At 67.7% G+C, this 57,671-nt stretch carries 48 protein-coding genes (1 of these 48 running past the window's edge); 12 read left to right on the top strand and 36 right to left on the bottom strand.

Translation table 11 applies throughout. The features are described from left to right. The 4 genes from DQG17_RS19055 to DQG17_RS19040 form a co-directional block, all read right to left on the bottom strand. On the bottom strand, window positions 1-92 hold the beginning of the coding sequence (locus DQG17_RS19055; RefSeq protein ID WP_116134462.1) for a D-ribose ABC transporter substrate-binding protein. 856 nt of this gene lie to the left of the window's left edge; 92 of the gene's 948 nt are visible here — the first part of the coding sequence; it begins with the start codon at window positions 90-92; the stop codon falls past the left edge of the window. A gap of 106 nt (window positions 93-198) precedes the next feature. Further along, window positions 199-1,260: an ABC transporter permease gene (locus DQG17_RS19050; RefSeq protein WP_116134461.1), complete on the bottom strand. Its 1,062-nt coding sequence runs from the start codon at window positions 1,258-1,260 to the stop codon at window positions 199-201. Between the two features lie 15 nt (window positions 1,261-1,275). Further along, on the bottom strand, window positions 1,276-3,615 hold the full coding sequence (locus tag DQG17_RS19045; RefSeq protein ID WP_232829508.1) for a sugar-binding domain-containing protein: 2,340 nt from the start codon (window positions 3,613-3,615) through the stop codon (window positions 1,276-1,278). Then, window positions 3,612-4,268, bottom strand: coding sequence for a DUF2291 domain-containing protein (locus DQG17_RS19040; protein ID WP_116134460.1), 657 nt, complete (start codon window positions 4,266-4,268; stop codon window positions 3,612-3,614). The genes DQG17_RS19045 and DQG17_RS19040 overlap by 4 nt, the downstream gene beginning before the upstream one ends. Window positions 4,269-4,748: 480 nt before the next feature. On the opposite strand from DQG17_RS19040, the gene DQG17_RS19035 reads away from it, so the two are divergent. The 6 genes from DQG17_RS19035 to DQG17_RS19010 all read left to right on the top strand — a co-directional run bounded on the left by DQG17_RS19035 (window position 4,749) and on the right by DQG17_RS19010 (window position 16,446). Then, window positions 4,749-6,314 (top strand): FGGY-family carbohydrate kinase, encoded by a 1,566-nt coding sequence (locus DQG17_RS19035; protein WP_116134459.1) that lies wholly within the window; start codon window positions 4,749-4,751, stop codon window positions 6,312-6,314. Between the two features lie 55 nt (window positions 6,315-6,369). Beyond that, a complete protein-coding gene (locus DQG17_RS19030) occupies window positions 6,370-7,881 on the top strand; it encodes a glycerol-3-phosphate dehydrogenase (protein ID WP_116134458.1) in 1,512 nt (503 codons plus the stop codon). Window position 7,882: 1 nt separating this feature from the next. Continuing rightward, window positions 7,883-8,815, top strand: coding sequence for a TIM barrel protein (locus tag DQG17_RS19025; protein WP_116134457.1), 933 nt, complete (start codon window positions 7,883-7,885; stop codon window positions 8,813-8,815). 128 nt (window positions 8,816-8,943) lie between these two features. Further along, on the top strand, window positions 8,944-9,918 hold the full coding sequence (locus DQG17_RS19020; RefSeq protein ID WP_116134456.1) for a sugar-binding transcriptional regulator: 975 nt from the start codon (window positions 8,944-8,946) through the stop codon (window positions 9,916-9,918). Window positions 9,919-10,249: 331 nt separating this feature from the next. Further along, window positions 10,250-10,435, top strand: a complete 186-nt coding sequence (locus tag DQG17_RS19015) for a hypothetical protein (RefSeq protein ID WP_116134455.1) — start codon at window positions 10,250-10,252, stop codon at window positions 10,433-10,435. Further along, on the top strand, window positions 10,432-16,446 hold the full coding sequence (locus DQG17_RS19010; protein ID WP_232829507.1) for a glucoamylase family protein: 6,015 nt from the start codon (window positions 10,432-10,434) through the stop codon (window positions 16,444-16,446). Before DQG17_RS19015 ends, DQG17_RS19010 begins: the two co-directional genes overlap by 4 nt. Window positions 16,447-16,608: 162 nt before the next feature. Here the strand turns inward: DQG17_RS19010 and DQG17_RS19005 are convergent, their stop codons facing one another. The 5 genes from DQG17_RS19005 to DQG17_RS18985 are packed head-to-tail and all read right to left on the bottom strand — an operon-like array spanning window position 16,609 to window position 25,184. After that, window positions 16,609-18,342, bottom strand: a complete 1,734-nt coding sequence (locus DQG17_RS19005) for a hydantoinase B/oxoprolinase family protein (protein ID WP_116134454.1) — start codon at window positions 18,340-18,342, stop codon at window positions 16,609-16,611. 9 nt (window positions 18,343-18,351) lie between these two features. Further along, complete coding sequence (locus DQG17_RS19000; protein ID WP_198666207.1) at window positions 18,352-20,433, bottom strand: hydantoinase/oxoprolinase family protein; 2,082 nt, start codon at window positions 20,431-20,433, stop codon at window positions 18,352-18,354. Next, complete coding sequence (locus tag DQG17_RS18995) at window positions 20,430-22,151, bottom strand: ATP-binding cassette domain-containing protein (protein ID WP_116134453.1); 1,722 nt, start codon at window positions 22,149-22,151, stop codon at window positions 20,430-20,432. Before DQG17_RS18995 ends, DQG17_RS19000 begins: the two co-directional genes overlap by 4 nt. Further along, a complete protein-coding gene (locus DQG17_RS18990) occupies window positions 22,151-24,025 on the bottom strand; it encodes a hypothetical protein (RefSeq protein ID WP_116134452.1) in 1,875 nt (624 codons plus the stop codon). Before DQG17_RS18990 ends, DQG17_RS18995 begins: the two co-directional genes overlap by 1 nt. Window positions 24,026-24,059: 34 nt before the next feature. Continuing rightward, window positions 24,060-25,184 (bottom strand): ABC transporter substrate-binding protein, encoded by a 1,125-nt coding sequence (locus tag DQG17_RS18985; protein WP_116134451.1) that lies wholly within the window; start codon window positions 25,182-25,184, stop codon window positions 24,060-24,062. 390 nt (window positions 25,185-25,574) lie between these two features. On the opposite strand from DQG17_RS18985, the gene DQG17_RS18980 reads away from it, so the two are divergent. From DQG17_RS18980 to DQG17_RS18970, 3 genes are read left to right on the top strand one after another with little or no spacing between them, the layout of a single operon-like run. Then, window positions 25,575-26,051 (top strand): hypothetical protein, encoded by a 477-nt coding sequence (locus DQG17_RS18980; RefSeq protein ID WP_116134450.1) that lies wholly within the window; start codon window positions 25,575-25,577, stop codon window positions 26,049-26,051. After that, entirely contained in the window at window positions 26,048-26,746 is a 699-nt protein-coding gene (locus tag DQG17_RS18975; protein WP_116134449.1) for a DUF1028 domain-containing protein, read from the top strand. Before DQG17_RS18980 ends, DQG17_RS18975 begins: the two co-directional genes overlap by 4 nt. Before the next feature lie 33 nt (window positions 26,747-26,779). After that, a complete protein-coding gene (locus DQG17_RS18970) occupies window positions 26,780-27,490 on the top strand; it encodes a DUF1028 domain-containing protein (protein ID WP_116134448.1) in 711 nt (236 codons plus the stop codon). A gap of 20 nt (window positions 27,491-27,510) precedes the next feature. Here DQG17_RS18970 and DQG17_RS18965 read toward each other — a convergent pair whose 3' ends face one another. The 23 genes from DQG17_RS18965 to DQG17_RS18855 all read right to left on the bottom strand — a co-directional run bounded on the left by DQG17_RS18965 (window position 27,511) and on the right by DQG17_RS18855 (window position 49,287). Then, window positions 27,511-28,371, bottom strand: coding sequence for a hypothetical protein (locus DQG17_RS18965; RefSeq protein WP_116134447.1), 861 nt, complete (start codon window positions 28,369-28,371; stop codon window positions 27,511-27,513). After that, complete coding sequence (locus tag DQG17_RS18960; protein ID WP_116134446.1) at window positions 28,368-29,612, bottom strand: hydantoinase/carbamoylase family amidase; 1,245 nt, start codon at window positions 29,610-29,612, stop codon at window positions 28,368-28,370. The genes DQG17_RS18965 and DQG17_RS18960 overlap by 4 nt, the downstream gene beginning before the upstream one ends. Next, complete coding sequence (locus tag DQG17_RS18955; protein ID WP_116134445.1) at window positions 29,609-30,487, bottom strand: alpha/beta fold hydrolase; 879 nt, start codon at window positions 30,485-30,487, stop codon at window positions 29,609-29,611. Before DQG17_RS18955 ends, DQG17_RS18960 begins: the two co-directional genes overlap by 4 nt. An 11-nt stretch (window positions 30,488-30,498) precedes the next feature. Further along, window positions 30,499-31,641, bottom strand: coding sequence for a pyridoxal phosphate-dependent aminotransferase (locus DQG17_RS18950; RefSeq protein WP_116134444.1), 1,143 nt, complete (start codon window positions 31,639-31,641; stop codon window positions 30,499-30,501). Window positions 31,642-31,657: 16 nt separating this feature from the next. Beyond that, the gene (locus tag DQG17_RS18945; protein WP_116134443.1) at window positions 31,658-32,620 is read right to left on the bottom strand and encodes a nucleoside hydrolase; all 963 of its coding nucleotides are present in this window, start codon (window positions 32,618-32,620) and stop codon (window positions 31,658-31,660) included. Continuing rightward, the gene (locus tag DQG17_RS18940; protein ID WP_116134442.1) at window positions 32,604-33,437 is read right to left on the bottom strand and encodes an energy-coupling factor ABC transporter ATP-binding protein; all 834 of its coding nucleotides are present in this window, start codon (window positions 33,435-33,437) and stop codon (window positions 32,604-32,606) included. The genes DQG17_RS18945 and DQG17_RS18940 overlap by 17 nt, the downstream gene beginning before the upstream one ends. Continuing rightward, window positions 33,434-34,291 (bottom strand): energy-coupling factor ABC transporter ATP-binding protein, encoded by an 858-nt coding sequence (locus tag DQG17_RS18935; RefSeq protein ID WP_157973688.1) that lies wholly within the window; start codon window positions 34,289-34,291, stop codon window positions 33,434-33,436. Before DQG17_RS18935 ends, DQG17_RS18940 begins: the two co-directional genes overlap by 4 nt. After that, window positions 34,282-35,070 (bottom strand): energy-coupling factor transporter transmembrane protein EcfT, encoded by a 789-nt coding sequence (locus DQG17_RS18930; RefSeq protein ID WP_116134440.1) that lies wholly within the window; start codon window positions 35,068-35,070, stop codon window positions 34,282-34,284. Before DQG17_RS18930 ends, DQG17_RS18935 begins: the two co-directional genes overlap by 10 nt. Before the next feature lie 3 nt (window positions 35,071-35,073). Beyond that, complete coding sequence (locus tag DQG17_RS18925) at window positions 35,074-35,646, bottom strand: ECF transporter S component (protein ID WP_116134439.1); 573 nt, start codon at window positions 35,644-35,646, stop codon at window positions 35,074-35,076. A gap of 28 nt (window positions 35,647-35,674) precedes the next feature. Then, window positions 35,675-36,184, bottom strand: a complete 510-nt coding sequence (locus DQG17_RS18920) for a PPC domain-containing DNA-binding protein (RefSeq protein ID WP_116134438.1) — start codon at window positions 36,182-36,184, stop codon at window positions 35,675-35,677. Next, on the bottom strand, window positions 36,181-37,614 hold the full coding sequence (locus DQG17_RS18915) for an NAD(P)/FAD-dependent oxidoreductase (protein ID WP_116134437.1): 1,434 nt from the start codon (window positions 37,612-37,614) through the stop codon (window positions 36,181-36,183). Before DQG17_RS18915 ends, DQG17_RS18920 begins: the two co-directional genes overlap by 4 nt. Beyond that, a complete protein-coding gene (locus tag DQG17_RS18910; RefSeq protein ID WP_116134436.1) occupies window positions 37,611-37,880 on the bottom strand; it encodes a (2Fe-2S)-binding protein in 270 nt (89 codons plus the stop codon). Before DQG17_RS18910 ends, DQG17_RS18915 begins: the two co-directional genes overlap by 4 nt. Next, a complete protein-coding gene (locus tag DQG17_RS18905) occupies window positions 37,877-39,055 on the bottom strand; it encodes an FAD-binding oxidoreductase (RefSeq protein WP_116134435.1) in 1,179 nt (392 codons plus the stop codon). The genes DQG17_RS18910 and DQG17_RS18905 overlap by 4 nt, the downstream gene beginning before the upstream one ends. A 1-nt stretch (window position 39,056) precedes the next feature. Beyond that, complete coding sequence (locus DQG17_RS18900; protein WP_157973687.1) at window positions 39,057-39,992, bottom strand: ABC transporter substrate-binding protein; 936 nt, start codon at window positions 39,990-39,992, stop codon at window positions 39,057-39,059. Window positions 39,993-40,041: 49 nt separating this feature from the next. Further along, complete coding sequence (locus DQG17_RS18895) at window positions 40,042-41,043, bottom strand: ABC transporter substrate-binding protein (RefSeq protein WP_116134433.1); 1,002 nt, start codon at window positions 41,041-41,043, stop codon at window positions 40,042-40,044. Between the two features lie 96 nt (window positions 41,044-41,139). Then, window positions 41,140-41,910: an ABC transporter permease gene (locus DQG17_RS18890; protein ID WP_157973686.1), complete on the bottom strand. Its 771-nt coding sequence runs from the start codon at window positions 41,908-41,910 to the stop codon at window positions 41,140-41,142. Window positions 41,911-41,962: 52 nt separating this feature from the next. Further along, complete coding sequence (locus DQG17_RS18885) at window positions 41,963-42,766, bottom strand: ABC transporter ATP-binding protein (RefSeq protein ID WP_116134431.1); 804 nt, start codon at window positions 42,764-42,766, stop codon at window positions 41,963-41,965. Then, entirely contained in the window at window positions 42,759-44,291 is a 1,533-nt protein-coding gene (locus DQG17_RS18880) for an aldehyde dehydrogenase family protein (protein WP_116134430.1), read from the bottom strand. The genes DQG17_RS18885 and DQG17_RS18880 overlap by 8 nt, the downstream gene beginning before the upstream one ends. Then, a complete protein-coding gene (locus DQG17_RS18875; RefSeq protein WP_116134429.1) occupies window positions 44,291-45,073 on the bottom strand; it encodes an SDR family oxidoreductase in 783 nt (260 codons plus the stop codon). Before DQG17_RS18875 ends, DQG17_RS18880 begins: the two co-directional genes overlap by 1 nt. A 216-nt stretch (window positions 45,074-45,289) precedes the next feature. After that, a complete protein-coding gene (locus DQG17_RS18870) occupies window positions 45,290-45,955 on the bottom strand; it encodes a GntR family transcriptional regulator (RefSeq protein WP_116134428.1) in 666 nt (221 codons plus the stop codon). Between the two features lie 200 nt (window positions 45,956-46,155). Further along, window positions 46,156-46,992, bottom strand: coding sequence for a carbohydrate ABC transporter permease (locus tag DQG17_RS18865; RefSeq protein WP_232829506.1), 837 nt, complete (start codon window positions 46,990-46,992; stop codon window positions 46,156-46,158). 5 nt (window positions 46,993-46,997) lie between these two features. Beyond that, complete coding sequence (locus DQG17_RS18860; protein ID WP_116134427.1) at window positions 46,998-47,885, bottom strand: carbohydrate ABC transporter permease; 888 nt, start codon at window positions 47,883-47,885, stop codon at window positions 46,998-47,000. Window positions 47,886-47,946: 61 nt separating this feature from the next. Continuing rightward, window positions 47,947-49,287: an extracellular solute-binding protein gene (locus DQG17_RS18855; RefSeq protein WP_116134426.1), complete on the bottom strand. Its 1,341-nt coding sequence runs from the start codon at window positions 49,285-49,287 to the stop codon at window positions 47,947-47,949. Between the two features lie 237 nt (window positions 49,288-49,524). Here DQG17_RS18855 and DQG17_RS18850 point away from each other — a divergent pair, with 237 nt between their 5' ends. The 3 genes from DQG17_RS18850 (at window position 49,525) to DQG17_RS18840 (ending at window position 53,296) form a co-directional block, all read left to right on the top strand. Then, window positions 49,525-50,139: a GNAT family N-acetyltransferase gene (locus tag DQG17_RS18850; protein WP_116134425.1), complete on the top strand. Its 615-nt coding sequence runs from the start codon at window positions 49,525-49,527 to the stop codon at window positions 50,137-50,139. Between the two features lie 371 nt (window positions 50,140-50,510). After that, window positions 50,511-51,578, top strand: a complete 1,068-nt coding sequence (locus DQG17_RS18845) for an ROK family protein (protein WP_157973685.1) — start codon at window positions 50,511-50,513, stop codon at window positions 51,576-51,578. Continuing rightward, window positions 51,575-53,296 carry a GH116 family glycosyl hydrolase gene (locus DQG17_RS18840; protein WP_198666206.1) on the top strand — a complete coding sequence of 574 codons (1,722 nt, stop codon included), beginning with the start codon at window positions 51,575-51,577 and terminating at the stop codon, window positions 53,294-53,296. Before DQG17_RS18845 ends, DQG17_RS18840 begins: the two co-directional genes overlap by 4 nt. 94 nt (window positions 53,297-53,390) lie before the next feature. Here DQG17_RS18840 and DQG17_RS18835 read toward each other — a convergent pair whose 3' ends face one another. The 4 genes from DQG17_RS18835 to DQG17_RS18820 form a co-directional block, all read right to left on the bottom strand. Beyond that, window positions 53,391-54,635 (bottom strand): ROK family transcriptional regulator, encoded by a 1,245-nt coding sequence (locus tag DQG17_RS18835; RefSeq protein WP_157973684.1) that lies wholly within the window; start codon window positions 54,633-54,635, stop codon window positions 53,391-53,393. A 143-nt stretch (window positions 54,636-54,778) separates the two neighbouring features. Beyond that, window positions 54,779-55,588: a carbohydrate ABC transporter permease gene (locus DQG17_RS18830; RefSeq protein ID WP_116134422.1), complete on the bottom strand. Its 810-nt coding sequence runs from the start codon at window positions 55,586-55,588 to the stop codon at window positions 54,779-54,781. Next, on the bottom strand, window positions 55,585-56,451 hold the full coding sequence (locus DQG17_RS18825; protein WP_116134421.1) for a carbohydrate ABC transporter permease: 867 nt from the start codon (window positions 56,449-56,451) through the stop codon (window positions 55,585-55,587). The genes DQG17_RS18830 and DQG17_RS18825 overlap by 4 nt, the downstream gene beginning before the upstream one ends. Window positions 56,452-56,521: 70 nt before the next feature. After that, window positions 56,522-57,671: ABC transporter substrate-binding protein (locus tag DQG17_RS18820; RefSeq protein ID WP_157973683.1), on the bottom strand; the 1,150-nt coding region annotated here is incomplete at its 5' end.

Genomic DNA, 57,671 nt, shown 5'->3' with positions numbered 1-57,671 from the left:
ATCGACATCAGGCCGTCGGCCCAGACCGATCCTGCCATCAGCGGCAGGGCGGCGACGGCGGCAAGCAGGGCGCGTTTGGTGATCTTGTTCATGGGTTGTCCTCTCCCTTTGGGGTGTTGTGCGCCGGATCTCCGGCAACATTTTCCGCACCTTTGGCCTCCTCCGGCCCGGGTTCGTGCGAAATTCGGATGCGGTGGGTCAATGCCGTGCCCCGCCGCGGTATTGGATCGAGTTCAGCATGACGGCGAGCACGATGACCGCGCCGGTAAAGACGGTCTGCCAGTAGGACGACACCCCGATGATGACGAGGCCGTCGGACAGAAAGCCGATGACAAAGGCGCCAAGCATGGTGCCGCGCACCGTGCCGCGCCCGCCCATCAGCGAGGCGCCGCCAACGACGACCGCGGCAATCGCCGTCAGCTCATAGGTGAACCCCGCCGATGGCCCCGCCGAGGTCAGCTGCGAGCTGAGCACCAGCCCCGCAATCGCCGCACAGGCGCCCGACAGCATGTAGACGGTGATCTTGACCCGCTTGACCGGCACGCCCGACAGCTCGGCCGCGCGTTCGTTGCCGCCCGAGGAATAGAGCCAGCGGCCAAAGGCCGAACGCGTCAGCAGCAGGCCGGTGACGACGGCGACAACCGCGAGGATGATGACCCCGATCGGCACGCCCGCGATGCGGTTGAACCCCAGCCAGTCGAAGCCGGTGTTGCCAAGCTCGGGCTTGCCCGACAGGTTGTTATAGGTCAGCCCGTTGGTCATCAGCAGCGCGACCCCCCGTGCGACATAAAGCGAGCCGAGCGTCGCCACGAAGGCCGGCACCTTGAAGATCGCGACCAGCAGGCCGTTCACCAGCCCCACCATGGCGCCAAGCGCCAGCGTCAGCACCACGACCGCCCAGACCGGCGGATACAGGATCACCCCCGCCCATTGCAGTTCGACCCCCTGCAGCAGGAAGCCTGCAAAGACGCCCGACAGCCCCAGCACCGATCCGACCGACAGGTCGATACCGCCGTTCAGGATCACCAGCAGCATCCCGATTGCCAGCAGCCCGAAGATCGCCACGTGGTTGGCCATGATCAGGAAGTTGCCGATGGTGGCATAGTTCGGCGACAGGAACGAGAACACCACGATGATGGCGATCAGCGCAAAGAAGGCGCGCCCCTCCAGCAAGGCGTGGCCGAGGCTGAAATTCTCGCCCAGCAGGGAGGAAAACACCCCGGATGCGCGCCGCTTGGTATTGGTGGTGACGTCGGTCATGGTGAAAGCTCCCGTTCAGTGCAGCGCGGGCAGGGCCGAGGCCTGCTCCAGTTCCACGATTGCGCGTGCCGTGTGTTCGTCGATGATCAGCCCGTTCAGCAATCCGCTGGCCAGTACCGCCCGGATCGCCCCGACCTTCAGCCGGCCGCCGGCGATGGCGACGATCCGGCCGGCGCGCAGATCGTCGAGCGGCAGGGTGATGATCCGCCGGGTGGTCTGGTTCTCGACCGGCCGGCCGTTTGCATCGAAGAAGTGGCCAAGGATTTCGCCGGCGCCGCCGGCGCGGGCGATTTCCTCCATCTCGGAGGGCTCCATCATGCCGGTGCTGACCAGTTCGGCCTCATTGCCCGTGGTCCCGATCCCGGCCAGCATCAGGTCGCAGCCGCGGGCCAGGGCATAGGCGCGCGCGGCCTCCTTCTGGCTGAGCAGCACCTCGCGGTCCTCAAGGCTGTTGGCCATGAACGGCACCGGCATCACGGCCGCCTCGGCGCCGGTCAGATCGGACAGGCGATTGACGATCTGATGGGGGTTGGCGTTGGCGCCCTGCGTCAGCCCGCCCATCAGCGACACGAGCCTCAGGCCCGGTGCCGCCCGCGGCGCAAGGGTGTCGACGGCGGCGCGCAGCGTGCGGCCGTGGCCGGCCCCGATCAGCAGGCCCGGCGTGCGGTCGATCTGTGCCGACAGAAAGCCGCCACCGGCGATGCCGAGCGGCCCCAGCGGCAGTTCGTCCTGATGCAGGTCGGAGACGACCTCGCAGTGATCGAGGCCGAAACGCGCCATCAGGTGCTGGCGCAGGTCGACCTCGCCCGAGGCCGCCATGATCTGTTCCTTGCTGGCGTCGGGGCCGAATTCGGCCGAGATCCGGCCCTTGTGCATCACGACGATGCGATGCGCGATCGACAGGCATTCGGTGACCTCCGAGGTCGAATAGACTACCGCCAGCCCCTTGCGCGCGCCCTCGGCCAGCAGGCCGAAGACCTCGGCCTTGGCGCCGATGTCGATGCCCCGGCTCGGTTCGTCCAGCAGCATCACGCGCGGTTCGGTGGCCAGCATCTTGCCGATCACGACCTTCTGCTGGTTGCCGCCCGACAGCGACCCGATGGCCGCGCCGCCGCCATCGGTCTTGATCGTGACCTCGCGGATCGTCTTGTCGACGATGGCCTGTTCGGCGCTGCGCGAGGTGAACATCCACTTGGTGAAGGCCGAGATGCTGGCAAGCGACAGGTTCTGCCCGACCGACATCGTCTGCACCAGACCGTCGCGCTGGCGATCCTCGGGGGTCAGCACCAGCCCCATCTCGATCCGCTGGGCAATGCTCAGCCCCGCCAGATCGCGATCGCCGAGCAGGACCCGCCCGCCCGAGCTTGGCATCCGCCCGGCGATGCATTCCATCAACTCGGTGCGGCCCGCGCCCATCAGGCCATAGATGCACACGATCTCGCCCGCGCGCACCTTCAGCGACAGCCGGTCGACCAGCAGATCGCCGCTGCGGCCGGGGGCCGGAATGCTCAGCCCCTCGATCGACAGCGCCACGGGCCCGAACTCATGGCCGAGGGGCGGCGAGCCGAGGTCGAAGTTCTCGCCGACCATGTTGCGCACGATCCACTCCAGATCGATCTCGGTGCGCGGCGCATAGGCCGTCATCGTGCCGTCGCGCAGCACCACCGCATGATCGGTGATCTGCAACGCCTCCTCGAGGTGGTGCGAGATATAGACAATGGACACGCCGCGGGACTTCAGATCGCCGATGACCTTGAACAGCACCTCGACCTCGGAGGCCGACAGCGCCGAGGTCGGCTCGTCCATGATCAGGATGCGGGCATTCACCGACAGGGCGCGGGCGATCTCGACGATCTGCTGCTGGCCGAGCCGCAGATCCTCGACCGGGGTCAGCGGGTCGATGTCCTCTTCCAGTTCCGCCATCAGCGCGCGGGCCTGGCGTTCCTCCTCGGCAAAGTCCACGCCCATCGGGCCGCGGATCTCGCGCCCCATGAAGATGTTGTCGCGGACGTTCATGTTGGGCGCGAGGCTGAGCTCCTGGTGGATGATCGAAATGCCTAGGTCGCGCGCCTCGACCGTCGAGCTGACGCTGACGGTCTTGCCGTCGAGGATCAACTCGCCCGAGGTCGGCCGGATCACCCCCGACAGCACCTTCATCAGGGTCGACTTGCCGGCGCCGTTTTCACCGAACAGCGTCGTGACCTGGCCGCGCCGGACGTCGAAGTTGGCGCCCTTCAGCGCCTTGACCGCGCCATAGGACTTGGACACGTCGCGGGCCGCCAGCACGATTTCCGCGGTGTCGGGCGCAGTGTCGGGCGCGGGTCTCGGCAGATCGAGCGTATCGGCGTGCATCATGGCTGCACCTCGAAATCGACCGGCGTGATCAGCCAGTTCTTCGGGTTGATCAGCCGGAACACGCCGGTCACGGCCACGGTGCGCCCCTCGAGGCTGGCGCGGTCGAGACCGGTCAGCACCTCGGCCGCCATCGCCCGGTTGATGCCCGATCCGGCGTTCTGGTATTCGATCTGATTGGTGAATTCGCCAAAGCTGATGTCGCCCGGTATGTCGCGCAGATCGGTGCCGTTGATTGCGGGGCCGGTCTGGACCCGGACCGTGGTGGCCTCGGGGATGCCCTCGACCGACAGGGTGAACACCCCCGATTTCCCCGCGCCGACGACGCCGGTCAGCCGCACCGGCATGACGGCCCCGACGCCGGCCGGGGTGCCGTATTTGGCGATCGCGGCGTCCTTGTCCGCGGCAATCGCCGTGGCAAGCTCTGCCGCGTCGGGGGCGCGTTTCGCGACCATGTCGCGGATCCGCGGGAACTGGTCGCGGCCATAGCTGTCGGGATCGAAGACCTGCTGGCGGACATCCTGATCGGACCCGATCCGCACCACCTTGGTGTCGAGCGCGATCCCGCCAAGCAGCAGAACCGCGACCAGCCCGAGGACCCATGCGGTGCGGTCCGGCCGTGCGGCGTGTCGGGTCCTGGCTTCGGTTGTCGACATCTTGGTCCCCTCTCTCGTCCTGGCCCGGCGGGCAACTTCTGGCTGGGGTGAGTCACGCCGTATCCACGGCGCAGAGTCAGATAATCGCCTGAAAAGGCGTCAGATCATGTCATGGAGATACGTTTGCCCCGGCAGCGGTGCCATGGCCGTTCTCCTCCCCTTCACAGCCTCGACCGGGCCCGGACTCCCCCTCTGGCCCATCCCGAAACTGCTGTCGGCGCCTCTCTGCGGATGCGACCGATTGAACCAACCATAGGTGCAAAAAATTACTCTGTCTGCAAAAAAAATCACTCAAGCCAAAAAAGACGTGCTATTGGTCAGAAGCGGTCGAAACGGCTGGCCGCCGTTGCGTGGCGGCGGCGCCAACACGCCAGAGGGCGTCCGAAACACCGCAGAAACCGGATCGTCGGGAGCGAATCGGAAGGGGGCGGCCAGACTGCGAACCATCGCAGGCGCAGGCCGATCAGGGGAGGGGAGCCGATGACAGCGAGGCACGACATCATTGTCGGAATCGACGCGGGCACATCCGTGCTGAAGGCCGTGGCGTTCGACCTCTCGGGCCGGCAACTGGCCAGCGCATCGGTGCGAAATTCCTATGCCACCGGCCCCGGCGGGGCGGTCACCCAATCGATGCCGCGCACCTGGACCGATTGCGTCGCCGCGCTGCGCGGCCTGCACGACAGGATCGACGGGCTTGCCGCAAGGGTCGCGGCGCTGGCCGTCACCGGGCAGGGCGATGGCACCTGGCTGGTCGGCGCAGGCGATGCGGCGGTGGGCGATGCCTGGCTCTGGCTCGATTCGCGTGCCGCGCCCACGGTGCGCCGGCTGGCGGCCGCGGCCACCGACCGCGCCCGGTTCGAGGCGACGGGAACCGGCCTCAACACCTGCCAGCAGGGCGCGCAGATCGCGCATATGGACCGCCACTGCCCCGATCTGCTCGACGCGGCCGAGGTCGCGCTGCACTGCAAGGACTGGCTGTTTCTGAACCTGACCGGGGTGCGTGCGACCGACCCGTCCGAGGCCAGCTTTACCTTCGGCGATTTCCGCAGCCGCGCCTACAGCGACGTGGTGATCGGGGCGCTCGGCCTTCGGCATCGCCGCGGGCTCTTGCCCGAGATCGTCGATGGATCGCAGATAACCCACCCGCTGACCGCCGCCGCGGCGGCCGAGATCGGGCTGCCCGCCGGCACGCCGGTCGCGCTCGGCTATGTCGACATGGTGATGACGGCGCTCGGGGCCGGGGTACACACCGGCGACGCCGGGGCCGCCTGTTCCACCGTCGGTTCGACCGGGGTTCACATGCGGGCGGTGACGGCCGATGCGGTGCGGCTGAACGCCGAGGGCACCGGATATGTCATCTGCCTGCCGGTGCCGGACCTTGTCACCCAGGTTCAGACCAACATGGCGGCAACGCTGAATGTCGACTGGATCCTGTCGCTCGCCGAGGACCTGATCGCGGAAACCGGCACGCCGCCCGGTCACGCGGACCTGATGGCGCGGATCGACGGCTGGATGCAGCGTTCGCGCCCCGGCAGCCTGATCTATCACCCCTATATCTCCGAGGCGGGCGAACGCGGGCCCTTTGTCGATGCCGACGCCCGCGCGGGGTTTGTCGGATTGAACGCGGCGCACCGTTTTCCCGACCTGCTGCGGGCGGTGGTCGAGGGTCTGGGGATGGCGGCGCGCGATTGCTATGCCGCCATGGGCGAGATGCCGCGCGAGCTGCGCCTGACCGGCGGGGCGGCACGATCCGCAGCCCTGCGCGGGGTGCTTGCGGCCGCGCTCGACACGCCTGTCCGGGTGTCCGCGCGCGAGGAAGCCGGCGCCGCGGGCTGCGCCATGATGGCTGCCGTCGCAATCGGCGCCTACGGCACGATGGACGCCTGCATTGCCGAATGGACGACGCCGCTGCTGGGCGCCGCCGAACCGCCCGACCCGGCGCTGGTGCAGGTCTATGACCGGCTTTTCACCTGTTATCGCGAGGCCCGCGTCGCGCTTGAACCCGTCTGGGCCAGCCTTGCGGCCAGCCGGGCGCACGGCGCGTGAGCGGACCCCGCGCAACGAACCATGCCGCGGCCTGCGCGGCGAAGGGAGAACTCAGATGACGGATATTCCAAAGATCGACCTGTTCGTGATCGGTGGCGGGATCAATGGCGCGGGGATCGCGCGGGATGCCGCCGGCCGGGGGCTGAGCGTGGTTCTTTGTGAAAAGGACGATCTGGCCGAGGGCACCTCGTCACGCTCGGGCAAGCTGGTGCATGGCGGGCTGCGATACCTCGAATATTACGAGTTCCGGCTGGTCCGCGAGGCGCTGATCGAACGCGAGGTGCTGATGAACGCGGCCCCCCACATCATCTGGCCGATGCGCTTCGTGCTGCCGCATTCGCCCGCGGACCGGCCGCTGTGGTTCATCCGGCTCGGCCTGTTCCTCTATGACCACCTCGGCGGGCGCAAGAAGCTGCCGGGCACCCGCAGGCTCGATCTGCACCGCGATCCCGAAGGCGCGCCGATCCTCGACAAGTACCGGCGCGGGCTGGAATATTCCGACTGCTGGGTGGACGATGCCCGGCTTGTCGTGCTGAACGCGATCGATGCTGCCGAACACGGCGCGGTCGTGCTGACGCGCAGCCCCTGCACCTCGGCCCGGCGCGAGGGCGGGGTGTGGCGCGTCACGACCACCAGTTCGCTGACCGGCGAGACCCGTGTGTATGAGCCGAAGGTGGTGGTGAACGCCGCCGGACCCTGGGTTTCGGATGTGGTGACACGGGTCGCGGGGTCGAACTCGAAGCGCAATGTCCGGCTGGTCAAGGGCTCGCACATCATCGTGCCGAAGTTCTGGGACACGGCGAATGCCTATCTGGTGCAGAACCACGACAAGCGGGTGATCTTCATCAACCCCTACGAGGGCGACAAGGCGCTGATCGGCACCACCGACATCTCCTATGACGGCCGGCCCGAGGATGTGACGGCCGAAGACTCCGAGATCGACTATCTGATCGCCGCCGTGAACCGCTATTTCAAGGAAAAGCTGCGGCGCGAGGATGTGCTGGAAAGCTTCTCGGGGGTGCGGCCGCTGTTCGACGACGGGCAGGGCAACCCCTCGGCCGTGACGCGCGACTATGTCTTCGATCTGGACGAGACCGGGGGCGCGCCGCTTCTGAACATCTTCGGCGGCAAGATCACCACCTATCGCGAGCTTGCCGAACGCGGTCTGCACCGGATCGCCCGGTTCTTCCCGCAGATGGGACCGGCCTGGACCGAACGCGCCAAGATGCCCGGCGGCGATATCGAGAACGAGGATTTCGAGGCGTTCCCCGACAAGCTGAAGACCGACTACCCCTGGATGCCGCGCTCGCTGCGCCAGCACTATGCCCGGCTCTATGGCACGCGGGTGACGCGGATCGTCGGACAGGCCCGGTCGCTGGCCGATCTTGGCCGGCATTTCGGCGGCGACCTCTACGAGGCCGAAGCGCGCTATCTGGTGGCCGAGGAATGGGCGCTGACCGCCGAGGACGTGCTGTGGCGCCGCACCAAGCACCGGTTGCAGCTGTCAACCGACGAACAGGCGGCCTTTGCCGAGTGGTTCGACCATGCCGTGGCAAAGGCCGCGTGACATGGGCCTGACGCTGTCGCTCAACACCAACCCGCTGGTCAACCGCTTTGCCGAACCGGACGACCTGATCGACACCATCGCCCGCCAGATCCGGCTGCGCGACATCCAGCTGACCCACGAATTCATCAACCCGAGCTGGCCCGCCCCGGTGATCCGGCGCGTGACCCGCGCGATGGCGGCCTCGCTGACCCGAACCGGCGCGCGGGTCACCTCGGGGATGACGGGGCCCTATGGGCGGCTGAACCATTTCGGACACCCCGACCGCGACGTGCGGCGGTATTATGTCGACTGGTTCAAGACCTTCGCCGACATCATCGGCGATCTCGGCGGCCAGTCCGTCGGAACCCAATTCGCGATCTTCACCTACCGCGATTTCGACGATCCGGCGCGGCGCGAGGAACTGATCGCGATTGCCATCGACTGCTGGGCCGAGGTTGCCGAACACGCCAAGGCCGCGGGCCTTCGGTACGTCTTCTGGGAACCGATGAGCGTCGGGCGCGAATTCGGCGAGACGATCGCGGCAAGCCTGGCGCTGCAAGACAGGCTGACGGCTGCCGACATGGCGATCCCGATGTGGATGATGGCCGACATCGACCATGGCGATCTGACCAGTCCGGACCCCGCCGATGTCGACCCCTATGCCTGGGCCGCGGCCGTCCCCAGGGTGTCGCCGATCATCCACATCAAGCAAAGCCTGATGGACAAGGGCGGCCACCGCCCGTTCACCGCCGACTTCAACGCCCGTGGCCGGGTCCAGCCCGCGCCGTTGCTGGCGGCCTTTGCGAAGGGCGGCGCAGAGGACAACGAGATCTGCCTTGAGCTCAGCTTCAAGGAACGCGAGCCGAACGACCGCGAGGTGGTGGCGCAGATCGCGGAAAGCGTCCGGTTCTGGGCGCCGCATATCGACACCGGGGTGCAGGATCTGCGCGTCTGAACGCCCTGCCTGCCGCGGTCGCTTAGGGCGCGCGGTCTTGTCAACGGGCGGCAAAACCCGCATCAGGCCGGTGCCCGAAACCTGACGGCCCGCCGCCGGATCGGGGTGCAGGAACAAAGGAATGCAGGATGCCGCGCGATAGATCCCCGCAGGACAGCGACCACAGCCTGGCAATCCGTGCGGCCTGGCTGCATTACATCGGCGGGCTTACGCAATCGGCCGTGGCCAAGCGGCTTGGCGTGCCCTCGGTCAAGGCGCACCGGCTGATTGCGCGCGCGGTTGCCGAGGGCGCGGTCAAGGTCTCGATCGACGGCGACATCATCGAATGTATCGAGCTTGAGGCCGCGCTGTCCGACCGCTTCGGGCTCGAGATCTGCCGCGTCGCGCCCGATCTGGGCGAGGACGGGCTGCCGCTGCGCACGCTCGGCATGGCCGGGGCGGCGATGATCCGGCGCTGGCTCGAATCGGGCGAGATCGCGACCATGGGCATCGGCCACGGCCGCACCCTGGCCGCCGCGGTGCGCAACCTGCCGCGGTTCGAGGCGCGGGGGCTGCGGTTCGTGTCGCTGCTGGGCGGGCTGACGCGCAACTTCTCGGCCAACCCGCATGACGTGATGCACCTTCTGGCCGAAAAGACCGGCGCAAACGCCTATGTCATGCCGGTGCCGTTCTTTGCCAACAGTGTCGAGGATCGCGAGGTGCTGCTGGCGCAGAAGGGCGTGGCCGAGGTGTTCCAGATGGCCGAGGCCGCCCCGCTGAAGATCGTCGGCATCGGCACCGTCGACACCGAAACCCAGCTTGTCGCCTCGGGGATGATCGAGCAGAGCGAGATCGAGGAGATCGCCCGCGCCGGCGGCATCGGCGAGGTGCTGGGCCATTTCTTTGACAGCGCCGGCAACCGGCTTGAGACGACGCTGACCGCGCGCACCCTGTCGGTTGCGTTCCGCGAGGATCGCAGCGACAGCATCGTCGCGCTGGCGGGCGGGGGCGAGAAGCTGGGCGCGATCCGCGCCGTTCTGAACAGCGGCTGGCTGTCGGGGCTGATCACCGACGAACGCACCGCCCGCGCCCTGCTGTCCGGCAAGGATCGTCGCCCGAAGTGACGCATGGGCCGCCTCGCCCGCCGGCTCGGGGAGGCTTTGCATCGGCTGCAACCGATCTTGCCGGGCCCGCCGCTGATCTGGGTTAGCGACGACGCCCCGGACAGCTGCTATAGCCCGATCAATCGCCGTGAAGGTTCCGGCGGAACGGCATCTGGCCGACCAGTTCCGACACGCAAGCCCCTCAGACGTCAGCCCGGTCGCCCGCGCTGTCTGGCTGGCCCGTGACACGGCAATGTTGACGCCCTTGTCAACTGAACCGGCGCCGGATCGGCCGCCGCCTTTTTCGTATCATTCGGGCTCGGTCACGACCCGACCTTTGGGGGATTTCAGGATGAACTGGGACCAGATCGAACGCAACTGGGATGAGATGACCCGCCGGATTCAGCCGTCGCCGCCGCGGCAAACACGCCCGCGTTCCACGCCGCCACAGGACCCGGCGGATGCGCCGCCAAGGATTGATCCGGCCGCACCGCCCCGCCTGACCAAGGGCGCGATTGCGGGCAAGCCGCATCCGTGAGCCGCCGCAAACCCGCTTTCAGCGTCGATCCGCGCACATGGTTGCCCGCGGAACTCCCCGGTCTGGCCCGGATCCTCGGCCAGCCGGCCTCGCCCTGGCGCGACGCCTCGCCGATCCGGGAGGAACGGTTCGGGCCCGAGCGGCTGGCCGATCATGCCGAAAGCCTTGCCCGGTCGCAAAGCATCGCGCTGCGGCCGCGGCGGGTGCTGAACCTGACCGTTCGGCTGAGACAGAACGCAGGCGTTCTGCTGGAGGCCTATCGCTATAACGGCGCGGCGCTTCTGAAGGGTCAGCAGGTGCCCTTGGCGGCGCAATGGTTGCTCGACAATTACCACCTCGTCGAAGAACAACTGGCGCAGATCGCGTCGGACCTGCCGCCCGGGTACTACCGGCAGTTGCCCAAGGTCGCGCTTGGCCCCTTCGCCGGATACCCGCGGGTGCTGGAACTGGCCTGGGCCTATGTCGCCCATACCGACAGCCTGGTGTCCGGGCCGGTGCTGCGCCGCTTCGTGCGCGCCTATCAGTCCGTCCAGCCGCTGACGATTGCCGAGCTTTGGGCCGTGGCGATCACGCTGCGGATCGTTCTGGTCGAGAACATGCGCCGTCTGGCGGTGCAGATCACCGAGGCCCATGCGCTGCGCATCGCGGCCGACGCGCTGATGGATGCCGGGGCGCCGGACCTGCCGGACAGCGCCACCGAGTTGCCCGAGATCTTTGCCGCCCAGATCGCCAAGCGGCTGCGCGGCTGCGATCCGTCCGTGACACCGATGCTGGGGCGGCTCGAGGATCGGCTGCGGCGGCAGGGCACGACACGCGACGACGTGGTGGCGCGGGCGCAGGCACGGCAGGGGGCGTCGAACGTGACGATGCGCAATATCGTCACCAGCATGCGCACGCTGTCCGAGCTCGACTGGGCCGAGTTCTTCGAGGACGTGAGCCTTGTCGATGCCTGCCTGGCGGCCCGGTCGGATTTCGCCGCGATGGATTTCGCCACCCGCAACCAGTACCGCACCGCCATCGAAGCCCTGGCGCGGGGATCGGGGCAGGGCGAGATGGCCGTGGCGCAGGCGGCGCTCGATCTCGCCGAGACCTCGGGCGGGGACCGCGCGCACGATCCGGGCCATGCGCTGATCGGGGCGGCGCGCGGCGCGCTCGAGGCGGCAATCGGGTACGTTCCCCCGCGGCGCCAGCGGCTGCTCAGGCTTTTGGGTCGGCTGGGCCTTGGCGGCTATGCGGCTTCCATCGGCGCCGTGTCGGCGCTGGTTCTCGGCACTCTGCTCTGGGGGCTTCATGCGGCGGGCGCGTCGCCATGGGAGCTGTTGCCACTGGCGCTGCTGGCGCTGCTGCCGGCAAGCGACACGGCGACCGATCTGGTGAATCTCTGCGTGACCCGCAATGTCCCGCCCGGACCGCTACCCGCGCTCGATCTGGCAAAGGGGGTGCCGCCCGATCTGAGGACGCTGGTCGCGGTGCCGGTGCTGCTGACAGGTCCCGACGATCTGGCCGAACACCTCGAACGGCTCGAGGTGCATCACCTGTCGAGCGTCGGCGGGGCGGTGCACTACGCGCTGTTGTCGGATGGCCCCGATGCCGCGACCGAGACGACCCCGACCGACGCCGCGCTGATCGCCCTTGCCCGGGCCGGGATCGCGCGGCTGAACGCGGCCTATCCCTCGGCTGCGGGCAACCGGTTCCTGCTGCTGCACCGGATGCGGCGCTGGAACCCGTCCGAGGGCTGCTGGATGGGGTGGGAGCGCAAGCGCGGCAAGCTGGTCGAACTGAACCGCCTGCTGCGCGGCGGCCGCGACACCAGTTTCCTCGCCCCTGACGTGCCGGTGCCGCAGGATGTGCGCTTTATCATCACGCTCGACGCCGATACAAGGGTGCCGCGCGACGCGGTGCAGCGGCTGATCGGCAAGCTGGGCCACCCGCTGAACCGCCCGCGCATCCATCCGGACCTGGGGCGGGTCGTCGAAGGCTATGGCATCCTTCAGCCGCGGGTGACCGCCGCGCTGCCGGTCGGGCGCGAAGGCTCGCTTTTCCAGCGGATCAGCTCGTCGCCGGGCGGGATCGAACCCTATGCGGCCGCGATCTCGGATGTCTATCAGGACCTCTTTGGCGAGGGGTCGTTCACCGGCAAGGGCATCTATGACGTGGACGCGTTCAGCGCGGCGCTGAAGGGCCGGGTGCCGGACAACGCAATGCTGAGCCACGACCTGTTCGAGGGCATCTTCGCCCGCGCCGCACTCGCCTCCGACATCGAGGTGGTCGAGGACTTCCCGGCGCGTCACGACGTGGCGGCGCGGCGTCAGCACCGCTGGGCGCGCGGCGACTGGCAACTTTTGCCGTGGATCTTCGGCGCGCGGAGCCGCGGGGTGCCGCGGCTCGGGCGCTGGAAGATGGCCGACAACCTGCGCCGGTCGCTGGTCGCGCCGCTGGCCGTGCTGACGCTTGGGGCAGGCTGGCTGTTGCCGTTGCCGCTGGCCCTGCTGGCGACGGCTCTGGTGCTGGCGATGCTGTCCCTCGGCCGGGTGATGACGCTGCCCTTCGCCGTGCTGCCCGGGCGGGCCGGGATCACGTCGCGCAGTCATTTCTCGGCGCTGGCCAACGATGCGGCGGCAGCGCTCTGCCAGATCGGGCTCGATCTGGCATTTCTGCCCCATGCCGGCTGGCGGATGATCGACGCCATCGGCCGCACGCTGTGGCGGATGACGGTCAGTCACCGGTTGCTGCTCGAATGGGTGACGGCCGCCACGGCGGCGGGCGGGGCGCGGCCGGGCGTTCAGGGCAGCTATCGCATCATGGCGGGCGGTGTGGCGTTCGGGCTGGGCACCTGTGGTCTGGCAACGCTGCTGAACCCGCAGGTCTGGCCGCTGACGTTGTCCTTCGCGGCGCTGTGGCTTGCCGCACCCGCACTGGCCGTGCGGATCAGCCGGCCCGGAACCGCCGCCAAAGGGATTGCCCCGAGCACGGATGAGGCCCGTGCCCTGCGGCTGATCGCGCGGCGGACATGGCGGTATTTCGAGACATTCGTGACCGCGGGCGACAATTTCCTGCCCCCCGACAACTTTCAGGAAACCCCGCATCCCGTCATCGCCCACCGCACCTCGCCCACCAATATCGGGCTCTACCTGCTGTCGACCGTTGCCGCCCGCGATCTTGGCTGGATCGGGACCGATGCGGCGCTGCGCCGGTTGGAGCAGAACCTGCAAACCCTGCAGCGGATGCAACGGCACCGCGGGCATTTCTATAACTGGTATGACACGCGGGACCTGCAGGTGCTGCGCCCGGCCTATGTCTCCTCGGTCGACAGCGGCAATCTGGCCGGTCACCTGATCGCGGTCGCCCGCGCCTGCCGGGACTGGCAGACGGCCGGGGTGTCAGCGGGTCAGCGCCGCGCCGGGCTTGGCGATACGCTGGCGCTGGCGACAGAGGCGTTGGAGGGGGCGGATGGCGATGCGGCGGCGCGGCGGGCGCTGGCGGACACCCTCGCGCGGATGAAGACCGCCGCGCCGCAGGATCTGGCCGGGCTGGCCCGGGCGGCGGTCGAGGGTGCCGCGCGTCTCGGCGGGGCGGAGCTTGGCTTCTGGACCGCAGCGCTCCACGCGCAAGTGGCAGCGCCGCAGGCCGACGATGCCGCGGATCTGCCGCGCAGGCTGGCAACCGTCGCGGACATGGCCCGCGACATGGCGCTGGCGATGGAGTTCGGCTTCCTGCTCGACCCGGAAAAGAAACTGCTCGCCATCGGGTTCTCGGCCGAGAGCAACAGCCTCGATCCGAACTGCTATGATCTGCTGGCCTCCGAGGCGCGGCTGGCGAGCCTGTTTGCCATTGCGAAGGGCGATGTGGAGACGCGGCACTGGTTCCGGCTTGGCCGGGCCGCGACCCCGACAGGCACCGGCGCGGCGCTGATCTCGTGGTCGGGCAGCATGTTCGAATACCTGATGCCATCGCTGGTGATGCGTGCGCCGGCGGGATCGTTGCTGGAACAGACCAACCGGCTGATCGTTGCCCGCCAGCAGGATCACGGGCGCCATCTGGGTATCCCCTGGGGCGTGTCCGAATCGTCCTATAACGCCCGCGACCCCGAGATGACCTATCAATATTCGAACTTCGGCGTTCCGGGTCTGGGGCTGAAACGCGGCCTTGGCGAAAACCGGGTGATCGCGCCCTATGCCACGGGGCTGGCCGCGATGGTCGATCCGGCGGGGGCCGTGGCGAATTATGCGGCGCTCGCGGCACTCGGCGGGCAGGGGCGCTTTGGCTATTACGAGGCGCTCGATTTCACCGCAAGCCGCCTGCCCAAAGGCCAGGATGTCGCCGTCGTGCAGAGCTTCATGGCGCATCATCAGGGCATGACAATCGCGGCGATTGCCAACACGCTGCAGGACGGGCTGCTGCGGCGGCGTTTCCACGCCGAACCGTTGGTGCAGGCGGTGGACCTGCTGCTGCAGGAACGCGTGCCGCGTGACGTCAAGGTGGCCCCGCCGCGCGCCGAAGAGCTGCTGACAGCCGCCCCCGATACCGTTGCCGCGCCGGTTGTCCGCCGCTTCGACGCGCCGGGGACCGAGCCGGCGACGGCGCATCTGCTGTCGAACGGGCGCTATGGCGTCATGCTGACACCCACGGGGGCGGGCTACAGCCAGTGGGGCGGGATTTCGATCACCCGCTGGCAGGCGGATGCCCCGGACGCTACGGGCGGCTTCATCCTTGCCCGCGATGCCGAAACGGGCGCGCTCTGGTCCGCCGGGGTCGCGCCTGTGGCGGCCGCCGCCGGTCACCACCTGACGGTCTTCAGCGAGCATCTGGCCCGCCTGACCCACCGGCAGGGTCCGCTGACCACCACGACCGAAATAGTCGTCTCGGCCGAGGACGATGCCGAGGCGCGGCGCGTCACGCTGACCAACACCGGGCGCGCAGCGCGCGAGATCGACCTGACCTCCTGTGCCGAACTGGTGCTGGCGCCGGCTGCGGCCGATCCGGCGTCTGCCACGGCGTTCGTCGTCACCGATTACCTGCCGGAACTTGGCGCCATCGTCGCCACCCGGCGCCGGTCCCCGGACGAGCCGCAGCTTTGGGCCGCGCACATCGCCGTGGTCGAGGGGGCCGAGACCGCGCCCGCGCAGATCGAGACCGACCGGGCGCGGTTCATCGGGCATGAGGGCGACATCGGGCAGGCGGCGCATACCGGCGCGCCGCTGTCCGGCACCACGGGCACGGTTCTCGACCCAATGTTCGCGATCAGGCGGCGGGTTCTGGTGCCAGCGGGCGGCATGGCGCGGGTCACGTTCTGGACGCTCGTCGCCGAAACCTCGGACCGGCTGCTGGATCTTGTCGACCGCCACCGCGATGCCTCGGCCTTCGAACGGGCGGTGACGCTCGCCTGGACCAAGGCGCAGGTGCAGTTGCGCCACCTTGACGTGACCGGCGCCGAGGCTGCCGATTTCCAGCGCCTCGCCGGGGTCATTCTGCGCGGCACGGCCGGGATGCCGGCACCCGGGGCGCAGGCGCGGCTCTGGTCGCTGGGGATGTCCGGGGAACTGCCCGTGGTCGTGGTGCAGATCGAGGATGCAGCCGATGAGGCGCCGGTGCGGCAGGCGCTGGCGGCGCATGAATACTGGCGGGCGCGGCAGCTTTCAGTCGATCTGGTGATCCTGAACGACGCGGCCGCACATCGCGTGCAGGCGCTGCAGGCGGATATCGAGACGGCGGTCCGGTCGGCGCAATCGCGCCCGCCGATGGAGAATGTGGAAAGGCCCGCCAAGGGGTCGGTCCATGCGCTGCGGGCCGACATGATGACGCCCGAGGCGCGCGCGCTGCTGCTGTCGGTGGCCTCAGTTGTGCTGGTGGCGCGGCGCGGCGGGATCGGTGCGCAGCTTGACAGCCCGCCCGACCTGCCCGCGACGACGCCGGCGGCGCCACCGCCGATCCTGCGGGTCGTGCCGATGCCGCGGCTTGGGGAGCTGCTCGATGCCTACAGCGGCGCGGAAGGACGTGCCGGGGGCCTTTGAGCCGTCGGGCCCGTGGATCGGCCGCCGCGCAGGGCCTGCTCGGGCTGTCGATCCGGGACTGCGGATGGCGCCCGGCGATCCCGAGGCGCCGGCCGCTGGCGGCGGCGGGACGATCTGCCCCGCCGTCCTTGTCTGTCCTTGTCTGGGACCGCGACCTGCGCCTCAGCCTGCGATTTGCGCGGTTTCGGCCCGCAGCGCCTCGGTCGCGCCCTCGTCGATCCCGGCATGATCCTTCGTCAGCACGACCTTGTAGATCTCGCGCGCCGCGCCGGCCGAGACCAGCCCATGGCGAACATCGCGCAGCACGGCCGCGGGCTGGCGCCGCGCCGGATCGCCAAAACCGCCCGCGCCTGCCGTGCGCATGCTGATCACGTCGCCCTTCCGCAACGCCAGCGTTCCCTTGGAATGCAGCCGCCGTTCGGCCGGCCCGGGGTTCAGGATCGTGCCGGCAAGCGCGCCCGCCTGTCCGCCTTCCAGCCCGTAGGGGGCTGTCACGTTGCGATCCCCGAGGTTGGTGACGAGGCCCGTCTCGGCCAGAAGCTCGACATCCTTGCGCATCGCCATGCCGCCACGGAACTGGCCCGCACCGGCGGTGTCGGGGACAAGCTCCATCCGGCGCACGAAGACCGGGGCGTTCATTTCCTGCACCTCGACCGGCGTGTTGGTGCCGTTGGTGGGCGAGGTCGTCGCCTCCTGCCCGTCGCGATGCCGGTGCGCGCCGACCCCGCCGATTGCCGTCATCCAGGCAAGAAAGGGCTTGCCGGTGTGGGGGCTGAGCGTGCCGCTGATCTTGGGGTTGGTAAAGCCCGAGCTGGCGGCAATCACCCGGTCGGGAACGATCTGCGCCAGCGCCCCCATGACCACCTCGTAGATCCGGTTGGCGTTGACGGCGCGCGCGCCGCTGGCAGCCCCCGGCCGCGGATTGACATAGCAGCCCTCGGGCGCCCGGATCTCGATGCAGCTGATGATGCCGAAGTTCTGCGCCGCGCGGGGCAGCGTCACCGCCTTGATCGCGGCAATGCAATAGGACCTTGTGTATTGCATGTAGGCATTGATCCCGGCGGCGCGTTGCGGCCCCGTTCCTTCCCAGTCACAGACGATGCGGCCGTCCTCGACGCTCAGCGCCAGCTTGAAGGGCACGGGGTCGGTCTCGGGGCCGACATCGTCGAGCACATCCTCGAAGTGATAGGTGCCCTGCGGCAGCGCGGCGATCGCCTCGACCATCGCGTCGCGGCTGCGGGCGATGATCTCGGCCATGCACTCGGCCAGCATCGCGGGCCCGTACTGGCGCGCCAGCGACTGCATCCGGGCGACGCCGGTCAGGTTGGCGGCGTATTGCGCGTGCAGATCGCCAAGCACATCCTTGATGCGCACGTTGCCTTCGATGATGCGCAGGATCTCGGGCACCGGTTCGCCGCCGCGATAGAGCAGCACGGGCAACAGCCGGATCCCCTCCTGGCAGGTCTCGCTGACGCCGACGACCTCTTCGCTGCCGGGCGCACTGCCGCCGACGTCGATGTGATGCGCGATGTTGACCGCGTATCCGATCAGCGTTTCGTCGTGGAATACCGGCGTCACCATGAAGATGTCGGGCAGATGGCCCGACCCGATGCTCGGGTCGTTGCAGATCACCGCGTCGCCCGGGCGCAGCGAGTCCGCGGGATACCACGACAGCATGTTGCGAACCGTGTAGGCCATCGACCCGAGGTGGCCGGGGCTGTAATCGCCCTGTGCGATCATGTTGCCCTCGGCGTCGAAGACGCCGGTGGAGAAGTCGGAGCCTTCGCGCACCGTCATCGAATAGGCGGTGCGCAGCAGGGTACTGCCCATCTCGGAGGCCGCAGACAGCAGCCCACCCCAGACGACAGAGAAGGTGACGGGATCAATCGTGCTCATGGTTGGGCCTCAGATTAGCGTGGTGACGAGGTTGCCGTGGGGATCGACGGTCGTGTCGCTGTCGGGCGGCAGGACGATGGTCGACTCGCGTTCCTCGACAATGGCGGGGCCGGCAATCCTGTCGCCGGGGCTGAAGCGATAGCGGTCATAGACCGGGCAGTCGGTGAACCCCGCGGTCTCGGGGAACCAGACCCGGCGGGTGCCGCGCTGCGCGCGCGCGACGTCGCCGTCGAGCGTCGGCAGTTCGTCGAGCGTCAGCGTGCGTCCGACCGCCGTGGCGCGCAGTCGCCAGTGGACGCCCAGAACCGCCCAGTCGGCATCGAAGGTGCGGTCGCCATAGGCCTGCGCATAGGCCGCGTGGAACGCCTGGCGCAGGGTCTCGATCCCGCCCTCGGCATAGGGCCAGCCGGGCAGATCGACCGCGATCTCGAACCCCTGCCCGGCAAAGCGCATGTCGCAGCTTGCAACCAGCGCCTGCCGGTCCGCCGGCACGCCCGCCTCGTCAAGCTGCTGGCGCGCGGTCGCCTCGAGCGCGGCGTAAAGCGCGTTGATCGCCGCGCGGTTGTCCTCGTCGAGCGTCAAGACCTGCGTGCGGGCCAGATCGAGCGAGGTCTCGGCCATCAGAAGCCCCACCGCGGATTCGACACCCGCGGCGCGCGGGAACACCACGCGCGGGCAGCCGAGCATCCGTGCCAGCCGGCTGCCATGCACCGGCCCGGCACCGCCGAAGGGGACCAGCGCGAACAGCCGCGGGTCCTTGCCGCGGTTGATCGTGACCGCACGCGCGGCCTGCGCCATCTGGGCTGTCACGACCTCGTGGATGCCCCAGGCGGCGTCCATCACGTCGATGCCGAGCGGGACCGCGACATCGCGCTCGATCGCGGTCAGCGCCGCCTCGGCATCGAGCTGCATTTCGCCGCCGAGGAAATAGTCGGGGTTGAGATAGCCAAGCACCAGGTCGGCATCGGTCACGGTCGGCAGACTGCCGCCGTTGCCGTAGCAGGCGGGTCCGGGTGCCGACCCCGCGCTTTCGGGGCCGACGGCGATTGTGCCCAGATCGACCCGCGCGATGCTGCCGCCGCCAGAGCCGATCTCGATCAGGTCGACCGCCGGGATGCTGACCGGCAGCCCGCTGCCCTTCTTCAGGTGGGCCATGTCGACCTCGAACTCGCTGGTCAGAAGCGGCTTGCCGTCTTCGACCAGACACAGCTTGGCGGTGGTGCCCCCCATGTCGAACGAGATCAGGTTGTCGGTCCCGGCCGCCGGCGCGAACCGCGCCGCGGTCAGCACGCCCGCCGCCGGGCCGCTTTCGATGATGCGGATCGGAAAGCGTTTGACGCTGTCGACGGTCGCGACGCCGCCGTTCGATTGCATGATCAGCATCGGCGCCTGCGACCCGAGCGCCGCCAACTGCCGGTCGAGCCGTTCGACATAGCTTGCGACCCCCGGCATCACATAGGCGTTCATGACCGTGGTGCTGGTCCGTTCGAATTCGCGGTAAAGCGGCGAGACCTCGCTTGAGATCGAGACCATCAGATCCGGGGCTTCGGCGCGAATGATCCCGGCCGCGCGCTGTTCGTGCTCGGGGTTGGCGTAGCTGTGCAGAAAGCAGATCGCGACCGAGACGACGTTGCGCGCGGCAAGCTCGCGGGCGATCTCGCGCAGGCGATCCTCGTCGAGCGGGGTATGGACCTCGCCGGTCCACAGCATCCGTTCGGGCACCTCGAAGACGCAGTCGCGCGGCACCAGCGGCGCGGGCCGGCCGGCGAGGTTGTCGTAAAGCTCGTAGCGCTTCTGGCGGCCGATCAGGATGACATCGCGAAACCCTTCGGTGGTGATCAATGCCGTCGCCGGGCCCTTGCGCTCGATCACGGTGTTGGTTGCGATGGTGGTCGCGTGGACCACCTCGGCGATCTCGCGCGGTTTGCGGCCGCTTTCGGCGATCCGCGTCATCAGCCCCTCGATCACCGCCCGTGCGGGATCGTCGGGGGTGCTGAGCACCTTGCCGATGTCGAACTTTCCGGTCTCGGGGTCGAGCACGGCAAAATCGGTGAATGTGCCGCCGATATCGATGCCAACGCGCAGATTCATGCTGTGGAACTCCTGGGGATTGCTGGCACGGGGCCGGTTTCATTGGGCTGCGTTGACCGGACATCCGGCGCGGCATTTTCCTGCGGCGGCGCGTTGGCCCCGCCGAGATAGGCTTCGCGCACGGCGGGGTTGCCGCGCAGCTCTTCGGCGCGGCCCTCCATGATGAGGCTGCCGTTGCGCAGGACATAGGCGCGGTCGACCAGTTCGAGCGCCTTGTTGGCGCTCTGCTCGACCATCAGGATGGTCAGGCCCTGCGACTTCCAGCGCGCAAGGATCTCGTAGACGCGATCCAGCATCAGCGGCGACAGGCCCATCGAGGGTTCGTCGATGCACAGGATCTGCGGCTTGCGCAGCCAGGCGCGGGCCATGGCCACCATCTGCTGTTCGCCGCCCGACAGCGTGCCGGCGGCCTGGTCGAGCCGCTTGGCAAGCCAGGGGAACTCGGCCACGGCAAGATCGATGTCGCGGTCGAGCACGGCCTTCGGCGTGTCGCGCCGGGCGTAGGCGCCCATCAGGATATTGTCGCGCACGGTCAGTTCCGCGAACATCCGCCGCCCCTCGGGGATCGAGGCGACGCCGAGCCCGATCACCTCGGCGGTGTTGCGCGCCTCAAGCGGCTTGCCGAACATCAGGATCTCGCCGCTGCGCGGCGTGGCAAGCCGCAGCACCGTCTTGATGGTGGTCGACTTGCCCGAGGCATTGCCGCCCAGAACCGCCACCGCCTCGCCGCGCCCGACGGTCAGCGACAGGCCGAACAGCGCCTGCACGGCGCCATAATAGACGTCGATGTTGCGCAGCTCGATCGCCGGGCTGTCGGCGGGGCCGGGCATCGGCTCGGCCGGGGCATGGTCGATATGGCCCTTCACCACCGCATGGCTGCCCGGCGTGCCGACCCGGCCCAGATAGGCCGTTGCGACCTCGGGGTGGGCAAAGGCGCGTTCGGGCGTGTCGTCGATCAGCACCGCTCCCTCGGCCAGCACGACGGTGCGGCGGCAGAGCTTGCGAACGATGTCGAGCTTGTGCTCGACCATGATGATCGCCATCTGCGGGAACCTCTGGCGCACCTCGATCAGCAGATCGGCCAGCTCGTGGCTTTCGGTCGGGTTCATGCCCGCGGTCGGTTCATCGAGCAGCAGCACATCGGGGGCGGCCGCCAGCGCGCGGGCGATGTCGAGCCGGCGGCGGTTGGCATAGGACAGGCTGTGGCTTGGCTGGTCGCGGCGCGGCCAGAGACGGTCGCCGAACAGGTGCAGCACCTCTTCCGAGCGGGCATCGGCCGCGGCCGCCTGCCTGCGGTAGCGCCCGATCCCGAACAGCGCGTTGACCGGTTCGGCGAACATCCCGAAGGCCGCGGCGGTGCGTCCGCCGCCGATCAGCCCGCGCTGGGTGCCGACGCGCACGCTTTCCCCGATGGTGAGGCCGGGGAACACCCGGCTGGTCTGGAATGTGCGGCCGACCCCCAGCGCCGCGATCTCCTCGGGCTTGCGCCCGTCAAGCCGCTGGCCGTTGAACGAAATCGTGCCGCTGCTGGGCCGGCAAAAGCCGGTGATCGTCTGGATCAGCGTCGATTTTCCGGCGCCGTTCGGGCCGACGATGCCGACGAATTCGCCCGGGGCGATGGCAAGGCTGACGCCGTTCACCGCCTTCAGGCCGCCGAAGCTGACACTGACGTTGTCCAGCACCAGTCCGCCCGAGGTCTTCTGTGTCATGTCGAGCATCAGTGGACTCCTGCGATGCCCTGCGGACGGAACCGCAAAGTCAGATAAAGGATCGCGCCGAACAGGATCATCCGGAACTCGGCGGTGTCGCGCAGCACCTCGGGCAGCACGATCAGCGCCGTGGCGCCCAGCAGCGCGCCGGTCAGGTTGCCAAGCCCGCCCAGCACAACGATGGCGATCAGCAGGAACGAGGTGTCGATGCGGAAGCTGTCGGGGCTGATGAAGCGATGCAGGAAGGCATAGAGCCCGCCCGCGAGCCCGGCGCAAAGCCCGGCGATCACGAACGACGTGATCAGATAGCGCCGCACCGGAAGGCCCGCGGCATGGGCCGCGACCCGGTCTTCGCGGATCGCCCGCCAGCAAAGCCCCACGGGCGAGGCCAGAAGCCGGCCCAGCACCACCACGCTCAGCACAAGCAGCGCCAGCGCCAGCCAGTATTGCGCCGCAACCGAGGTCAGCGGCAGGTCGGGCAGGAACGACAGCGACGGGCGCGGGATGCCGAAGATGCCGTTCGGGCCGCCGGTGACGGCGGTCCAGTTCAGCATCACCAGCCACAGCAGCACGCCGACCGCCAGCGTCGCCAGCCCGACCACATGCCCGGTCAGGCCCGCGGCGACAAGGCCGACGAGGGCCGCGACCAGCGCGCATCCGACCGCCGCCGCCAGCAGGGCCAGATCGGCGCTGGCGCCATGCTTGGCCAGGATCGCCGCGATATAGGCCCCGACCCCGAAAAAGCCCGAGAAGCCCAGGTACATGATCCCGGCCGAGCCCGACAGAACGGTCAGACCCACGGCCAGCAGACCGAAGATGATGACGACCAGCGCAACCTGCACCATATAAGTTGACAGCGGCAACACCGGCACCACCGCCGCAAGGCAGAGACACAGCGCCAGCGCCTTGTAGGAGAGCGAAAAGCCACGCACCGCCGGCAGCGGCTGCCCGCCCTGGCCGATCAGGATGCTGGTCGAGGGCATGATCCCCGAGGCGCCGCGAGAGCCGCCGAGCGCATCGAGCCTGCGGTTGCCGAGAAGCCCCTGCGGGCGGAAGGTCAGGATCAGCAGCAGGATGCCGAAGGCCACCATGTCGCGGAATCCCTCGCCGATATAGCCGACCGCCAGCGCCTCGAGCACGCCGAGCAGCAGGCCGCCGACGACGGCGCCGGGGATGCTCGACAGCCCGCCCAGCAGCGCCGCGGCAAAGCCCTTGAGGCCGAAGGGGATGCCCATCTGCGGATAGACGGTCTGATAGTACATCGCGACCATGATGCCCGCGACCGCGGCGAGCGCCGCCCCGAGGCCAAAGGCCAGCAGCCGCAGGCGTTCGGTGTTCACGCCCATCTGGCGCACCGCATCCATGTCCTGCGACATGGCGCGCAGCGCCCGGCCGGACCAGCTGCGGGTCAGGAAGAAATAAAGCGCGGTCATGGAGGCGAGCGAGATTACCAGGATCGCGGCGTCCATGCCGGTAAGATAGGCCGCGCCGATCACGACGCTGTAGTCCGACAGCGGGCTTGGAAAGGGATGCGCCTCGGGGGTCCAGATGATCTCGGCCGCCTGATCGAGCATGAAGGTGATCGCGAGCGTCGACAGCAAGGGCGCGATGAAGGGGGCATTCTCGAGCGGGCGCAGCGCCACCCGCTCGATCAGCATTCCAAGCAGGGTCGTGATGGCGATGGAACCCACCGCCGCCACCACGAGGGGCAACCCGATAAGGATGCCGGTATAGGACAGGAAGGCGCCGAGCATCAGCAGCGAGCCCTGGGCGAAGTTGATCAGGTTGGTGACACCAAAGATCAGTGCAAAACCGATCGCGACCAGAGCGTAAACGTTGCCGATCACCAGCCCGTTCAGAATTTGGCTTAGGAATTCTATCATTTTTTCCTCACGTGCTGGATGTTGACGCGCAGCCTCACTCGAAGGGCTGGTAGCCGTCTCCCTTGACGACGATGTAGCTGATCGCGCGCGCGCCCAGATCGCCGGTGCCTTCGTATTTCAGCGTGCCGCTGACGCCCTGCAGCGGGGGCGCATCTGCGATCTGGTCGCGGATCGCCTGCCGGGTCAGCGGCTTGCCCTCGTCAAGGATGGTGCGGATCGCGGTGGTGACGATCAGCATCGCGTCCCAGGTGAAGGCCGAGTAATAGTTCGGGTCGGTGTCGAACTTGGCGCGATAGCTCTTGGTGAACTCGATCGCCGCCGGGGCGGATGCCAGGAACGGCGTCGGCATCACCACGCCTTCGGCGGCGCCGCCGGCAAGCTCGATGAACTTGGGGTCGTTCAGCGTGTCGGTGCCGGCGACCTTCAGGTCGGGGTCGGCCTGACGAAGCTGCTGCATGAACAGCGCCGATTCCGCATAATGGCTGACCAGGAACACGCCGTCGGGCTTGGCGGCCAGGATCTTGGTCACCAGGGGGCGGAAATCGCGGGTCTCGGGGATCATCGCTTCCGACAGCACCACCTCGGCGCCACGTTCGCTCAGCCGTTCGCCGACCATCTTGTTGGTGACCATGCCCCAGTCGTCCTTGAAATAGACGATGGCGATCTTGTTCATGCCCATCTTGTCGATCAGCAGGTCGACATGGGGATCGACCATCGAGGCATGGGTCGGCGTCGTGCGGAACTGATAGGGGCTGATCTTGACATAATCGGGATGGCCCGCGGTCGGCGCGACCTGCGCCAGCGAGGCCTCGGCGAGGATCGGACCCGCGGCCATCGATTCGGTCGAGGTCTGTCCGCCGATCACCGCCATCACGGCGGGGTCGCTGGCAAACTTCTGAGCGATGTTGGCAGCCTCGCGCGGGGCGCCGCGGCTGTCTTCGATCATCAGTTCAAGGTCGCGGCCATCGATGCCGCCGGCGGCGTTGACCTCGTCGACATACATCGAGGCGGCGTCCTTGAACCGCGCGCCAAGTGCCGAGCGTTCCCCCGACATCGGGCCGAACAGCCCGATCACGATCGGGTCTGTGGACTGGGCGTGGGAACTGGTTCCGACGAGGGCCGCAAGGGCCGCCGCAGCAAGAAAGGCAGGTCTCTTCATGAATGCTGTCCTGAGGCTTGAGGGAGGGAGGAACGAGGCTGGAAGGAGAGAGGAAGCGAGCGAGCATGCAGGTTGGCGTGGTATGTCAGAAAATTTAGAAGCTAAACGAAATGGCGATCAAAGGAAAAATGTCACATACCGTGCGAAACCCTGAAATCGCCGGTGCTGTGCATAAAAAATGTGCAGGCATCGCGTCCAATGGCGTGATTCCCGCGGTATTCTGGCCGGAAATACGCGAATCCCCTCGATTCGACCCGGTTGTCCCGGACCGCCCCCGTGGTCGAATGGCCCCTGAATGGACCGGATGGAGCCACTACACCCTCGCATCTCGCTTCGGGCCAACTAAACATTTCTCTTGAAACTGTCTCCGGGATCGCTTCAAATCCGGGCATGACCAAAGCCAAGACTCCGTCCCATTCGAACGGCCGCTCCTTTGAACTCTTCGACGAGCTGATGCCGGTTCGCCGCTACAAGCTGCTGCTGCAGACGTTCCTGAAACGTCGCGGCCCGGGGGCACGTCAGGCCTTTGCCGAGGCGCTTGGTCATACCCGCAGCTTCGTGACCCAGATCACCAGCCCGGCCTATGATCTGGCGATCTCGGCGGCGCAGGTGCGGGCGATCCTGCGGCTCGGAGTGCTGACCGCCGAGGAGGAACGCGTGTTCCTCGAAGCCTATGTCGCGGCGCATCCCGACCGCGCCTCGGATGTCTACACCCATGCCCATGACGGCTTTTCGCTGGCGCTGCCGGATCTCGACGATCCGGTGGCGCAGGCGCGCATGGAGGCGTTGATCCGGAAACTGGCGGAAGGCGTGATCGAGAGCTTCCTCGAAGAGGCCCGGGCACGGCGCAAGGGGGACGGCAAATGAATATCGACCTGACCCACGAAGGGACCATGCTGAGCGTGCTGGCCTGCGAGCCCGCGACCGGCGCGCTGGGGATTGCGCTTGCCTCAAGCTCGATTGCCATCGGCTCGCGCTGTCCGCACATCGACACCGAGCGTGCCGCGCTGACCAGTCAGGGATTCACCAACCTCAAGGTGGGTCCGCTGGCGCTCGACCTGATCCGCTGCGGGCTGACCTCGGCCGAGGTGCTCGAGGCGCTGCGCCAGCACGACCGCTGGCTGGAATACCGCCAGATCGGCATCATCCGCGTCGACGGGCTGGTTGCGGCCTATACCGGCAGCATGACGCGCGGCCGCGCCGGGCATCACATCGGCGAGAATTTCCTCAGCCTCGGCAACGGGTTGCCGGAGGAGGGCGCGCCGCTGGAACTGGCCGCGGCGGCCTATGCCGAGGCCGCGGACCAGCCGATCGCCGAGCGGCTGCTGCTGGCGCTCGAGGCGGTGAAGGCCTCGCTCGGCGACAGCTTTCCCATCGTGTCGGGGTCGCTTCTGGTGCGGGCCCCACGCGCGGAAAGCCAGATCGACCTGCGCGTCGACATGCCGACGCAACCCGTCACCGAGGGCGGAAACGGCCTTGCCGACCTGCGCCGGCTTTACACCGCCTACCTGCCGCTGGTCGACATCTACGCCACCCGGTCGGTGGCGCCGCAACCGTTCTGACCGCCTTTCACGCATCAACAGGAGTCCTGCCCCGTGACCTTCACCATCGTTGCCCGCGACCCCGAGACCCGGTGGCTCGGCGTCTGTCTTGCCACCAGCCCGCTCGGGGTCGCCTCGCGCTGCCCGCATGTCCGGGGCGGTGTCGCGGCAATCTCGTCGCAATGTCATTCCGACTGGCGCCATGGGCTGGCCGGCCTCGATCTGGCCGCCCGCGGCTGGTCGCCCGAACAGATCCTGGGCGCGCTGGCCCAGAAGGACCCGTTCTTCGACTATCGCCAGGTGGGCATCGTCACCGCCGATGGACGCGCCATCGCCCACAGCCCGTCGAAGGGTGCCGCCTGGACCGGGCACCGTGTCGGCGAGGGCTTCGTCGCGATGGGCAACGGTCTGGCCGGGTCGCAGGTCGTCGACGCCATCCATGACAGTTTTGCCGCCGAGACCGGCACCGATTTCATGGAGCGTCTGGTTCGCGCCATCGAGGCGGGATATGCCGCCGGCGGCGAGATCATCGGTCAGAGATCCGCGGGCCTCATCGTCTGTGCGCCAGACACGGATCGGCCGCTGATCGACATTCGTGTCGACATGGCCAATCCGCTGCCGGAAGAGGGCGGCGATGCGGTCCTCGACCTGCGGCGTGTCTTCGACGCCTATAAGCCGCTGGTGCCCTATTACGCCAGGGATTGGCTCGACAATCCCGAGATGAAATGGGCCGAGTACCTCGCCAAGAAAACAGCGGCCGCCTGAAGGGGTCCGGCCGGGAGCGCTCAAACGCCCTCGGCCAGAACCTCGAACGGGGCAAGGCCGCGGTCGATCATGTGCCGGGCGAACAGATCGCTTTCAGGTCCGGCAAGAACCGCGACGCGGTATCCGTTCCGGCGGTAATCCTCGGCCTGATCGGCAACGAGGTCGCGCGCGAGGTGCGCCGCCTCGGGGGACAGCCCGGCGGGCGGCAGTTGCAGCAGCCCCCAGCCGGCTGCCTCGAAGCCGGCAGTTGCGCCGGGCTGCGACAGCGCCGCGTCAGGCACGATCAGGATGCGCCGCCCGCGTTCGGGGTCGATGGCGTGGCCGCCGCCGCCGACCTCTGCCAGCCCGAGGAACCCGGCAAGCCGCGCCATCTCGGCCACTGGCGCATAGCCCGGCAGTTCGGTGCCGATGCCGATCACCCGCGGCACGGGCAGGCCGCGCGCGCGCAGCACCTGTTCCAGCACCTCGATCCAGACCCCTTTTCCCGCGACCAGCGAGACCTCGCGCGCCCCGGGCCGCCCGCCCCAGCCGGTGCCGTGGTCGGTCGTCGTCACGCCGCTCGACGGCGAGCCGTCGACGCCGAGCAGCACCAGATCGTCGCAGCCATCGGCGCAGGTGCGTTCCAGAACGTCGGCGACCGATCCCGCGACCAGCCGGCAATGGCGGCGATAGCCGGGGGTGTCGTATTGCTCGCGCACCTGCCACCAGCGGCTGCAGCCCAGAAACGTCATTTCGGGGCAGGGCATCTGCTGGATCGTGAAGCCTGCGGTCCGCAGCAGATCGAGCAGCGGCACCACGGCGCCGGGGCAGACCTCGTATTCCGCGACCTTGGCGTTCTGGTTCGCCAGGCAATTGGACAGGAGCGCGATCCGCCGGCTCATGGCGCCTGTTCCGCCAGCGCCAGCACGGTATCGAGCAGCACCTGCGCGCCGGCGGCAACATCGGCGGGGGTGGCGCTTTCCGCCGGATCGTGGCTGATCCCGTCCTTGCAGGGAATGAAGAACATCGCCGAAGGGCAGATCGCCGCCAGATGACGCGCGTCATGCCCGGCGGCCGAGGCCATGGGACGAAACCCGATGTCGCGCCCGCCCGCCGCCGCCGCGAGACGCGCGCACAGATCCGGGTCGAAATCGTTCGAGGGCGCGTGGACCAGAACCCGGACCGTCCCGGCGCAGGGCAGGGCGCCTTGCGCAACGATGGGCGCGATCACTTCCGCCGCGGCGTCGAGCACGTCATTCGAGGGGTGGCGCAGGTCGATGCGGAACACCACCTCGCCCGCCACCACCGATGGCGCGTTCGGGTGCACCTCGACCCGGCCGATGGTGAACCGGATGCCGGGGTCGGCCTGCAGCATGTGGTCCTGCAAGGCCGTTGCGACGCGGGCAAAGGCCATGACCGCATCCTTGCGCCCCGCCATCGGCGCGGTGCCGGCATGGCCGCGCTGCCCGATCAGCGTCACCTCGCAGGTGACCTTGCCCTGAATGCCCGAAACGACGCCGATCGGCACGCCCGCGGCCTCCAGCTCGGGTCCCTGTTCGATATGCGGCTCGATATAGGCTGTGGGCACGAACGGCGCGCGCAGGGGGACCGCGGGAAAGGCCGCGTGGAGGCGGTCGATCTCGGCCCCGCAGATCGCGCCTTCGGCGTCCCGCGCGTCCCGGATCGCGGCAATCCCGCGCACGCCCGCGAAATATTCTGACCCCATCATGCCGGGCGCAAAGCGCGAGCCTTCCTCGTTCATCCAGGCCACGACCGCGATGTCGCGCCGCGGCCAGAGGCCCGCGCGGGCCAGCGCCTCGACCGTCTCGAGGGACGCGAGCACGCCGAACACCCCGTCGAACCGCCCGCCGGTCGGCTGGCTGTCCAGATGCGAGCCGATCAGGACCGGCGGCAGCGCGCGGTCCCGCCCGGGCAGGGTCAGAAACAGGTTCGCCGCGGCGTCTGTCGCAGGTTCCAGCCCGAGCGGCGCCGCCCAGTCGAGCATCTGGCGCCAGGCGGCGTGGTCCTGATCGCTCAGCGCCTGCCGGTTCACCCCGCCGCCCGGAAATCCGCCGATCTCGGCCATCCGCATCAGCCGTGCCCAGAGCCGGTCAGGGTCGATGTCGGGCTGCCCTGCGGTCATTTCGTGCGCATCACCTGACCGGGATCGGCGCGGGGGTCGCGCCCGGTCCAGGCCCCGGCCTCGACCTGCGCGAGGAACTCGGCCAGCAGGGAATTGAACAGCTCGGGTTCTTCCAGGTTCAGGGTGTGCCCGGTCTTGGGAAAGACCGCGAGGCCGCAGGCGGGAATGGTCTTTTTCAGGAATATGCCGGTCTGCAGGCAGTGGTCGTCCTCGTCGCCCGTCATCACCAGCGTCGGCACCTGCATCGCGGCAAATTCCTCGGCCAGATCGTACAGCGACGGGCGGCGCGCCTGCACCCCGCGCATGGTCAGCGCGGCACCGGTGTCGGAATGGCGCGACAGCCGGTCTGCGAACTCGGCCCAGCCGCGCGGGTCCTTGTTCTGGAACTGCACCCGGCTTGCCCCCTCGGCATAGATCCGCGAGAACGCCTTGGCGCCCATGGTCTCGAAACTGTCGGCAACGGCCAGCGAGACACCGCGGAAATAGTCTTCGAACTCCTTTTCGGCGCCATATCCGGTTCCGGCGATGGTCAGCGACAGCGCGCGGTCGGGCGCGATCAGGCCCAGATGCGCGGCCGCAAACCCGCCCATCGACAGCCCGACCACATGCGCCTTGTCGATCTTGAGGCCATCGAGCACCGCAAGCGCATCCTCGGCCGCGATCCGCTGAGAATAGCTGTCGAGATCGCCGGGAATGTCCGAGGGGGCATAGCCGCGCGCGGCATAGGTGATGCAGCGATGGCGGCGGGCAAAGCGGCGCATCTGCGGCTCCCATGCGTCATGGTTGCCGCCGAATTCGTGGATGAACAGGATCGGCGTGCCCTGGCCCGCCTCTTCGAGATAAAGCTTCACACCGTCGCGCGCGGTCACATACATCGTCATTCTCCTCAGAACAGCGCCGGGACCGTATCGATCCCGCGTGCTTCCTCGATCGTCTCGGGCAGCAGGTTGCAGAAGGTCTGCGCCCAATCCTCGGGGACCGTGGTCGAGACCTTGATGAAGTCCTTGCCAAAACGCGCCGTGTGATAGGTGCCCTGCCGGATCATCACGCCGCGGCGGCGATAGGCCTCGACCAGCGCCTCGGGGCTGACGCCGGAGCTTGCGGTGCCGATGCACAGGAAATTCGCCTGCGAGGGCCAGACCAGCAGATCGAGGCCCGGTGCCGCGGCCACCGCCGCGCGGATCATCTCCTGATTGGTGCGGTTGATGCGCAGCACGGTCTCCATCCACTCGGCCTTGACCTTCAGCCCGGCCTCGGCGGCGCGCTGGCCGACGACGCCGGCGCCAAGGACCGAACTGGCAAAGCCCGCGCATTCCCCGATCAGCGCCGGGGCACCGACCAGCGCGCCGATCCGCATCCCGGCAAGCCCCAGCCATTTCGAGAAGCTGACCGAACAGACCGCCACCTCGGGGTCGATGCGCAAGGCGGGCGTGTGGCCCGGGGCAAAGTCGCGATAGGTGCAGTCATGCACCAGCAGCGCCCCGACCGACCGCGCGATCTGGCAGAAGGCGGCGATTTCATCGGCGCTGTAGGTGGTGCCAAGCGGGTTGTTCGGATCGACCAGATAGATCAGCGCACAGCTTTCATCGACCGCCGCCTGCAAGGCCGCGGGCGTCAGTTTATAACCCGTCTCCGGGCCGAAGATCGGCAGTTCCACCACCTCGGCGCCCTGCTGGCTGGCGAACATGCCGGGCCATTTCCAGGACGGATCCGAGGTGACGAAGGTCGTGCCGGGGCGGCAGCGCGCGCGGCACAGCGTGGCAAGCGCGTTCACGCCGCCTTCGGTCACCAGGGCGGTTCCCTCGACGCCAAGGTCGGCGACGATGGCCGCGCGCAGGCTTTCAAAGCCGAGCGGCGGGGCATAGGCGTTGTATTCGCCCTTGTGGATCGAGCCGACCATGGCCGCGATCACGGCCGGATGCGCCGGGATGTGGTTGGTGTTCTGCCCCATCCAGATCAGCCCTTCGGAGTTGAAGAGCCTGTCGAAATAGCGATTGCGCAGCTCGGGGCCGCTGAGGGCTTCGGTCATGGGTCGTTCCTTGTGGTCAGTCGGCGAGGGCTGCGATCAGCATCTCGGCGAAACGGTCGGTGTCGGCGCGGCGGATCACCCGCGCATTCGGCGGATCGGCGTACCAGAGCTTGTCGATCTCGGCCTCGGCGGGCGTCAGGGGCGTGCAGACCGAGGAATAGGCACGGGTCAGCTCGCCCTGGGTCTCGACATCGACAAGGCAGTCGGCGGCCTCGAGCATGACGCTCGGGTCGATGGCGCAGGCGCAGGTCAGGCTGTCGGGATGGGTGCTGAGCGGACGGCCATAGCGCATCGCGGTGCGCTTGAAGGGCGCCTGCGAGATCCGCAGGAAGAACCGCGACAGCGCCGTGTCCATGGCCTCGATCCGGCGCAGCGCGGGGTCGGGCAACAGGCCCGAGGTCATCGTCAGCGTCCAGGTCGACAGCGTCAGCGCAAAGCCCGCGTTGACGACGATCTTCGCCGCCTCGGGGTCGCAATAGAAATTGAACTCGGACGCGGGCGTGGTGTTGCCAAGCGCATTGTCTGTGCCGCCCATCACCCACAGGTGCTTCAGCGCCTGCGCGATCCGCGGCTCCTTGACATAGGCGGCGGCGATATTGGTCAGCGGCGCCTGGGCGATGATTTCGATCTCGCCGGGGTTCGACATCACCAGATCGATGATCCGGTCGACGGCATGGTCCGGTTCGGGGCGCTGGCGCGCCTTCGGGAAACCGGCGTCGCTCATCCCGTCTTCACCGAAGAATTCGGTGGCATCGACGGGCTTGCGCAGCATCGGTCTGGGACAGCCGAGATAGACCGGCACCTTGCCGCCTGCGCCCGCAACCTCGAGCGTATAGAGCGCGTTTTCCGCCTGCTGCAGGAAATCGACATTGCCATTGCAGATGGTGATCGCCTCGAGCGTGACCTGCGGCGCCTTGAGCGCCAGCAGGATCGAAAAGGCGTCGTCGCCTGCGGTGTCGGTATCAATGATCAGACGCATCGGCGTCTCCTTCCATAGTCGGGACGAGCCGTGCGACCAGCTCGGCCGGGGTCAGCGCAACGGGCAGGCCGAGCGCTGCGGCAAGCACCGCAATCTGCGGCCGCTCGACCGAGACGCTGTGGGGCGCCTGTTCGTCGGCGAAGAACCTGCGCACGGTGGCATCGACGGCAAGCAGGCCGCCCGCAAGCCCCAGCACCCGGTCGGCAGTATCGGCGACGAAGTCCATGTCGTGGCAGACAAGGACGATGGCACGCCCCGCCGCGCGTTCCTCGGCGATGATGTCGGCAAGCCGGGCGCGCCGCTGCCGGTCAAGCCCCCTCTGCGCCTCGTCAAGCAGCAGCAGACGCGGGGCGCAGGCCAGCACCGAGGCAATCGCGACAAACCGCCGGGTCGCCGCGTCGAGGTCGAGCGGATGGGTATCGAGCAGCCCCTCGAGCCCGGTGCGGGCCACGGCCTCGGCGATGCGGGCCTGCAGCGCGTCTTCGCCAAGGTTCAGTTGCGCCGGGCCAAAAGCGATCTCGCTGCGCACCGTGGCGTTGAAGATCTGCTGTTCGGGCGCCTGAAACACGGTGCCGACGGTGCGGGCAAGCTCGCTGACCTTGCGGTCTGCGGTATCGGCGCCGTCGATCAGCACCGTGCCCGCGTCGGGGCGCAGCAATCCGTTCAGAAGCCGCAGCATGGTGCTTTTGCCGGCGCCGTTGCGCCCGACCAGCGCCACAACCTCGCCCGGATGCACGGCAAACGAGATGTCGCGCAACACCGGCGTTTCACCATAGGCGAAGCCGACCGCGCGCAGGTCCAGAAGCGGTGCGTTCATGCCGGTATCGTCCCTTCCATAACGGCCCCGAAGGCCGCCACCGCCTCGTCCAGATCGAACGGCGGCAGGATGCCACCCGGCCAGCGCCCGGCCTTCGCCAGCAGCGCCGCCACTTCGGCAACCGCGGGCAGGCCAAAGATATCGCGGGTCCGGGGATGGGCCAGAAACGCCCGCGCATCGCCGTCAAAGACAATCCGCGCCTCGTCGAGCAGCAAAAAGCGGTCGGCGACGACAAGCGGCGGGCCAAGCGCCACATCGCACCAGATCGTGGTCAGCCCGCCCGGCAGGTCGGCCATCTGTGCCAGCAGGATATCGCGCGACTCGGGGTCGAAATTGCCGGTCGGTTCGTCAAGCACCAGCGCGCGCGGCTGCATCGCCAGCGCCGCGGCAATCGACAGCCGCTGCTGTTCGCCGCCCGACAGCGAGAAGGGATCGCGCTCGAGCAGGTGGGCGAGGTTGCACATGGCAACCGCCCGTTCGGCCCGCGCCACGATCTCGTCCGGCGGCAGGCCGAGGTTGCCGGGGCCGAAGACGATCTCGTCCCAGACGGTAAAGGCGAACCCCGAAAGCTGCTGCATCGGCACCTGACCGACGAATTGCACGGTCTCGGTGCGGGTCCGGGCGTCGAGGCCCTGCCAGGTCGTGCCGTTCACCCGCACCTCGCCCTGGCTTGCCTTGTGGGCGCCGCGCGGCAGCCAGCCCGCGATCCATTGCGCCAGCGTGCTCTTGCCCGAGCCGTTGCCGCCAAGGATCGCGATCCGCTCGCCCTCGGCAATCTCAAGGGTGATGCCATCGAGCACGGGCGCGTCCGGCTCGTACCCGAATGTCAGGTTGTCGACCTCGATCAGCGCCACAACAGGCCTCCGGCTATCTGGAAGGGAATACTGATCAGGATCAGCCGCCGGGCCCAGAGCTGGGCCGGACTGTCGGGCGGCGGGTCGAGCACCGTGCGCCGAGGGACGGCGCGAAACCCGCGGCCGTCGAGAACCTGCGCGCGATGGTCGATATCGGCCAAAGCCAGCGTGATCAGCGGCATCAGCAATGCGGGAAAGGCGCGGATCCGGGTCATCAGGCTGCCGTTCAGGTCAAGCCCGCGGGCCGACTGTGCCTCGCGGATCGCCCGCGCGCGCGTCGTGAACGGGTCGAGCAGCAGCAGCGGGCTGGCGATCAGATAGGCCATACCGGGGGGAAAGCCCTTTGAATCGAGCGCCTTGAGAAGCCGGGCGGGATGGGTCGTGGTGACGAACAGCAGCGATCCCGCCAGCAGCGCCGCAATCCGCCCGAGGATATGGAACATGAAGGCAATGCCATCCCGGCTGACCGTCAGACCGAACCAGTCGGTCTGGTTGCCGTGGCCCACGAGCAGACCGTGGACCACGAACAGGGCAACCGTCAGCGGTGTCAACGTGAAGGCAAGCCGCCGCGCAAAGACCTTTCCCGCCCCCGCCAGAATGCCTGTCGCCGCGGCAAGACCGGCCAACGCGATCGTGCCCGCGGTCGGCAGCACGAAGGCCGCGACCGCGATCCACAGCACGGCGACAAGCTTGGTCATGGGGTTGAGCCGGTGCAGCCAGCTTGTGCCCGGCACATAGAGCAGGGCGTGGTCCGAACCGGAGGGACGCGCGACGGCCATGGATCAGACCTTCGAGTGGGCGAAGAAGGCAAAGCCCGAACTGAACCGCAGGGGCAGACGCTTGACGATCAGCCAGGCCAGCAGACAGGTCAGGATCTTGTCGGCAAGGTTCTGCACGAGGTTCGCGATGGCGACGGACCGGACCAGTTCGTGGCCGACCGCGACCAGATAGGCGGTGGCGAAATCGGTGCCGGCGCCGGTGACGCCGCCGAACATGTAGACGATGATCGGGATCGCCACGATGGTCGAGATCACCCCGATCACGGCGCCCGCTGCAACCGTCATCCCGATCGAGCGGAACCAGCCGATCCGGGCAAGCCAGCCGGCAAGCAGGCCGACCACCATCGAGACCGGGAAGAATGCCGCCGCGGTCGGGTCGGACACCAGCCCCCAGATCAGGTTGGTCAGAACGCCGGTCAGCGCGCCGGCAATCGGCCCGGCAAGGATGGCGACCAGCACCGTGCCGACCGCGTCGACATAGAGCGGCAGTTTGACCCAGACGGCAATCTGGCCCACGACGACGTTGATGACGATGGCGACAGCCATCAGCACCAGGGTTCGGGTATCGAGTCTCATGTCGTTTTGTCCCTTTGTTTCTTGAAGGTCATTCTGAAACCTCTTGATTGCCGCTGTGTCCCGCGGGCCGGATCACCAGTTCGGGATAACCCGAGCGGTCGCAGTGCTCTCGGGTGAAGCCGACGTCGTCGAGCACCAGAAGCACGATTTCGAGTGTCGTATAGACACGACACCCAAGCATCATGTGGCCGCCGATCACCCGTCCGTCGCCGTCCGAGATCGACAGATGCACATGGGCGCCGCCCTCTGCGGGTTCGGTCGCGCCATTCAGCGCCTCGCCCGGGGCGGCGCATTCGAGCGTGCCGATCAGCGAGACGACCTCGAAATGCCCCTCGAGCCAGGTTGCGTCGGGCTGGTTGGCAAAGCGGATCGCGGCCTGGGTCAGCGAGCCGACGGACGAGGCGATGGCGGCGGCGGCAATGCCCTCTGCCACCACGAAGTCGATCAGGCTGCCCAGCACCTCGTCGCCGGGGCCGAGGCGCAGGGCGACGAAGCGGCCTTGGCTGTAAAGCGGGTTGGCTGGTTCGGATCGGGTCATGTGCTGCCCCTTTCGGCGGCAAGGGCTGCGCGAACGACCGGCAGCGGGGTGGGCCTGAGCGGCAGGTGCGGACGGTTGAACCCCGCCGCCTCGGGTCGGGTTCCGGCGCGCCGCAATTCGGCGGCAATGGCGGCACCGCAGATCCGGCCCTGACACGGGCCCATGCCGGCGCGGGTCCACATCTTGACCGCGAAGGTCTCGCGCGCGCCATCGGCGACGGCGGCGCGGACCTCGGCGAGGGTGACATCCTCGCAGCGGCACAGGACCTCGTCCGGGGCGAGGTCGAGCGGCAGGTCCGGCAGCGGCGGGTAAAGTGCGGCAAGCCCGCGGGCAAAGCCGCGCGCCGCGGCGAGTTCGGCGGCCAGAGGCGCGACAATCGCCGCATCGGGTGCCGCACGGCCGAGGGCGGCGGCTGCGGCATGGGATCCGGCGATCCGCCCGGACAGGCGCGCAGGACTCGCCCCGCCGATCCCCGACACCTCGCCCGCAGCATAGAGCCCGGGGCGCGAGCTTGCCCCTGTCGCGGGATCGACGATGCAGTGCCAGCCGCCAAGGGCAGGATCGAAGCCATGGTCAGCCCCGAGCGCCGCCGTCACGTCGGTCACCGGCTGAAAGCCATAGCCGATGGCCAGCGTCCCGACCCCCTCGATCCGCTGCACGCGGGCGGGATCGGGGCGGCCGGAGGCGTCGATGGGCGCGATCTCCACCGCCTCCAGCCGGTCCTTGCCAAGCGCGCGGGTGACGATATGGCCGAAATGCCGTTCGGCCCCGCTGCGGCGCAGATCGCGCAGCAGGCCAAACGCTTCGGCGAGCTTTCGCAGATGCCGCGCCAGCAGGCGTGCCGTGGCGCGCGGGTTCGGGCGCCTGTACTCGACGAAGTGGGCAAGCGGCTGGCCCGCCTTGGCGAAGGTCTGCGCGACCGCCATCAGGAACGGCCCCGATCCCGCCAACACCGCCTTGCCCGGCACCGGCAGCGCCCCGGTGCCGGTCTTGAGCAGCCTTTGCGCGGCCCCGGCGCCGATGACACCGGGCAGCGTCCAGCCGGGAAACGGCAGCGGCCGCTCCATCGCGCCCGAGGCGACGACAAGGGTTGTGGCACGGATCGACAGCGCCTCGGCTCCCGCCTGACAGGCACTGAGGCAATAGCCGCCATCCTCCGTCCCCGCGACCCAGAAGACCTCGGTCCGGGTCAGGATCTCGACACCCGCCGACCGCGCGGCCCGGGCCGCATCGCGGCCGGACAGAACCTGCGGGGTCTGGGCAAAGCGGCTCTCGGGCTGGGTCGGCTGCATGTGATACTGCCCGCCCGCGGCCGCGAAAAGATCGAGGCAGACGACCCGCGCCCCGCCCTCGGCCGCCGCCCGCGCCGCCGCCAGACCGCCCGGGCCGGCGCCGATCACCGCGACATCGACGTGCAGCCGCGCCGTCATGAACCTGCCCCCGGTCCCGTCGCGGTGCGGATCTTCATCCCCTCGCGCGCGGTTTCAAGACAGGCGCGCGCCGGGCGGCCATCGACCTCGACCATGCATTCAAAGCAAAGCCCCATGCCGCAGAACATGCCGCGGGGTGCGCCCGCCCGCGGGCTTGCGCGCCAGCCGGGCGCACGGGCGGCCAGCAGGCTGGTCAGCGGCAGGCCCTCGGCACAGCGGCTTGGCACACCGTCGAGGATCACGCCGATGGTCCGGTCTTCGCTCATGCCACCTCCCCGAACCGGGCCGGATCGTAAAGGCGGCCGGCCTGTTCGATCAGCGCATCGGGCAGGCTCGCCCCGCCGCCGATGCGGCCTGCCATGTAGCGGCCAAGCATCAGGGCCCGGCAATAGCCCGAGCCGTTGTCGCCCGCGCAGACCCACAGCCCCGCGACGGGCAAGGGACCGGCCAGAAAGCGGTGATCGGGCGAGACCGCCTCGAACCGCACCCAGGAGCGCAGAAGCTCGATCTGCGCCAGCGCCGGGAACAGCCGCAGCAGCATGTCGATCGATTCGACCACAAACCCCGGCGGCACCTCGCGGATCTGGTCCTTTGCCTCGGGCGGGGTGGCGGTGGGCGCGGTGACAGTGTTGAACAGGATCTGGCCGCTCTGCGCCTGCTGGATCTGGGTGTAGCCGCTGTTGACGCCGCCCGCATCCTCGACCGCGCTGATGACCCGGCGCAGGGTGTCGGGCGGCTGGCGGACCGAGGCGAGGCATTGCGCCTGCCGTGGCACCAGCGGCAGCGCAACGTTGGCCATTGCTGCCAGATTGGCGGTCCAGGGGCCTGCGGCCAGCACGACATGGGCCGCGGCAATCCGCTCGCCGCTTGCCGTCTGGACGCCCCGGATCCGGTCATCCTCGACCGTCAGGGCGGTGATGGGTGTATGTTCAAAGGCGCGGGCCCCCTTTTCGCAGGCACGCCGCAGCAGGGTTCGCGCGGCCAGAAACGGGTTCACGGTCGCGGTGTCGGGCGCGAAGGTCGCGGCGACGATGGGGCCGGTCAACAGGGGTTCGACCTCGCTTGCCTCGGCCGGGGTCAGCATGCGGCAGTCGGCACCAAGGGCGCGTTCTTCCCGCACCCAGGTCTCGCCGCTTGCCACGTCGCGCGGATCGAGGATGAAACCGATCTGGCCCTGCGCCCGGTATTCGAACGGATTGCCGGTATCCGTGGCAAGATCGCGCCACAGCCCGCAGGCCGCGCGCATCAGATCGTATTCCGGCAGCCCGTGCATATGCGCGCCAATCCCCGCCAGACTGCCGCCGGTGACCGCACCGCCGAAGGATTTCGCCTCCACCACCACGGGCGCCAGGCCGGCCTCGGCCAGCGCGAGCGCCGTCGCCAGCCCGACGACGCCGCCGCCGACCACGATCACCTCAGCCGTGCGGGGAAGCGCGCTCATCTCAGGCCCCTGCAGACCAGTCGGCGCGGCGGAAACCGGCGGGGGCTGCCTGCCAGAAGCCGGGGCAGATCAGGCCGTCGGTGTCGGGCGCATGGCCTTCGACCTCGGACAGCGCCTGTGCAGCGCGCGCCATATGGGTGGGATCGGGATAGCCGAGCCCGTGGCTCAGTGTCGCCCCGCAGAGCGAAAGGCGCCGGATCGCGGCCAGTTGGGCCGTTTCCTCGGCGCGGGTGCGGTCGGGGCGGGCGTCAAGGCAGGCGGCAATCGCGCGCTCGGGGTCGGTGAAGGCAATGGTCCAGCCTTCGAGAACAGCATCGACCACGGCCTGCACCACCTCGGGCTCGTCCCGGCACAATGCGGCCGAGGCGATCAGCCCGTCCTTCAGGATGCTGCAGCCCGAGGTCCTGGCGTCGAAGATCACCAGATCCTCGGCCGGGATCTGGCGTTCGACCTGATGAAGCTCGTGATAGCTCGTCATCTGGCCGGTCGCGATCTCGCCCGCGAGGAAGGGGCCGGTGGTGTCGGGCATCTCGATCCGGGTTACGGCGCCATCGGGCAGACCGGCGGATTTCAGCATCCAGCGCAGTTCCAGATCCTCGTGCCCCGGCCACACCCCGGCCGACCGGCCCGCCAGATCGGCAAGGGTCGAAATGCCGTCGCCGCGGCGGGCAGGATAGACCAGCGGGCTTTCCTGCTGGATGGTCAAAAGCCACCGCAGCGCTGCGGGATCGGCGGATTCGAGCATATGCGCCGGGCTTGCCACCGCCATTTGCGTCTTGCCCGCCAACACCGCGCCGACATGCTTGTTCGAGAAATCCAGACCCTCGCAGACGATTTTTACGCCTGCGGGCCGCGCAAGGCCAAGCGCCTCGGCCAGAAGATAGCCGGCGAACTGGGCCTGCTTGTGCCAGAGCAGGCGGATGCGGATTTCCCTCATGGTCTCTTTCCAGGTCCTGGCGGCCGGGCCCGAAGGCCCGGAGCGTGGGTCAGTTGCAGTCGATCTTGCGATATTCGGCGGGGGCGGCATCGACAAAGGCGTTGGTGAAGGCCTTCGACAGATCGATCGAGGTGTCGATCAGCTTTGCGTCGAGCAGGATCTTTTCGGCGGTTTCATAGTCGGCCAGCGCGCTTTCGCCGAACTTGCCCTCGAGCGTGGGGCCCGCGCAGGCAATCTGCTTCATCGCCTTGATCTGGTCGATCTGGAAGTCGCGGTCGAGTTCGGAGTTGTACTTGACCATGATGTCGGCGGCGGCCTCGGGGTCGGCAAAGGCCTCCTGCCAGCCGCGCAGCGAGGCGGTGACGACCTTCTGGACCACGTCGGGGTTGTTGGCGATCTCGTCCTCGGTGGTGAAAAGCCCGCCCGAGATCAGTGCCGAGTCGTAATCCGAGGGGTCGAAGAACACCAGATCCTCGGGGGTATAGCCGTTCTGATAAACGAGCAGCAGCTCGTTATAGAGCGTCACCTGCATCACGTCGTAATCCTTGTTCAGCCAGCTGACGATGTCATAGCCCTGACTGACCAGATCGACGTCGGTCTGTTTGACGCCTGCATTGTTCAGCATCGCCAGAAATTCATGTTCGTCGCCGCCGAACCACAACCCGACCGAATGGCCCGGCATGTCGGCCAGCGTCGCGATGCCCGCATCTTTCGGCGCGACATAGGTGGTGGCCGATTTCTGGCCCCACTGGCTGACCATGACCAGCGGCACTTCGTTGGCGCGGGCGGCGATCAACTGGTTCGGATGGCCGATCCCGAAGGTGTCGACACCGGTTGCGACCATGATCGCGGGTTTCAGGTCGGGTCCGGCGGGGCGCAGTTCGAGCTCGACGCCGGCGTCCTTGTAATAGCCCTTGTCCATGGCAAGGATCGGGCCGGCGAACTGGCCCTGGATCACCCATTCGAGACGCATGGATTCCGCAGAGGCCGTGACGGTGCAGGCGAGCGTCATTGTCGTGGCGATCGCCGAGAGGAAGACTGTCCTGTTCATCGTGCTCACTTTCAATATCTCTGTTGGTCCTGTCGTGTCGTCGTCTCCGGGCCGTTCGGCCCGGGTCTTTGGAGCGCTGCCCTCAGGGCGGCGCGGTCAGCGGCCCGGATCCATCGAGGCGTGCCAGGGGACAAAGACCCGCTCCAGCGCCGCGACGATCAGGAAAAATACGATACCCATCAGCGCCGACAGCAGCATCGCCGCCCAAAGCCGCGGCATCGCCATACTCCGGTACGACGTCATTATGACAAAGCCGAGACCGCGGTCGGCCTGCACGAACTCTGCCACGATGGCGCCGATCACCGAGAAGGTGACATTCAGCTTCAGCCCGACAAAGACATAGGGCAGCGCGCTTGGCAGCCGCATCTTGAAGAATGCCTGTGTCGGGGTGGCGGCGGCGATGTGAAAGACATCCATCACCACCCGGTCATAGCTTTGCAGCCCCTTCATCATGTTCAGCGCAAGCGGGAAGAACGACAGGAAGGCTGTGACGGCGATTTTCGAGCCGATGCCATGGCCGAACCAGATGATGATGATCGGCGCGATGGCGACGACCGGGATGGTGTTGGCGGCGATGATATAGGGCAGGAAGCCGCGGGCAAGAAAGCGCGAATAGGCGAATGCGGTGCCGATAAGCGCGCCAAGCGCCGAGCCGATGACGAACCCCGCCATCGCCTCGAAGGCGGTGATGCCGGCGTGATAGAGAAGCGTATTGCTGCCCTTGATGAAGGCGCCCAGAATCGACGAGGGCGCGGGCAGGACATAGGTCTTGATCCCGAAGGCATGGCAGGCCCATTCCCAGAACGCGATCAGCACCACCAGAACGACGATGGGCGGCCCTGCCTCCTCGACCAGCCGAAGCACCATGCCAGCGCGTCTCGCGGCGGGAGCGGTCTTGGACAATGGCTGAGACATAGGCTCAGACATGGGCATAGCCCCGTTCCAACGCGCTGTTGCCGAGCCGCACGAGATCTTCATAGTCCGGCAGATCGCGGGTCTGCAGCCGGCGCGGCCGCGGCAGCCTGTCTTCCAGAATGCGCGAGATCCGGCCCGGCCGCGGCGTCATCACCACGATCCGGTCCGACAGCAGCACCGCCTCGCGGATCGAATGGGTCACCAGCACCACGGTCACACGCGTCACTTCGTGGATGTGCATCAGCTCCAGGTTCAGCCGGTCGCGGGTGATCTGGTCGAGCGCGCCAAAGGGTTCGTCGAGCAGCAGGAGCCGCGGCTTGGTCGAAAGCGCCCGGGCAATCGCGGCGCGCTGGCGCATCCCCCCCGACAACTGGCGCGGATAGGCGCCCTCGAAGCCGGTCAGCCCGACCAGATCGATCAGCTCGCGCGCCTGCGCCTCGCGATCCGCGCGCGGGGTGCCGCGCAGTTCGAGCGGCAGGGCGACATTGGCGAGGATGGTGCGCCACTCGGGCAGGGCCGGGTCCTGAAACACAAAGCCGATCCGCCGGTCCAGCCGCTCGGCCCGCGGCGCGCGGCCATCGAGCAGCACGGTGCCGGACGTCGGGGCCAGAAGATCGCCCAGAACCCGCAGCAGCGTGCTTTTCCCGCAGCCCGACGGCCCGATCAGCGAGACGAAGCTGCCCCGCTCGACCTGCAGATCGACATTCGACAGCGCGTTCACGGCCCGGTCGCGCGACCGATAGACCAGCGACAGGTTCCGGACATCGACCGCAGGCATCGCGGTGTCGCGCAGCGCCGGTTCAGCCATAGCGGTCGCCTCCGGCAAACCAGTCGGCAAAGTCCGGCGCGGTGCGCACCGTGACTGATCCCTTGATCAGATAGCCGAGCAGCGCGTCCCAGCCGTTTTCGTGGCCATAGCCGCTTTCGCCCGATCCGCCCCAGATCGACCGCGGGTCGTTCTTGTGGTGATCGTTGATCCAGACCACGCCGGCCTTCAGCCGGTCGACGACGCGATGCGCCAGCAGGATATCGCGGGTCCAGACCGAGGCGCCAAGCGCGAAGGGTCCGGCGTTGGCAAGCGCTATGGCCTCGTCTTCGGTGTCGAACGGGGTGACCGAAACGACGGGGCCGAAAACCTCGTCGCAGAACAGCGACGCATCCGGCGGCACGTCGGCAAAGACGGTGGGGGGCACAAAGAAACCGCCCGCAAGCTGGCCCGGCAGATCGGGCAATTCGCCGCCCGCGATCAGCCGCAGCCCGGCATCGCGGGACCGGGCGACATAGCCCATGCAGCGGTCGCGCGCCTCGGCCGAGATCACCGGGCCGATATCTGTCGCCATCTCGGCCGGATCGCCCTGCCGCAGGGCGCGCACCCGGGCGCCGAGCCGGTCGAGGAACGCCTCATAGACCGGCCGCTGCACCAGGAACCGGCTGCCCGAGACGCAGGTCTGCCCGGCGGCCACGAACCCGGCAAACAGCGCGCCCGCCACGGCCTCGTCAAGATCGGCGCTGTCGAACACGATCACCGGGGTCTTGCCGCCGAGTTCCAGCGTGCAGGGCACCAGCCGTTCGGCGGCGGCAGCGGCCACGCGCTTGCCGGTCGCCGTGCCACCGGTCAGATCGATATGCGCGACATGCGGATTGGCGACGAGCGCCGCGCCGGTCGCACCGCCGCCCGTCACCACGTTGATGACGCCCGCGGGCAGGCCCGCCTCGATCGCCCAGTCGGCCAGCAAAAGCGGCGTGACCGGGGCAAGCTCAGACGGTTTCACCACCACGGTGTTTCCCGCGGCGAGCGCTGCGCCAAGCTTCTTGGTCAGGATCAGGATCGGGTGGTTCCAGGGCGTCAGCAAGGCGCAGACCCCGCGGGGACGATACCGGGTATAGGTCAGGAACCCGCCCTTGACCCGGTTCGAACCGCCTTCGAGGCCAAGTGCTATGCCCGCGAAATACTCGAGCCATTCCGGGATGCGCGACATCTGTGCGCGCATCTCGCGGATCGGCCGCCCGGTGATTGCGGCCTCGAGCGTGGCAAGGTCCGTCATGCGTGCGCGCACGATCTGCGCCAGCGCCCGCAACAGCCGTCCGCGTTCGTCGCTGTCGAGCGCCGACCATGTGGCAAAGGCCCCGGCCGCCGCATCGCAGGCCGCGGCCACGTCGCCCGTGTCCGCCTCGGCCACGCTCCAACCCGCGGCCCCGGTCGCCGGTCGCAGAACCTCGCGCCGCGCCATCGACCGGGCCGCGGTCCAGACACCGCCGATGTACAGCGGAAAGTCCTGCCAGGGCGCCGGATCGAGCGAGGGCTGGAACGGGGATGACGGGGCCGGGGACATCAGATGATCGACGCGCGCGAGGCGATGCCGCCATCGACGGTAAAGATGGTACCGGTGGTATAGGCGGAGCGGTACGAGGCGAGGAACGCCATCAGATCAGCAATCTCGCGCACCTTGGCGGGGCGTTTCAGCGGATAGGTCGCCAGCAGTTCCTCCCACCGGCTTTCGTCGTTGTACCAGTCGAGCGCGCGGCGGCGCAGCAGCTTGTAGATGCGCGAGGTATCGACGGGCCCGGGATTGACCCCGACCACGCGGATATTGTCGTCAAGGCTGCGGGCGCCAAGCGCGCGCGTGAAGGCCATCAGACTGGCATTGCCGGTGGTGCCGGCGATGTAGTCGGGATCAAAGCGTTCGCCCGCATTGCCGATGTCATTGATGATCACGCCGCCGCCTGCCTCTTTCATCTTCCGATAATAGACGCGGCACATGTTGATGTAGCCGAAAATCTTCAGATCCCAGTTCGCGCGCCAGCTTGCATCGTCGGAGGAAAACAGATTGCCGCCCGGGATCACGCCCGCGTTGTTGATCAGCACGTCGACATCGCCCACCGTCTCGGCCAGCCGGATCGGGGCCTCGCCCCCGGTCAGGTCCATGGGATAGACGGAAACCACCGCGCCATGGTCGTTGCGCAGGCGGGTTGCCACTGCCTCGAGCCTTTCGGCATTGCGGGCGGTCAGATGCAGGATCGCGCCCTCTTCGGCAAATACCTGCGCCACGCCTTCGCCGATGCCTTGCGAGCCACCGGTGATCAGCACGCGCTTTCCGTTGAGTCCGAGATCCATGCAACGTCCTTTCGAAGGGGCGTTCGGCCCGCCATGGCGGTCAAGCTCAGGTGCGACCGCCTTCGCACAATGAATACAAGACGATCATGCTGTGTATACAAGAAAATCCGGCCACGCCGCATTTCGTTGCAGTATCAAGGCGGCTCCTTGTGCAAAGATAACGGGAAGTGCCCGATATTTGGACTTAAATGACGCGGAGGGGGCCGGAGTCCCGGACTAGAGCCTCAGATTGTGCGCCAGGCTGATCACGTCTTCCGACAGGATCGAGACATGATCGCGCATCGCCGTCGCGGCGGCCTCGGCATCGTTGCCGCGGATCGCATTGATGATCGTCAAGTGTTCCGCCATGGCCGTCTGGGTGCGGCCGGGATTGAAGGTGATGACCCGCCGATAGGGCGAGAGGCGGCGATTGATCCGGAAGATCTCGGTTTCGAGCGTCTGGTTGCCCGACGCGTGCCAGATCGCGCCGTGAAAGCCGTTGTTGGCGTCGAAATATTCCTGGGCAGTGCCCTTCTGCGCCTTTTCCTGACACAATTCATGCAGTTGCACGATGCGCGTCCGGTCGCCGGCGTTGGCACGGCCGCAGGCGAGACGGACGGCGACGGCCTCCATCTCGGCCACGACTTCGAACATCTCGAGGACTTCCGATACGCTCGGGCGGGCGACAGTTGCGCCGACACGCGGTCTGATGTTCACGAGGCCGATGGAGGCAAGCGCGCGCAGCGCCTCGCGCACCGGCGTCCGCGAGGTCGAAAGCCGTTCGGCCAGCATCACTTCGTCGAGCTTGTCGCCGGGCCGCAGCCGCCCGTCGACGATGTCGCTTTCGATAACAGATTGAATCGAGGCTGAAAGAGTTGTTGCCGGCGGCGATTCAAGCTGCATTTCAATAACCTGTTCCCGCCCAGTTGACGGGCTGGTTCGATGGGACGCGACCTTTGGCCGTGAAGGGGTGGCGTTGCATGGCGATCAACGACGATGTGTACACAATCGCCTCGGCAGAGGGAATCATGAATTGTGCCCTTAACGGGCAGCCATGCGGACGGCGATCGGGGTCCGGTCCGTGCCTGTCGCCCGGCCGACGCCTATTTGGTGGCGCCGGCGGTCAGGCCTTCGATGAACTTCCGCTGGAAGATCAGATAGATGACGATGATCGGGGCGATGACCAGCACCGCACCGGCGGTCAGCACCGGGGTATTGACCGTGTAGCGGCCCTGAAAGAACAGCATCCCGAGCGGCATGGTCCGATAGACGTCGTCGTTGACCAGCACCAGCGGGATCAGGAACTCGTTCCAGGTCCAGATGAACAGGAACAGCCCCAGCGACGAGATTGCGGGCTTCAGCAGCGGGATGATGACCCGGCGCAGGATCATGCCGCGCGGCGCACCGTCCAGCATCGCGGCCTCCAGCACCTCCTTTGGCAACTGCTGCATGGCAAGCGACATGAACAGCGTGGCAAACGGCACCGACATCGCGATCTGCGGCAGGATCATCGCGGCATAGCTGTTCAGCAGCCCGAGGAACCGCATCTGGTAATAGAGCGGGATGATAAAGGCCTCGGTCGGGACCATCATGCCGATGGTCAGCACCGCAAAGGTCAGCCGCTTGAACGGGAACGAGAGGAAGGCAAAGGCGAACCCGGTCATCAGCCCCAGCACGACACTGACGGCGACCACAGGGATCACCACGATGATCGAGTTCCAGAAATAGATCCCGAAATGCCCGTCGACCCAGGCGCTGACATAATTCTCGAAATGCGGGGTCTCGGGCAGCACGAAGGCGCCGCGGAACAGGTCCTTCTTGCTTTTCAGCGAGGTCAGCAACAGCAGGCCGAAGGGGATGACCGTCATCAGGGTGAAGAGCCACATGACGATGCGAAAGCTCAACGCCTTCATCGCGCGAGAGGTGGAGGCGGTGACCATCGGCGTTAGACTCCGTCCGCGGGACGCACGAAGCGATGGACCGCGTAGTTGACGATGAAGATGAGGATGGCGCCGATAATGGCGACCGAGGCCGCATAGCCGTAGCGGCCGAGCTGAAAGCCGAGTTCGTACATGTAGATGTTCGGCACCAGCGTCGCGTTGGCCGGCCCGCCGCGGGTCATGGTGAAGATCAGATCGAAGCTCTTGATCGAGGCGATGATCGTCAGCAGCAGCACGATACGGATCTCGGGCAGAAGCAGCGGCAGGGTGATGCGGCGGAAGATGTACAAGGACCCCGCACCGTCGACGCGGGCGGCCTCGAACACCGAATCGTCCAGCCGCTGCAGGCCGGTGAGGAAGATCACCATGCAGAAGCCGAAGTAATACCAGGTGGCGACGATGCCGACCGCCGGCAGGGCAAAGTTGAAATCCCCAAGCCACGGCAGCGCCAGCGCGCCAAGGCCGAGGCCCTTCAGGATCTGGTTGATCGGGCCGAAGGCGGGATTGTAGAGCCACTGCCAGATGATGCCCAGAACCGCCGAGGGCATGATATAGGGCATGAACAGCAACGTGCGGATCGCCAGTTGCTCGCGCGACTTGATGGCACTGACGATCGAGGCAAGCGCGACGCCGATCAGCAAGGGCAGCACGCAGTAGAAGAACATCAGCATTGCGTTGTTGCGCAGCGCAATCCCGAAATAGGGATCGCCGAAAAGCTCGATATAGTTCTTGAACCAGACGAATTTCGGGGCGCTGATCCCGTTCCATTCGGTGAAGCCCAGGACCGCCGCGGCGATGATCGGGCCAAGCACGAATGTGGCATAGAGGATCAGACCCGGCAGCAGGAAGATCAGGTTCTTGCGTGCCGGCGCATCAAGGACAGAGCTTTTCATTGCGGTTCCTAGTCAGGTCCGCGGCCGTCCGGGACGGCCGCGGGAGGTCAGGGTGTGCGGATCAGTTCTTGCTCGCCAGATAGCCGGCATAGTCGGTGTCGAGCATGCCGATGAACTCTTCCGGTGTCTGGCGACCGGCCAGCAGCAGGGGCATGTTGTCGTCGATGGTCTTCAACATCGTCGGGCTTGCCCAGTCGGGGTAGTGGCCGATGGCGTCGTTGGCATTCAGGGTCTTCCACATGGCGACCCCTTCGGTGAGCAGCGGCGCCAGGTCGACATCGGCGTCGTCGGGCAGCGTGGTCGAGGGCAGATAGCCGGCATTGGCCCATTCAATCGCGGCCTCGGGCGAGACCATGTAGTCGATATAGGCGCCGGCGAGATCGCGCGAGGCGTCGTCATCCGCGATCGAGGTGATCGCCCAGGCCAGATCGACGCCGCCGACGGACAGCGGGGCGCTGATGCCCTCGGGCGCCGGGATCGCCATGAAGTGGATATCGGGGTTGATCTGCATGTCACCGAAATACCAGGTGCCCGAGGTCATGAACGCGGCCTGACCGGCAATGAACAATTGCACCGCGTCATCGCCCGAAATGCCCTGAAAGCCGTCGGTGAAATAGCCGTTCTCGGCCCAGTCCTGCATCAGCGTGGCAGATTCGAGGTTGCCCGGCGTGTTCCAGGAGCCACCGCGGCCATAAACGAGATCGTCAAGCTGGGCGCGGTCCGAGGCATCGATATGGGCCTGGCTGACAGCGGCCAGAAGGTGCAGCGCGAGGTGCTGCTTGGCGGTGCCCATGGCAATCGGCGTCTGGCCCGAGGCCTTGACCTTGTCGAGCGCGGCAAGGAAATCCTCGAAGCTGGTCAAAGGCAGCTCGACGCCGGCATCTTCAAGGACCTTCTGGTTGTAGTAGAGCCCGACGATCTCGGCGAGGCCCGAGATGCCATAGGTGGGGCCGGTGCCGAACTGGCCGTCTTCCGACCAGCGGTCGCGCGCCAGCAGCGAGTCGGACTGACGCTCGGCCCAGCCATATTCGGCAATATAATCGTCGACCGGCAGCAGCAGGCCTTCCTGGGCCATGGTGCCCATGTCCTTGGCGCCCTGGTTGACCTTGGTCACGATCGGGCCGTCGCCGGCGGACACCGCAAGCTTCAGCGTCAGCGCGAGATCGTCAAAGGTCCGCTGCGTGCGCTGGATCTTGACGTCCGGATGCGCCGCCTCGAAATTCTTGTTCAGGCTTTCCATGACGGCGACCTGGCCCTCATAGGAATAATCGTCCCAGACCGGCAGATCTGTCGCGGCCGCCGCATGGCCCAGCATCATCGAGGCCGTCATCGCCGCGGCGGTGCCGGTCATTACGCCGGCGCGCCGCGCCCTCGCGGCATTGGTTCGGAAGCTGTGAAGCATTATCTAGCCCTCTTGGAGTTGGATGTTGGAATATTTAGCACCTGTATAACGGTCGAACCGCTGCTCGCGGGTGGCGATCTTCGCCGGGATTGTCGCGCCCGACGAGACCCCTGTGCCGATGCGACGGCAAGGGAGGCGATTGGCCCCTGTCGCCCGGCGCGTCCTCGATCTATTGATAGGTCCGGTTGCCGCGCCGCTGCCCGATTCCCGATCGCCACACGAACGAAAGCGACAGACATGATCCCGGCCCCTTCCGGACTTTCCATCCGTCCCGCCGTCGACACCGACATCGACGCGCTGTTCGAGATCTGCCTGCGGACCGCCGCAGATGGCACCGACGGCAGCGCGCTGTTCAGCGATCCGCGGCTGCCGGGCTACATCTGGTCGGTGCCCTACGCGAGGTTCGAGCCCGATTTCGCCTTTGTTCTGGCAGATGGCGCGCGCGCCATCGGCTATGTGATCGGAACCCCCGATACCGAAGCCTTCGACCGCCGTCTGGCCGCCGACTGGTGGCCGGACATCCGCGCGAAGGTCGCGGGGATGGTGCCGACCCGGCCGCGCGACGCGATGGCGCTGTCGCGTATCGCCAGCCCCGAGGCCAGCGAACCCTGGCTGCTGGCCGAGTATCCGGCGCACATGCACATCAACATCCTGCCCGATGCGCAATCCTCCGGCTGGGGCAAGCGGATGATCGAGACCGAGCTTGCCGCGCTGAAGGCGCATGGCGTGGCGGGCGTGCATCTGGGCGTCAGCCCGGCGAACGACCGTGCCAAGGGATTCTATCGCCACATCGGGTTCGAGGATATCAGCCGCGATGGCCATGTGCTGTTCGGCATGAAATTCCGTACCTGACCCCGGCGCGCGCCCGGGCCATCCGCCCGGGTCCCCGAACCTCATACCGTTGAAACCGGCGCGACCGTCCTGTCCGGGCTCGCCCTGCGCCACCGTTCCGGCTGGAACGGGCGCGGGGGCCCTGATGGCTTGAACGCTGGCCGCCTGCCTCACCCGAAAATTCCTCCGCCTGCCAGAGTCACAGGCCGCCGGCACCGCGCGGTGCCGGCGTGGCCGCCCGCGGAATCGGCAAGTTTGTCTGGGATCAAATCTATCACGGGACGTACTTTCGCAAAGATGTCACGGGACGGTACAAATCGCCGATGCCATTTGTCAAGCTGGTAGACAAATGCTGGCGCATCTTCAATTCGTGGTTGCAAAGACCGGCCGGGATGATCTATCTAATTCGTCAACAGACCGAACAAAATGAGGGCACCGTGCAGACGGGCGATCATCAAACGGGCACGTGTTTCGATCCCCCGGCGATCTCCGGTGCCGTTCCGGGCACCGGCTCCCATGCCGATGCCCAGGCCATCGGGCTCGACATTGGCGGCACCAAACTGCACGCGGGCACGACGACGCCCGGGGGAAGTTTCGGACACGAGCTGCTGGAGCCGACTGCCGCCGCCAGCGAGGATCTGGTCTTTGCCCAGATCGTGAAGACCATCGCGACATTGCGCGACGCCCGCCCGACCGCGGCCGTTGCAATCGGGGTGCCGGCCTCGGTCGATCAGGCGCAGGGCACGCTGGAATTGTCGCCCAATATCCCCTTCACGCCCGACCGTCCCCTGGGCGAGGATCTGGGAATTGCGCTTGGCATGCCGGTGATCCTCGAAAACGACGTCAACCTCGCCGCCCTCGCCGAGGCCCGGCTTGGGGCTGGCCGGGGGCTCGATCTGGTGTGCTTTCTGTCGTTCGGCACCGGCGTCGGCCTCGGGCTGGTGTCGCGGGGCCGCATCCTGCGCGGCGCCAGCGGCCGCGCGGGCGAGATCAGCTATCTGCCCGTCGCCGCCGACGCCGCAGCCGAGGCGGCGGTCTCGGAGGCCGGACAATTCGAGGACCGGGTCGGCACGGCCTCGCTGCGCGCGCGCTACGGCAAGGACATGCCGGACGTCCGCACCCTGTTTGCGCGTGCCGACGACGGCGACCGCGCTGCCGCGGCGGCGATTGCCGAGACCGCGGCCGACGCCGCGCGCGGGCTTGCCAGCCTGCAGGCGATCCTCGATCCCGACCTGATCGTGATCGGCGGCGGCATCGGCATGCAAAGACGCTTTTACGACCGGATGCGATCCGAGGCGGAACGGCTCCTGCCATTCTCGCTTGCGGTGGCGCAGGCATCGCTGGGGCCGGCCGCCGGAATGATGGGCGCGGTGGTCCTTGCCTCGGACCTGGCCGGCCTTCCCCTGCCGCGGCCGGCGTCGGCGCCGGCCCCGACCGACACCACCGGAGTTGCCACGTGACACCCGAATTCGACATTCTGCCATTGCAGCCCCAGCCCGACGGCCGGTTGCGCGCGCCGGTCCCGGTGCTTCTGCCCTTCATGGCGCCGCGGCTGCAGGGCGATCTGCACCCGGACGGCAAGCTGACGCTGTCGCTTTGGGGTGCGGGGCATCTGTCGACCCTGTCGCTCGATCTGCCCGAGGCCGAGGTGTTCTATACCCCGAACCGGGCCGAATGGCCGGGTGGCGGGCTCTATGTCGCGCAATCGAAGCCGGTTGTTCTGATCCTGGGCGCGGCGTTGAAACGCGCCGCCGCGGCCCGCCGCGGTGCCTGGTGGAGCGCGCCCGAACCTGCCCGCCCGGCCGAGCGGAAAGGCGCGCGCCGGATCCTGCGCACCGCCTGGGGCGTGACGATCATCGAGACCACGGACGAGGGGCTGCGCGTCGCCGCCGGTGACAGCGAGGCCGAGGCCGGGGCGGCGCTTGAGATGAGCGCCGATGCGATCCGGCAGGAGGCCGCGGAATATGCGGCACGCTGCGATGCGGCCCCGGGCGCCGATCCGCTGATGCGGACCATGGTCGCGCAAAGCCTGCATGCCGGGCTTTCGAGCATCCGCCGGGATTCGGCCGGTGCATTTGCCGGCCTTGCCGCCGGGCAATCCTATTCCGCGCCGGCCCGCACCTATTACCGCGATGGCTACTGGACGCTGCAGATCCTGCTCGACCGCGAACCCGAGATCGTCGCGGCACAGATCGAGCTGCTGGCCCGCGGCCTGCAACCCGATGGCGAGGCCCCGAGCGGGGTGATCCTGACCGGCGATGCCCAGGCCGAACGCTGGGAGAAGGTGCGCCAGAGCCATCCGAAGATCGTCATCGAACACCTGCGCCCCGGCGACTGGTGGTCGGACCACTTCGACAGCCCGCTGTTCTTCGTGCTGACCGTCGCCGATTATGTCGACGCGACCGGCGATCGGGCGCCGCTCGACCGCCATTGGGACAAGATCGCGGCGATCTATCGGCGCTATCGCGGGTTTGACAAGCACGGCAACGGGCTGCCCTATAAGCCGAGGAACGACCGCGACTGGGCCGACAACGTCTATCGCCACGGCTATGTCAGCTATGACATCGGCCTCTGGATCGGCGCGCTCGACGCCATCGCCCGGCTTGGGGCGGGCCGCGATCCGGTGCTGGCGGAGGCCGCGAAGGCGACCGCGGCGCAGGCCCGCGCATCGCTTGACGGCGAGTTGCTGACCGAGGCCGGGTATTACGCGGATTACGGCGACAAACGGGATTTCCGCGAGGATCACCTGACGCTCGACAGCCTGACCCTGTTGCGCTACCGCGCCGTCGGCCCGGACCGTGCAAAGGCGGTGCTGGCGTGCGCACGCGAGATGCTCGAGACCCGGAACAACCCCGAGCAGCCCTATGGCGATTGGGGCGTCATGTGTGCCTGGCCGCCCTTCGCCCGCCGTGCGGACACGCGCGAGAAGACGATCTTTGCCTATCGCTATCACAACGGGTCCGACTGGCCCTATCTGACCGGCCTTTATGCCGAGCAGCTGGTCGACCACGAGGCCGGCGATCCGACCTATGCGCTGACCCGCTGGTGGCGCACCTGCCTTGAAAACGGCTGGTGCGGCGCGCTCGAGTATTTTGCGCCGCCCTGGGGCCGCGGCTCCTTGCTTCAGGGCTGGTCGGCCATGCCGGCCCATGTCTGGTTATCCCGCAACGGGCGCTGATCCTCTCCCAACAGCGCAGTCCCGACGGGATTCAGGCCGCCAGCGTCCACCCCCGCTGGCGGCCACCTTTTTTTCGGATCGCAGGATCGGGGGATTACTCCGCGCCTGTGGCGGCTGTGCCATTCGTGGTGTCCCCGGACCCCGCCTGCGGCACCGGCCAGGGCAGGTCCAGAAGCTGCGGGCCGGTTTGCGGCGAGAAGACCTGATTGAACATCCCGGTCAGCGCCAGATAGGTCGCGCCCGTCACCGTCGCCTGCAGGCCGAGCGATCCGCGCACCAGATGGACCGGACGCGCGGTCCGGCGCATCAGTTCCGCCTCGAGCCTGTCAAAGACCGAGGGCACCAGCCCCAGAATGCCGCCGACCACGATGACCGCGGGATCGAACATCGCCTGAACCGACAGCACCAGCAGCGCGCCAAGCTCGCCGATCCGCCCCTGCGCGGCAAGGGCCTCGGGCGCCCCGGCGTCGACCGCCGCGGCAAAGCGCCGGACGGTGGCGGCGGTGCCCTCGGGATCGAGGAAATCGGCCAGCACAGACCGGACGCCGAGCGAGCGTTCCAGCGCGCCGCGGGCAATCGAATCGGGCTCCAGACTGTCCGAGCCGATCGGCAGATAGGATACCTCGCCCGCCGCCCCGCTGGCGCCGCGCAAAAGCTGCCCGCCGGCCACCAGCCCCAGCCCGATGCCGGTGCCAAGTGCGACATAGGCCGCGAAGTCGGCATTGCGGGCCTCGCCCTGCCAGCGCTCGCCGACGATGGCTGCGTTCACGTCGTTCTCGACCGTCACCTCGCAGCCAAGCCCCTCGCGCAGCACCGCACCGAGGTTGATCCCGGTCAGCGACGGCAGGTTCGGCGCCATCGCCAGCTGCCCGGTCGCGGGATTGATCGCGCCCGGCGTGGCAAGGCAGGCATGGCGCAGGCGGCGGCCGTCTCCGGCCTCGGCGATCAGCGTGTTGGCCCGATCCATGATCTCCTCGACCAGCCTGTCCGAGCGCAGGCTGTCGGTGCGCAGCTCGCGCGCGGCAAGCGGCGCGCCGAGCACATCGGTCAGCGCCAGCTTGACCCGGGTCGCGCCAACGTCGAGCCCGAGGACCGCCCCGGCATGGCTGTCGATCTCGTAGAGGATCGCAGACCGGCCAAGCCGCCCGGTCGTCGTCCCTACATCGCGCACCCATCCCGCCGCTTCGAGCGATTTCATCACTTCGGACATGGTCTGCTTTGACAGGCCGGTGTCCTTGGCGAGATCGGCACGGGATCTTGCGCCGCGAATGAGGATGTTCATGGCCGACCGGACCGAGATCTGGCGCAGGTTCGGGGGCAAATTCTCGTCGTCGCGCATACAACCGCTCCAGGTCCCGCCACGGTGCCCCATCGGCAGGCCGTCACATTGTTCCTCCGGCATTTATGTCCGGGGAGCATCGGCCATCAAGGCGCGAATCATCGCTCCGCCGGCGCCATGGCCGCAGCGACACGGCGGCAGCGCTATTTCAGGCCGCCGGCGAGCCCCGTGACCAGATGCCGCTGGAAAAACGCCAGGATCGTCAGGATCGGCAGCGAGGCGACAAGGCCGATGGCCATCAGCCGGCCCCAGAAGGTTTCGTCCTCGGTGATCAGGGTGGCGATATAGGTGGGCAGGGTAAAATGCGACGGCGTCTGGATGAACAGCAGCGCATAGGCGAATTCGTTCCAGGCAAGGATCGTCAGCAGGATGAAGGTGGCGGCAATCCCCGGTGCCATGATCGGCAGCACGATGGTCACAAGACGATAGCCAAGGCCCGCCCCGTCCATCACCGCCGCCTCCTCATAGCTTGGCGCGACATCGCGCACGAAGCCGAGCAGCATCCAGATCGCGAACGGCAGGGTATAGACCTGATAGACTAGGATCAGCCCGCCGAGCGTGTCGAGCAGATGGACCCCGCGCAGCACCTGATAGAGCGGAATGGCCAGAACCAGCGGCGGCGCCAATTTGACCAGCAGCACGAAGACCAGAAACGCCTTGTCGAGCCGCGCGGGCAGGCGCATCCGCACCAGCGCATAGGCGGCGGGAAATCCCGCCAGCAGCGACAGGATCGCGGCGCCTGCGGTGACGATCAGCGAATTCATCACCTTGCCGAGGATGCCGTCGGCGGCGATCTGGCGGAAATGCTCGAGGCTCGGCGCATGGGGCAGGATCGAGATCGAGGTCGAGACATATTCCCCCGGCGGCTTGAACGAGGTCATCACCATCCACAGGATCGGCCAGAACAGGATAACCGTCACGGCCCAGATCATCGCGATCCGCAGCCGGCTCATGCGCGGCCCCCCCGCAGGATGCTGAGCGCATAGACCGCCGCAAGTCCGCCCGCGATGGCCACCATGATCATGGCAACGGCCGAGGCCATGCCGATCTCGAAAAACCGGAAGCCGAGGCGATAAAGGTACATCGACAGCGTCTCGGTCGCCTGACCCGGGCCGCCGCCGGTCAGCGCAAAGACCTTGTCGAAGATCTTGAAGCTGTCGATGGAGCGCAAAAGCCCCGCCAGCAGCAGATGCGGCAGCAAAAGCGGCAGGGTGATGGTCAGCAGCATGAAGGGCGGCGAGGCGCCGTCCATCCGCGCGGCCTCATAGATCTCGGGGTCGATGCCGCGCAGCCCTGCGAGCAGGATCAGGAACACGATGGGCGTGGTCTGCCACAGGTCGATCAGCACCAGCGAATAAAGCGCAAGGTCGGGCTGGAACAGCCAGGGCACGGGATCGAGCCCCATCGCGCGCAGCAGGTTGTTGAGATAGCCGAGGTCATAATGCATCCAGGCGCTCCAGATCGCCGTGACCACCATGGTCGACAGAACGAAGGGCGCCACCAGCAGCGGAATGACGACGGATCGGCCCGGAAACGGGCGGTTGACCATCAGCGCCAGCGCAAGGCCAAGCGCCAGTTCGCTGAGGGTCGCAAGCAGGGTGAACTGGACGGTATTCCGCGCCGCGCGGGTGAAGAAACGGTCGCTGAACAGGTCCTGATAATTGCGCAGCCCGACGAATTTCGCGCCCTCGAACCCGTATTCGGTCGAAAAGAACGACAGCGCGATGCCCCGGCCCAGCGGATAGAGCGTCAGGAACGCCAGTATCGCGACAGCGGGCAGGATCAGCAGCAGGGCCTGATTGCGGGACCGGGTCATGGCGCACTTTGACAAAGGAAGGAAGGCGCGGCGGGGTCACCCGCCGCGTGGTCGGCTGTATCGCGGGCGCTCAGTCTTCCAGCGCGCGGGCGACCTTGCCGTTGGCTTCGGCCAGCGCATCCTCGGGCGTCATCTCGCCGATCAGGGCAAGCTGCAGATAATCGCCCATGATCGCCTCGATCTTCGACCAGGCGGCCGTGCGCGGACGCGGCTGCGAGGCCTCAAGCGCGGCGATCTGCGCGGGATACCAGCGATAGGCGGCAACCACCTCGGGGTCGGCATAGACCGAGGCGCGGGTGGGCGGCGTGCCGACCTCGAGCGCCAGGGTCTTCTGCATGTCGGCCGAGGTCAGGAAGGTCAGGAAATCGCGCGCGACCTCCTGACGTTCCGAGGCGGCGGGGATGGCGACAAGCCAGGCGCCAAGCATCGGCTTCGGCCCCTCGGTCTGACCGGGGGCTGCCATGATCTCGATCTCGCCCGCGACTTTCGAGACCGCGGGATCGTCCATCGAGGGCACCCAGGCAGGCCAGACCTCCATCGCCATGGCGGCGGTCCCGGTCTGGATCGCGTCGCGCACTTCGGTCGCGTCATAGGTCGCGACGCCCTTCGGCGCGTATTTGGCCAGATCGAGGAACATCTTCAGCGCATCGACCGCCTCGGGGCTGTCGAGCCCCGCCTTGCCCTCGGGCGTCACCACATGCCCGCCATAGGCCCAGAGCACCGGCAGGAAGCCCGTCACAATCGGGTTGGCCTTCTTGCCGCGGAATACCACGCCCGAAACCCCGTCGCCCGCCTCGGAAATCGTCTTCGCTGCGGCCAGCGCGTCGGTCCATTTCTCGGGGCGGTTCAGCCCGTGCTTTTCGAACAGCGCCCGGTTGTAGGCGAAGAGTTCCACGTTGCCGACAAAGGGCAGGGCGTAATAGGTGCCGGTGCCGACCGGATAGCGCGACACCGCGCGGGCGGGCGCGACGAAATCCTCGTCGATACCCGCGCCCAGATCGGCCAGCCAGCCCTTGGACATGAATTCGGGCGCCCAGGGGTCGTCCATCATGATGACGTCATAGGCGGGCGACTTTTCGCGCATCGCGATGGTCACCTTTTCCAGCAGGCCGCCGCCGGTCAGCTCCAGCCGCTCGACCTCGACGTCGGGATGGGCCTTGGTATAGGCCGCGACCGCAACTTCGAGCGCCTTGCCGTATCCGCCATCGCGGCCGGCAATC

Source organism: Tropicimonas sp. IMCC34043, from assembly GCF_003390845.1.
In the GTDB taxonomy this organism is placed as follows: domain Bacteria; phylum Pseudomonadota; class Alphaproteobacteria; order Rhodobacterales; family Rhodobacteraceae; genus Tropicimonas.
Note: the sequence above shows the minus strand (reverse complement) of the source record. Positions and strands in the feature narration are given on the sequence as shown.

Bases quoted from the DNA above. Each gene is read 5' to 3' on its own strand.
- DQG17_RS19050 (WP_116134461.1), bottom strand. From the start codon at position 1,260: ATGACCGACGTCACCACCAATACCAAGCGGCGCGCATCCGGGGTGTTT.
- DQG17_RS19045 (WP_232829508.1), bottom strand. From the start codon at position 3,615: ATGATGCACGCCGATACGCTCGATCTGCCGAGACCCGCGCCCGACACT.
- DQG17_RS19040 (WP_116134460.1), bottom strand. From the start codon at position 4,268: ATGTCGACAACCGAAGCCAGGACCCGACACGCCGCACGGCCGGACCGC.
- DQG17_RS19035 (WP_116134459.1), top strand. From the start codon at position 4,749: ATGACAGCGAGGCACGACATCATTGTCGGAATCGACGCGGGCACATCC.
- DQG17_RS19030 (WP_116134458.1), top strand. From the start codon at position 6,370: ATGACGGATATTCCAAAGATCGACCTGTTCGTGATCGGTGGCGGGATC.
- DQG17_RS19025 (WP_116134457.1), top strand. From the start codon at position 7,883: ATGGGCCTGACGCTGTCGCTCAACACCAACCCGCTGGTCAACCGCTTT.
- DQG17_RS19020 (WP_116134456.1), top strand. From the start codon at position 8,944: ATGCCGCGCGATAGATCCCCGCAGGACAGCGACCACAGCCTGGCAATC.
- DQG17_RS19015 (WP_116134455.1), top strand. From the start codon at position 10,250: ATGAACTGGGACCAGATCGAACGCAACTGGGATGAGATGACCCGCCGG.
- DQG17_RS19005 (WP_116134454.1), bottom strand. From the start codon at position 18,342: ATGAGCACGATTGATCCCGTCACCTTCTCTGTCGTCTGGGGTGGGCTG.
- DQG17_RS19000 (WP_198666207.1), bottom strand. From the start codon at position 20,433: ATGAATCTGCGCGTTGGCATCGATATCGGCGGCACATTCACCGATTTT.
- DQG17_RS18995 (WP_116134453.1), bottom strand. From the start codon at position 22,151: ATGCTCGACATGACACAGAAGACCTCGGGCGGACTGGTGCTGGACAAC.
- DQG17_RS18990 (WP_116134452.1), bottom strand. From the start codon at position 24,025: ATGATAGAATTCCTAAGCCAAATTCTGAACGGGCTGGTGATCGGCAAC.
- DQG17_RS18985 (WP_116134451.1), bottom strand. From the start codon at position 25,184: ATGAAGAGACCTGCCTTTCTTGCTGCGGCGGCCCTTGCGGCCCTCGTC.
- DQG17_RS18980 (WP_116134450.1), top strand. From the start codon at position 25,575: ATGACCAAAGCCAAGACTCCGTCCCATTCGAACGGCCGCTCCTTTGAA.
- DQG17_RS18975 (WP_116134449.1), top strand. From the start codon at position 26,048: ATGAATATCGACCTGACCCACGAAGGGACCATGCTGAGCGTGCTGGCC.
- DQG17_RS18965 (WP_116134447.1), bottom strand. From the start codon at position 28,371: ATGAGCCGGCGGATCGCGCTCCTGTCCAATTGCCTGGCGAACCAGAAC.
- DQG17_RS18960 (WP_116134446.1), bottom strand. From the start codon at position 29,612: ATGACCGCAGGGCAGCCCGACATCGACCCTGACCGGCTCTGGGCACGG.
- DQG17_RS18955 (WP_116134445.1), bottom strand. From the start codon at position 30,487: ATGTATGTGACCGCGCGCGACGGTGTGAAGCTTTATCTCGAAGAGGCG.
- DQG17_RS18950 (WP_116134444.1), bottom strand. From the start codon at position 31,641: ATGACCGAAGCCCTCAGCGGCCCCGAGCTGCGCAATCGCTATTTCGAC.
- DQG17_RS18945 (WP_116134443.1), bottom strand. From the start codon at position 32,620: ATGCGTCTGATCATTGATACCGACACCGCAGGCGACGACGCCTTTTCG.
- DQG17_RS18940 (WP_116134442.1), bottom strand. From the start codon at position 33,437: ATGAACGCACCGCTTCTGGACCTGCGCGCGGTCGGCTTCGCCTATGGT.
- DQG17_RS18930 (WP_116134440.1), bottom strand. From the start codon at position 35,070: ATGGCCGTCGCGCGTCCCTCCGGTTCGGACCACGCCCTGCTCTATGTG.
- DQG17_RS18925 (WP_116134439.1), bottom strand. From the start codon at position 35,646: ATGAGACTCGATACCCGAACCCTGGTGCTGATGGCTGTCGCCATCGTC.
- DQG17_RS18920 (WP_116134438.1), bottom strand. From the start codon at position 36,184: ATGACCCGATCCGAACCAGCCAACCCGCTTTACAGCCAAGGCCGCTTC.
- DQG17_RS18915 (WP_116134437.1), bottom strand. From the start codon at position 37,614: ATGACGGCGCGGCTGCACGTCGATGTCGCGGTGATCGGCGCCGGCCCG.
- DQG17_RS18910 (WP_116134436.1), bottom strand. From the start codon at position 37,880: ATGAGCGAAGACCGGACCATCGGCGTGATCCTCGACGGTGTGCCAAGC.
- DQG17_RS18905 (WP_116134435.1), bottom strand. From the start codon at position 39,055: ATGAGCGCGCTTCCCCGCACGGCTGAGGTGATCGTGGTCGGCGGCGGC.
- DQG17_RS18900 (WP_157973687.1), bottom strand. From the start codon at position 39,992: ATGAGGGAAATCCGCATCCGCCTGCTCTGGCACAAGCAGGCCCAGTTC.
- DQG17_RS18895 (WP_116134433.1), bottom strand. From the start codon at position 41,043: ATGAACAGGACAGTCTTCCTCTCGGCGATCGCCACGACAATGACGCTC.
- DQG17_RS18890 (WP_157973686.1), bottom strand. From the start codon at position 41,910: ATGGTGCTTCGGCTGGTCGAGGAGGCAGGGCCGCCCATCGTCGTTCTG.
- DQG17_RS18885 (WP_116134431.1), bottom strand. From the start codon at position 42,766: ATGGCTGAACCGGCGCTGCGCGACACCGCGATGCCTGCGGTCGATGTC.
- DQG17_RS18880 (WP_116134430.1), bottom strand. From the start codon at position 44,291: ATGTCCCCGGCCCCGTCATCCCCGTTCCAGCCCTCGCTCGATCCGGCG.
- DQG17_RS18875 (WP_116134429.1), bottom strand. From the start codon at position 45,073: ATGGATCTCGGACTCAACGGAAAGCGCGTGCTGATCACCGGTGGCTCG.
- DQG17_RS18870 (WP_116134428.1), bottom strand. From the start codon at position 45,955: ATGCAGCTTGAATCGCCGCCGGCAACAACTCTTTCAGCCTCGATTCAA.
- DQG17_RS18865 (WP_232829506.1), bottom strand. From the start codon at position 46,992: ATGGTCACCGCCTCCACCTCTCGCGCGATGAAGGCGTTGAGCTTTCGC.
- DQG17_RS18860 (WP_116134427.1), bottom strand. From the start codon at position 47,885: ATGAAAAGCTCTGTCCTTGATGCGCCGGCACGCAAGAACCTGATCTTC.
- DQG17_RS18855 (WP_116134426.1), bottom strand. From the start codon at position 49,287: ATGCTTCACAGCTTCCGAACCAATGCCGCGAGGGCGCGGCGCGCCGGC.
- DQG17_RS18850 (WP_116134425.1), top strand. From the start codon at position 49,525: ATGATCCCGGCCCCTTCCGGACTTTCCATCCGTCCCGCCGTCGACACC.
- DQG17_RS18845 (WP_157973685.1), top strand. From the start codon at position 50,511: ATGATCTATCTAATTCGTCAACAGACCGAACAAAATGAGGGCACCGTG.
- DQG17_RS18835 (WP_157973684.1), bottom strand. From the start codon at position 54,635: ATGCGCGACGACGAGAATTTGCCCCCGAACCTGCGCCAGATCTCGGTC.
- DQG17_RS18830 (WP_116134422.1), bottom strand. From the start codon at position 55,588: ATGAGCCGGCTGCGGATCGCGATGATCTGGGCCGTGACGGTTATCCTG.
- DQG17_RS18825 (WP_116134421.1), bottom strand. From the start codon at position 56,451: ATGACCCGGTCCCGCAATCAGGCCCTGCTGCTGATCCTGCCCGCTGTC.